56 protein-coding genes (1 of these 56 running past the window's edge) are annotated in these 57,671 nt (G+C 63.2%); 48 read left to right on the plus strand and 8 right to left on the minus strand.

The genetic code is table 11. From position 1 onward, the window contains the following. The 16 genes from mshA to cydB form a co-directional block, all read left to right on the plus strand. Positions 1-133 carry the end of a D-inositol-3-phosphate glycosyltransferase gene (gene mshA, locus RY1_RS14750; protein ID WP_139279867.1) on the plus strand. The gene continues 1,193 nt to the left of window position 1, outside the view, so 133 of the gene's 1,326 nt are visible here — the last part of the coding sequence; its start codon lies off the left edge, out of view; its stop codon occupies positions 131-133. Next, positions 130-612, plus strand: a complete 483-nt coding sequence (locus RY1_RS14755; protein WP_072804354.1) for a type III secretion system chaperone family protein — start codon at positions 130-132, stop codon at positions 610-612. Before mshA ends, RY1_RS14755 begins: the two co-directional genes overlap by 4 nt. A gap of 66 nt (positions 613-678) precedes the next feature. Beyond that, a complete protein-coding gene (locus RY1_RS29975; protein WP_156376393.1) occupies positions 679-852 on the plus strand; it encodes a hypothetical protein in 174 nt (57 codons plus the stop codon). Between the two features lie 90 nt (positions 853-942). Next, complete coding sequence (locus tag RY1_RS14760; RefSeq protein ID WP_245819685.1) at positions 943-2,058, plus strand: BMP family lipoprotein; 1,116 nt, start codon at positions 943-945, stop codon at positions 2,056-2,058. Between the two features lie 19 nt (positions 2,059-2,077). Next, positions 2,078-3,577 carry an ABC transporter ATP-binding protein gene (locus tag RY1_RS14765; protein ID WP_072804355.1) on the plus strand — a complete coding sequence of 500 codons (1,500 nt, stop codon included), beginning with the start codon at positions 2,078-2,080 and terminating at the stop codon, positions 3,575-3,577. After that, complete coding sequence (locus tag RY1_RS14770; RefSeq protein WP_072804357.1) at positions 3,570-4,790, plus strand: ABC transporter permease; 1,221 nt, start codon at positions 3,570-3,572, stop codon at positions 4,788-4,790. The genes RY1_RS14765 and RY1_RS14770 overlap by 8 nt, the downstream gene beginning before the upstream one ends. Continuing rightward, positions 4,787-6,049, plus strand: a complete 1,263-nt coding sequence (locus RY1_RS14775; RefSeq protein ID WP_072804359.1) for an ABC transporter permease — start codon at positions 4,787-4,789, stop codon at positions 6,047-6,049. Before RY1_RS14770 ends, RY1_RS14775 begins: the two co-directional genes overlap by 4 nt. 93 nt (positions 6,050-6,142) lie before the next feature. Then, positions 6,143-7,732 carry an AMP-binding protein gene (locus tag RY1_RS14780; protein WP_072804360.1) on the plus strand — a complete coding sequence of 530 codons (1,590 nt, stop codon included), beginning with the start codon at positions 6,143-6,145 and terminating at the stop codon, positions 7,730-7,732. A gap of 219 nt (positions 7,733-7,951) precedes the next feature. Beyond that, entirely contained in the window at positions 7,952-9,244 is a 1,293-nt protein-coding gene (mdo, locus tag RY1_RS14785; RefSeq protein WP_072804362.1) for an NDMA-dependent methanol dehydrogenase, read from the plus strand. A 75-nt stretch (positions 9,245-9,319) separates the two neighbouring features. Continuing rightward, on the plus strand, positions 9,320-10,558 hold the full coding sequence (locus tag RY1_RS14790; RefSeq protein WP_072804364.1) for an AAA family ATPase: 1,239 nt from the start codon (positions 9,320-9,322) through the stop codon (positions 10,556-10,558). Positions 10,559-10,564: 6 nt separating this feature from the next. Further along, positions 10,565-12,091, plus strand: a complete 1,527-nt coding sequence (locus tag RY1_RS14795; RefSeq protein ID WP_072804366.1) for a VWA domain-containing protein — start codon at positions 10,565-10,567, stop codon at positions 12,089-12,091. After that, on the plus strand, positions 12,088-13,203 hold the full coding sequence (gene nicT / locus RY1_RS14800; RefSeq protein ID WP_072804368.1) for a Nickel transporter NicT: 1,116 nt from the start codon (positions 12,088-12,090) through the stop codon (positions 13,201-13,203). The genes RY1_RS14795 and nicT overlap by 4 nt, the downstream gene beginning before the upstream one ends. A gap of 75 nt (positions 13,204-13,278) precedes the next feature. After that, the gene (locus tag RY1_RS14805; protein WP_072804369.1) at positions 13,279-14,010 is read left to right on the plus strand and encodes a hypothetical protein; all 732 of its coding nucleotides are present in this window, start codon (positions 13,279-13,281) and stop codon (positions 14,008-14,010) included. 35 nt (positions 14,011-14,045) lie between these two features. Next, the gene (locus RY1_RS14810; protein ID WP_072804371.1) at positions 14,046-15,533 is read left to right on the plus strand and encodes a carboxylesterase/lipase family protein; all 1,488 of its coding nucleotides are present in this window, start codon (positions 14,046-14,048) and stop codon (positions 15,531-15,533) included. 114 nt (positions 15,534-15,647) lie between these two features. Then, positions 15,648-17,120 (plus strand): cytochrome ubiquinol oxidase subunit I, encoded by a 1,473-nt coding sequence (locus tag RY1_RS14815; protein ID WP_072804373.1) that lies wholly within the window; start codon positions 15,648-15,650, stop codon positions 17,118-17,120. Between the two features lie 9 nt (positions 17,121-17,129). Then, positions 17,130-18,161 (plus strand): cytochrome d ubiquinol oxidase subunit II, encoded by a 1,032-nt coding sequence (gene cydB / locus RY1_RS14820; RefSeq protein WP_072804375.1) that lies wholly within the window; start codon positions 17,130-17,132, stop codon positions 18,159-18,161. A gap of 4 nt (positions 18,162-18,165) precedes the next feature. Here cydB and RY1_RS14825 read toward each other — a convergent pair whose 3' ends face one another. Beyond that, positions 18,166-18,624, minus strand: coding sequence for a helix-turn-helix domain-containing protein (locus RY1_RS14825; protein ID WP_306305354.1), 459 nt, complete (start codon positions 18,622-18,624; stop codon positions 18,166-18,168). On the opposite strand from RY1_RS14825, the gene RY1_RS14830 reads away from it, so the two are divergent. The 4 genes from RY1_RS14830 to RY1_RS14845 all read left to right on the plus strand — a co-directional run bounded on the left by RY1_RS14830 (position 18,596) and on the right by RY1_RS14845 (position 25,877). Then, positions 18,596-22,078 (plus strand): helicase-related protein, encoded by a 3,483-nt coding sequence (locus tag RY1_RS14830; protein ID WP_072804376.1) that lies wholly within the window; start codon positions 18,596-18,598, stop codon positions 22,076-22,078. The two genes, RY1_RS14825 and RY1_RS14830, sit on opposite strands and share 29 nt — an antisense overlap. A 48-nt stretch (positions 22,079-22,126) precedes the next feature. Further along, positions 22,127-22,333 (plus strand): hypothetical protein, encoded by a 207-nt coding sequence (locus RY1_RS14835; protein WP_072804378.1) that lies wholly within the window; start codon positions 22,127-22,129, stop codon positions 22,331-22,333. Beyond that, on the plus strand, positions 22,314-23,006 hold the full coding sequence (locus RY1_RS14840) for a nucleotidyl transferase AbiEii/AbiGii toxin family protein (protein ID WP_281249976.1): 693 nt from the start codon (positions 22,314-22,316) through the stop codon (positions 23,004-23,006). The genes RY1_RS14835 and RY1_RS14840 overlap by 20 nt, the downstream gene beginning before the upstream one ends. A 93-nt stretch (positions 23,007-23,099) precedes the next feature. Further along, positions 23,100-25,877, plus strand: a complete 2,778-nt coding sequence (locus RY1_RS14845) for a DUF1156 domain-containing protein (protein ID WP_072804380.1) — start codon at positions 23,100-23,102, stop codon at positions 25,875-25,877. Here RY1_RS14845 and RY1_RS14850 read toward each other — a convergent pair. Then, positions 25,874-26,260 (minus strand): PIN domain-containing protein, encoded by a 387-nt coding sequence (locus tag RY1_RS14850; RefSeq protein WP_072804382.1) that lies wholly within the window; start codon positions 26,258-26,260, stop codon positions 25,874-25,876. The genes RY1_RS14845 and RY1_RS14850 overlap by 4 nt on opposite strands. Then, a complete protein-coding gene (locus RY1_RS14855; RefSeq protein ID WP_072804383.1) occupies positions 26,257-26,502 on the minus strand; it encodes an AbrB/MazE/SpoVT family DNA-binding domain-containing protein in 246 nt (81 codons plus the stop codon). The genes RY1_RS14850 and RY1_RS14855 overlap by 4 nt, the downstream gene beginning before the upstream one ends. A gap of 127 nt (positions 26,503-26,629) precedes the next feature. Here RY1_RS14855 and RY1_RS14860 point away from each other — a divergent pair, with 127 nt between their 5' ends. From RY1_RS14860 to RY1_RS14870, 3 genes are all read left to right on the plus strand, one after another. After that, a complete protein-coding gene (locus RY1_RS14860) occupies positions 26,630-30,001 on the plus strand; it encodes a DUF499 family protein (protein WP_503629806.1) in 3,372 nt (1,123 codons plus the stop codon). 4 nt (positions 30,002-30,005) lie between these two features. Further along, complete coding sequence (locus RY1_RS14865) at positions 30,006-31,838, plus strand: hypothetical protein (protein WP_072804387.1); 1,833 nt, start codon at positions 30,006-30,008, stop codon at positions 31,836-31,838. Positions 31,839-31,963: 125 nt separating this feature from the next. Next, complete coding sequence (locus RY1_RS14870; protein ID WP_139279861.1) at positions 31,964-33,139, plus strand: hypothetical protein; 1,176 nt, start codon at positions 31,964-31,966, stop codon at positions 33,137-33,139. A 105-nt stretch (positions 33,140-33,244) separates the two neighbouring features. On the opposite strand, the gene RY1_RS14875 is transcribed toward RY1_RS14870, so the two are convergent. Next, complete coding sequence (locus tag RY1_RS14875) at positions 33,245-33,472, minus strand: hypothetical protein (protein WP_218019803.1); 228 nt, start codon at positions 33,470-33,472, stop codon at positions 33,245-33,247. A 46-nt stretch (positions 33,473-33,518) separates the two neighbouring features. Continuing rightward, entirely contained in the window at positions 33,519-33,782 is a 264-nt protein-coding gene (locus RY1_RS14880) for a type II toxin-antitoxin system Phd/YefM family antitoxin (protein ID WP_072804392.1), read from the minus strand. A 253-nt stretch (positions 33,783-34,035) separates the two neighbouring features. Here RY1_RS14880 and RY1_RS14885 point away from each other — a divergent pair, with 253 nt between their 5' ends. The 4 genes from RY1_RS14885 to RY1_RS14900 all read left to right on the plus strand — a co-directional run bounded on the left by RY1_RS14885 (position 34,036) and on the right by RY1_RS14900 (position 37,904). Further along, complete coding sequence (locus RY1_RS14885; protein WP_072804393.1) at positions 34,036-35,178, plus strand: low temperature requirement protein A; 1,143 nt, start codon at positions 34,036-34,038, stop codon at positions 35,176-35,178. Next, complete coding sequence (locus RY1_RS14890) at positions 35,175-35,930, plus strand: phosphoglyceromutase (RefSeq protein WP_072804395.1); 756 nt, start codon at positions 35,175-35,177, stop codon at positions 35,928-35,930. The genes RY1_RS14885 and RY1_RS14890 overlap by 4 nt, the downstream gene beginning before the upstream one ends. A gap of 118 nt (positions 35,931-36,048) precedes the next feature. Continuing rightward, complete coding sequence (locus RY1_RS14895; RefSeq protein ID WP_072804397.1) at positions 36,049-37,218, plus strand: sensor histidine kinase; 1,170 nt, start codon at positions 36,049-36,051, stop codon at positions 37,216-37,218. After that, positions 37,215-37,904, plus strand: a complete 690-nt coding sequence (locus RY1_RS14900; RefSeq protein WP_072804399.1) for a winged helix-turn-helix domain-containing protein — start codon at positions 37,215-37,217, stop codon at positions 37,902-37,904. Before RY1_RS14895 ends, RY1_RS14900 begins: the two co-directional genes overlap by 4 nt. A gap of 45 nt (positions 37,905-37,949) precedes the next feature. Here the strand turns inward: RY1_RS14900 and RY1_RS14905 are convergent, their stop codons facing one another. Further along, a complete protein-coding gene (locus tag RY1_RS14905) occupies positions 37,950-38,279 on the minus strand; it encodes a hypothetical protein (protein WP_072804400.1) in 330 nt (109 codons plus the stop codon). 236 nt (positions 38,280-38,515) lie between these two features. Here RY1_RS14905 and RY1_RS14910 point away from each other — a divergent pair, with 236 nt between their 5' ends. Further along, on the plus strand, positions 38,516-39,541 hold the full coding sequence (locus RY1_RS14910) for an NAD(P)-dependent alcohol dehydrogenase (RefSeq protein WP_072804402.1): 1,026 nt from the start codon (positions 38,516-38,518) through the stop codon (positions 39,539-39,541). Positions 39,542-39,583: 42 nt separating this feature from the next. On the opposite strand, the gene RY1_RS14915 is transcribed toward RY1_RS14910, so the two are convergent. Beyond that, positions 39,584-40,384: a DUF3109 family protein gene (locus tag RY1_RS14915; protein ID WP_072804404.1), complete on the minus strand. Its 801-nt coding sequence runs from the start codon at positions 40,382-40,384 to the stop codon at positions 39,584-39,586. A 33-nt stretch (positions 40,385-40,417) separates the two neighbouring features. On the opposite strand from RY1_RS14915, the gene RY1_RS14920 reads away from it, so the two are divergent. From RY1_RS14920 to RY1_RS14965, 10 genes are all read left to right on the plus strand, one after another. Further along, on the plus strand, positions 40,418-41,371 hold the full coding sequence (locus RY1_RS14920; protein WP_072804406.1) for a Ppx/GppA family phosphatase: 954 nt from the start codon (positions 40,418-40,420) through the stop codon (positions 41,369-41,371). Further along, the gene (locus tag RY1_RS14925) at positions 41,368-42,549 is read left to right on the plus strand and encodes an Rv0497 family membrane protein (RefSeq protein WP_072804408.1); all 1,182 of its coding nucleotides are present in this window, start codon (positions 41,368-41,370) and stop codon (positions 42,547-42,549) included. The genes RY1_RS14920 and RY1_RS14925 overlap by 4 nt, the downstream gene beginning before the upstream one ends. 11 nt (positions 42,550-42,560) lie before the next feature. Then, complete coding sequence (locus RY1_RS14930) at positions 42,561-43,403, plus strand: sugar phosphate isomerase/epimerase family protein (RefSeq protein WP_072804410.1); 843 nt, start codon at positions 42,561-42,563, stop codon at positions 43,401-43,403. Positions 43,404-43,440: 37 nt separating this feature from the next. After that, positions 43,441-44,268: a thioesterase family protein gene (locus RY1_RS14935; RefSeq protein WP_072804412.1), complete on the plus strand. Its 828-nt coding sequence runs from the start codon at positions 43,441-43,443 to the stop codon at positions 44,266-44,268. Positions 44,269-44,286: 18 nt separating this feature from the next. Then, positions 44,287-45,102, plus strand: a complete 816-nt coding sequence (gene proC / locus RY1_RS14940; RefSeq protein WP_072804413.1) for a pyrroline-5-carboxylate reductase — start codon at positions 44,287-44,289, stop codon at positions 45,100-45,102. A gap of 127 nt (positions 45,103-45,229) precedes the next feature. Next, entirely contained in the window at positions 45,230-45,466 is a 237-nt protein-coding gene (locus RY1_RS14945; protein WP_072804415.1) for a helix-turn-helix domain-containing protein, read from the plus strand. Between the two features lie 249 nt (positions 45,467-45,715). Continuing rightward, the gene (locus RY1_RS14950) at positions 45,716-45,817 is read left to right on the plus strand and encodes a 30S ribosomal protein bS22 (protein WP_003402602.1); all 102 of its coding nucleotides are present in this window, start codon (positions 45,716-45,718) and stop codon (positions 45,815-45,817) included. Between the two features lie 350 nt (positions 45,818-46,167). Then, complete coding sequence (locus tag RY1_RS14955; protein ID WP_169914716.1) at positions 46,168-47,277, plus strand: SDR family oxidoreductase; 1,110 nt, start codon at positions 46,168-46,170, stop codon at positions 47,275-47,277. Beyond that, entirely contained in the window at positions 47,274-48,320 is a 1,047-nt protein-coding gene (locus RY1_RS14960; protein ID WP_072804416.1) for a lysophospholipid acyltransferase family protein, read from the plus strand. The genes RY1_RS14955 and RY1_RS14960 overlap by 4 nt, the downstream gene beginning before the upstream one ends. Before the next feature lie 19 nt (positions 48,321-48,339). Next, positions 48,340-48,828: a GNAT family N-acetyltransferase gene (locus RY1_RS14965; protein ID WP_072804418.1), complete on the plus strand. Its 489-nt coding sequence runs from the start codon at positions 48,340-48,342 to the stop codon at positions 48,826-48,828. A 204-nt stretch (positions 48,829-49,032) separates the two neighbouring features. On the opposite strand, the gene RY1_RS14970 is transcribed toward RY1_RS14965, so the two are convergent. After that, on the minus strand, positions 49,033-49,962 hold the full coding sequence (locus RY1_RS14970; RefSeq protein WP_072804595.1) for an HAD family hydrolase: 930 nt from the start codon (positions 49,960-49,962) through the stop codon (positions 49,033-49,035). Positions 49,963-50,249: 287 nt separating this feature from the next. Between RY1_RS14970 and RY1_RS14975 the strand changes: the two genes are divergently transcribed. From RY1_RS14975 to RY1_RS29985, 10 genes are all read left to right on the plus strand, one after another. After that, the gene (locus RY1_RS14975) at positions 50,250-50,531 is read left to right on the plus strand and encodes a glutaredoxin family protein (RefSeq protein ID WP_072804420.1); all 282 of its coding nucleotides are present in this window, start codon (positions 50,250-50,252) and stop codon (positions 50,529-50,531) included. Between the two features lie 173 nt (positions 50,532-50,704). After that, positions 50,705-51,565, plus strand: a complete 861-nt coding sequence (locus tag RY1_RS14980) for a redox-sensing transcriptional repressor Rex (RefSeq protein ID WP_174565384.1) — start codon at positions 50,705-50,707, stop codon at positions 51,563-51,565. Next, positions 51,562-52,944 (plus strand): glutamyl-tRNA reductase, encoded by a 1,383-nt coding sequence (locus RY1_RS14985; protein WP_072804423.1) that lies wholly within the window; start codon positions 51,562-51,564, stop codon positions 52,942-52,944. The genes RY1_RS14980 and RY1_RS14985 overlap by 4 nt, the downstream gene beginning before the upstream one ends. Then, complete coding sequence (hemC, locus tag RY1_RS14990) at positions 52,941-53,918, plus strand: hydroxymethylbilane synthase (RefSeq protein ID WP_072804425.1); 978 nt, start codon at positions 52,941-52,943, stop codon at positions 53,916-53,918. Before RY1_RS14985 ends, hemC begins: the two co-directional genes overlap by 4 nt. Beyond that, entirely contained in the window at positions 53,911-54,081 is a 171-nt protein-coding gene (locus RY1_RS29980) for a hypothetical protein (RefSeq protein WP_156376394.1), read from the plus strand. Before hemC ends, RY1_RS29980 begins: the two co-directional genes overlap by 8 nt. Then, positions 54,078-55,640: a bifunctional uroporphyrinogen-III C-methyltransferase/uroporphyrinogen-III synthase gene (locus RY1_RS14995; RefSeq protein ID WP_072804427.1), complete on the plus strand. Its 1,563-nt coding sequence runs from the start codon at positions 54,078-54,080 to the stop codon at positions 55,638-55,640. The genes RY1_RS29980 and RY1_RS14995 overlap by 4 nt, the downstream gene beginning before the upstream one ends. Before the next feature lie 7 nt (positions 55,641-55,647). Then, positions 55,648-56,622 carry a porphobilinogen synthase gene (gene hemB, locus RY1_RS15000; RefSeq protein ID WP_072804429.1) on the plus strand — a complete coding sequence of 325 codons (975 nt, stop codon included), beginning with the start codon at positions 55,648-55,650 and terminating at the stop codon, positions 56,620-56,622. Next, positions 56,619-57,212 (plus strand): hypothetical protein, encoded by a 594-nt coding sequence (locus RY1_RS15005; RefSeq protein ID WP_072804430.1) that lies wholly within the window; start codon positions 56,619-56,621, stop codon positions 57,210-57,212. The genes hemB and RY1_RS15005 overlap by 4 nt, the downstream gene beginning before the upstream one ends. A 95-nt stretch (positions 57,213-57,307) precedes the next feature. Continuing rightward, positions 57,308-57,433, plus strand: a complete 126-nt coding sequence (locus tag RY1_RS30855) for a hypothetical protein (RefSeq protein WP_281249977.1) — start codon at positions 57,308-57,310, stop codon at positions 57,431-57,433. 73 nt (positions 57,434-57,506) lie between these two features. Next, positions 57,507-57,653: a hypothetical protein gene (locus RY1_RS29985; RefSeq protein ID WP_156376395.1), complete on the plus strand. Its 147-nt coding sequence runs from the start codon at positions 57,507-57,509 to the stop codon at positions 57,651-57,653. Positions 57,654-57,671: the final 18 nt, after the last annotated feature.

A 57,671-nucleotide genomic window follows, 5' to 3' on the forward strand; every position in this document is an offset into this window, starting at 1 on the left:
CACAGCGGAGGGTTTGCTCGACAGTTATCGTGCAGCGCAGTTCCACTTCGATCGCCACGACGGCCCGAGCGAGTTCTCGCCGCGTCGCACGCGTGGATTGTCCAAGCTACGACGAGGAGTGGTGACGGCATGAGCGAGACAGCTGGATTGATCGACCGGGTGTTGTCCGAGCGCGAGCTGGAATACCAACGCAAGGGCGAGGATTCGTTCGTCGTCGAATTGCCGGGGGAGCGCAAGCTCAAGACCACGACGATGCTGACCGTGGGCAATCACGGGGTGCGCATCGAAGCGTTCGTGTGTCGCAAGCCCGACGAGAATTTCGAAGGTGTCTACCGATACCTTCTCCGGCGCAACCGTCGGCTCTACGGCGTGCATTACACGATCGACAAGATCGGCGACATCTACCTCGTGGGACGATTGTCCACGCACGCGGTGACGGGAGACGAGATCGACCGTGTTCTCGGGCAGGTTCTGGAAGCCGCCGACGGCGATTTCAACGTCCTGCTCGAACTCGGGTTCGCCGAATCCATCAAGCGCGAGTGGGCATGGCGTGTCTCGCGGGGAGAGTCGCTCGCGAATCTGAAGGCGTTCGAGCATCTGATCGAGCAGTAGAACTGGTTACGCGCGCGAAACGTGAGCGTGACCCGTCGCATACGGGCGCCTCGTAGTGTTCTGGACATGACCGGGGCGGTGTACACAGCTGTGCTTCGGCGACCGTTCGGTTGCCGCGTCGGAGAAGTCGTTGCGCTGCTTGGTGTTTCGGCGGTGACAGCACTGCCGCTCGGTGGCGTCGGCAGCTCGATCGCGTCGAAGGAATGCCGAAATCGTGCGGACATCACGAGCGACGAGTAGCGTCCCGAACCAGACGGACCGGCCGCACCCGGAACGCTTGTTCACGAGACGAGCGGCCGAAAGCGAACAATGGAGGAAGTTTTGATCGTCGTGACCCGCAGGATCACTCGGAGCCTGTCTCATTCACCGTTGTCCCGGCGTGCGGCGGTGAGCGGCGTGGCCTCGCTCGGTGCCATCGCGCTGATTGCCGGCTGCGGTTCCGCGCCCGATGACGAGGGTTCGGGTTCCTCCGACGGTGCGGCGGCAGACTTCCTGCCCTGTATGGTCTCCGACTCCGGTGGTTTCGACGACAAGTCGTTCAACCAGCTGGGATTCGAAGGTTTGACCGAGGCCTCCGACACGCTCGGAGTCGATCCGATCACCGTCGAGTCGGCATCGCCGACCGATTACAACCCCAACATCTCCAACCTGATCGACCAGGGCTGCAACCTGATCGTCACCGTCGGATTCGACCTTGCCGACGCGACCAAGGCTGCAGCGGAGGCCAACACCGACATCGACTTCGCGATCATCGACGACAACAGCGTCGATGCCGCCAACGTCAAGCCGCTGACCTACGATGCTGCGCAGTCCGCGTTCCTCGCCGGTTACGCCGCTGCCAGTTACTCCAAGACCGGCGTCGTCGGAACATTCGGTGGCGCACAGCTTCCCACCGTCACGATCTTCATGGACGGATTCGCCGACGGCGTCGACTACTTCAACCAGCAGAAAAGCAAGAACGTCCGGGTCATCGGATGGGACGTCGCAGCTCAGAACGGTTCGTTCACCGGAGGATTCGCCGCCAACGAGGTCGCGAAGAACACCGCTCAGGGCCTCATCGATCAGAACGCCGACGTCGTGTTCCCCGTCGGCGGTCCGATCTACCAGAGTGCCGCGCAGGCCATCCGCGACTCGTCGCGTCCCGTCGCGTTGATCGGTGCGGATGCCGATGTATACGAATCCGATCCGTCGGTCGGTGACCTGCTGCTGACCTCGGTCACGAAGGGTCTGAAGAAGAGCGTCGACGAGGTCGTCGCCACCTCGGGTGAAGGTACGTTCGACAACTCGCCGTACGTCGGAACTCTGGAGAACGACGGCGTCGGCATCGCGCCCTTCCACGATTTCGAATCCCAGGTCGATCCGGCTCTGCAGAGTGAACTGGACACGATCTCGGCCGGGATAATCGACGGATCCATCACCGTCGAGTCGCCCTCGTCACCGAAATAGTTCGGACGCACCCTACGTAATGAAGCTCGAATTACGCGGCATCACCAAGCGTTTCGGATCTCTCGTCGCCAACGATTCCATCGATCTCGTCGTGGAGTCCGGGGAGATTCACTGCTTGCTCGGCGAGAACGGCGCGGGCAAGTCGACTCTGATGAACGTGCTCAGTGGCCTGTACCGGGCCGAGGAGGGCGAGATTCTGCTGGGCGGCGTCCAGCAGAATTTCGCCGGCCCCGGCGACGCGATGGCCGCCGGAATCGGCATGGTGCACCAGCACTTCATGTTGATCCCGGTGTTCACGGTGGCCGAGAACATCATTCTCGGCCACGAGACCACCTCCCTGGGGGGACGACTCGATCTGAACGCGGCTCGAAAGTTGGTGCGTGAGCTCTCCGCCCGCTTCGGTTTCGACCTCGACCCCGATGCACTCGTCGACGACCTCCCTGTCGGCGTGCAGCAGCGAGTGGAGATCGTCAAGGCTCTCAGCCGGGACGCCAAGGTACTGGTGTTCGACGAACCGACGGCCGTGCTGACGCCGCAGGAAACCGACGACCTCATGCGCATCATGCGCGAGCTCGCCGAATCCGGCACCACCGTCGTGTTCATCACGCACAAACTGCGTGAAGTACGCGAAGTGGCCGACCGCATCACCGTCATCAGGCTGGGCAAGGTTGTCGGAGAAGCCGAACCGACCGCAACCAACGCCGAACTCGCGGCGCTGATGGTCGGACGCGACGTGCAGTTGACGGTGTCGAAGTCTCCGGCGCAGCCCGGTGAGGCCGCACTGGTGGTGACGAACCTGACGGTGTTCGACGCCAACGGACAGAAGACCGTCGACGGCATCAGTCTGGAGGTCCACGCAGGCGAAATCCTCGCGATCGCAGGGGTTCAGGGGAACGGGCAGACCGAGTTCGCCGAGGCTCTGCTAGGCGTGCAGGACAACGTGACCGGCGAGATCACCCTCGACGGTAGGTCGTTGATCGGGTCGTCGGTGCACGATGTGCTCGGTGCGGGAGTCGGATTCGTTCCCGAGGATCGCACGATCGACGGTCTCGTCGGTGAGTTCTCGATCGCCGAGAACCTCATGCTCGATCGGTCGACCGGAGAGCCCTTCGTACGGCGAGGCGCCGTCCGCCGAGACTTTCTCGACGAGTTCGCGGCCGACAAGGTCGACGAGTTCGACGTACGCGCGCCGGGAATCGGCACTGCCGTCGGTCGACTGTCGGGTGGCAATCAGCAGAAGGTGGTTCTCGCACGAGAACTGAGCCGCCGGCTTCGGTTGTTCGTGGCGTCGCAGCCGACCAGAGGAATCGATGTCGGCTCGATCGAGTTCGTACACAAGCGAATCGTGGCGACCCGTGACTCCGGTGTCCCGGTGATCGTGGTGTCGAGCGAACTCGACGAGGTCGCCGCGCTCGCAGATCGGATAGCAGTCATGTATCGCGGAACGATCGTCGGCATCGTGCCTGCGGACACCTCGCGCGAAGTTCTGGGATTGATGATGGGTGGAGAACATGCCTGAGACACCTCAGCCCTCTCGTGCGCATACCGTGCTGCGGCAGATATTCACCGGAAGCACCATCATTTCCGTTCTCGCGGTAGTCCTCGCGATGCTGGTCGGCGCGGTGCTCATCGCCGCAACCAACGACGACGTCCAGGACGCGGCCGGATACTTCTTCTCCAGACCGTCGGACATGGCCGTGGCAGTGTGGGATTCGGTGTCGGGTGCGTACTCGTCGTTGTTCCAGGGATCGGTGTACAACTTCCGCAGGCCGGGATTCGAGAACGGCATCAAGCCGCTCACCGAGACACTGACGTTCGCGACGCCGCTGATCGTCGCCGGTCTCGGTGTCGCCCTTGCTTTTCGCGTCGGAATGTTCAACATCGGTGGACGCGGTCAGATGCTCATCGCGGCGGCGTGCGCCGGATGGGTCGGCTTCTCGCTGCAGCTCCCGGCGGGCCTGCACCTGATTGTCGCGATCGCCGCGGGTGTGATCGGCGGCGCCGTGTGGGGCGGCATCGCTGGGCTGTTGAAAGCTCGGACCGGCGCACACGAGGTGATCGTCACGATCATGCTGAACTATGTGGCGTTCTATCTCGTCGCCTATCTGCTGCGTACTCCCGGTGCCCTGCAGGCGCCCGGTTCGAACAACCCCAAGACCGAGGCGATCGCGTCGACGGCGGTGTTTCCCAGGCTGTTCGGTGATCGCTACACCTTGCATGTCGGTTTCGTGCTCGTGGTGGTGGTGACCATCGGTGTGTGGTGGTTGCTCGAGCGGTCCTCGCTCGGTTTCCGTTTCCGTGCCGTCGGGGAGAACCCGAACGCGTCGAGAATCGCCGGGATCGACGTGAATCGGATGTACCTCTACGCGATGGTGCTCTCGGGTGCGCTCGTCGGACTTGCAGGCGTCGCACAGGTTCTCGGTACCGTCACCACGGGATTCGGCGCGGACATCGACGCGGGCATCGGATTCGACGCCATCACCGTCGCACTGCTCGGTCGTTCGAAGCCGTGGGGTGTCTTCTTCGCCGGAATCCTGTTCGGGGCGTTCAAGGCAGGTGGATTCGCGATGCAGGCGGCCGAGGGAGTGCCGATCGACATCGTGCTCGTCGTGCAATCGGTGATCGTGCTGTTCATCGCGGCGCCCCCGCTCGTGCGCGCGGTGTTCCGACTGCCCCCTCCTGGCGCCGAGGTCGCTGCCAGGGCCGATACGGCGAAGGTGGCAGCGCTGTGACCGCCGTCGAAGATCGGACCGAGCTCGTCGCGCCTGCGAGAAGCTGGAAGGTACCCGTCGTTCTGGGGCTGGCGACGCTGCTTGCGCTGCTGTTGTTCGTGTTCCGCGCCGAATCGGGAACGACGACGTTCGCGCTCGCGAGCGAGGGTGATTTCTTCCAGCTCCCGGAAGTCGGTGTCCCGACACGAGCGACCGGAATCGTCGTGTTCCTGGTGCTCGCAGCGATCACGGGATACTCCACGTGGAACGTCGTCCGGCGCACGGCAACACCGTTGTGGTTGCACGCGGTGTTCGCAGTGCTCTTCGTGCTGGGGTTCCTGACGTGGGCGGCGGCAGGGGAGACCGTGCCGGTGCCGGGACTGCTGATCGGCGCTGTCGCGCTGAGCACTCCGCTGATCTTCGGCGCGATGGGCGGTGTGATCTCCGAGCGTGTCGGCGTCATCAACATCGCCATCGAAGGCCAGCTGCTCTCGGGCGCGTTCGTCAGTGCCCTCGTCGCGTCGTTGACGGGGTCGACATACATCGCACTGGTGGCCGCGCTGGTCGCGGGAGCGTTGACCGCGTCGCTGCTGGCGATGTTCTCGATCAAATACTTCGTCAACCAGGTGATCGTCGGCGTGGTGCTCAACGTGCTGGTCGTGGGGCTGACGAGCTTTCTGTATTCCGTTGTGCTGAGCAAGAACACCGAGGCGCTCAATTCGCCGCCGCGGTTCGCGCGCATCGAAATTCCGATCCTGTCGCAGATTCCCGTCATCGGGCCCGTGCTGTTTCGGCAGACGTTCATCGTCTACCTGATGTACATCGCAGTGGCGCTGGTGTACTACGGGCTGTTCCACACCAAGTGGGGTCTACGGCTGCGTGCTGTCGGTGAGCATCCGCAGGCAGCGGACACCGTCGGAATCGACGTGGCGCGCACGCGGTTCTGGAACGTGTGCCTCGCCGGCGCGATCGCCGGCCTCGGCGGCGCGTACTTCACGCTGGGATCGGTCGGGGCCTTCGGCAAGGAGATGACGGCGGGAGCCGGCTACATCGCGTTGGCGGCGGTGATCTTCGGCAGATGGGATCCGGTGCGGGCGACCCTGGCGGCTCTGCTGTTCGGATTCGCGTCGAATCTGCAGAACGTCCTCGGCATCATCGGCTCGCCGGTGCCGAGCGAGTTCATGCTGATGTTGCCGTACGTGGTGACCATCTTCGCCGTCGCGGGCCTCGTCGGGCATGTGCGCGGACCGGCCGCGGCTGGAAAACCGTATGTGAAGTAGCGGAACTTACTCGGCAGTAGGGGTCATGTCCGTTGTGACGGCTTTCACTGTAATGTTCTGACTATCTTGCCGCTGCATGTTCGAAGGAGAGCCATGAGCTTCAACAGCCCCTTTCCCGACGTCGAAATTCCGAATCAGAGTGTCTACGACTACCTGTTCGGGTCCATCGCCGATGGCGACCTCGAGAAACCTGCACTGATCGACGGAACGTCCGGCGCCGTCACCACATACAAGGCTCTCATCGGGCAGATCGACGGGATCGCCGGCGCGCTCGCAGCCCGCGGACTCGAGGTCGGTGACGTCGTCGGCCTGCACTCGCCCAACGTGCCCGCGTTCGCCGCGGTGTTCCACGGCATTCTGCGTGCGGGCGGTACCGCGACGACGATCAACGCGCTCTACACCGCCGAGGACATCTCCAAGCAGCTCACCGGCTCCGGGGCCAAGTTCCTGTTCACCGTCTCCCCGCTCTACCCGCAGGCCAAAGCGGCGGCGGAGAAGGTCGGCATCCCCGACGACCATGTCATCGTCCTCGACGGCGCCGAGGGCCACCCCAACCTGCGTGATCTGTTGACGCAGGGCGCGCCCGCACCCCAGGTGTCCTTCGATCCGTCGACGCACATCGCTGTGCTGCCGTATTCGTCCGGTACGACGGGTGTGCCGAAGGGCGTCATCCTGACGCACCGGAATCTCGTCGCGAACGTCGCGCAGATGGAGCCGCGCGTCGGCATCGACACCGACGACGCCATTCTGGCGCTACTGCCGTTCTTCCACATCTACGGTCTGACGGTGCTGCTCAACATCGCGTTGAAGCTTCGGGCGCACCTGGTGACGATGCCGAAGTTCGATCTCGTCGAGTTCCTGCGACTGATCCAGGAGCACAAGCTCACGTACCTGTTCATCGCGCCGCCCGTCGCCGTCGCGTTGGCCAAGCATCCTCTCGTGGATCAGTACGACCTGTCGAGCGTCCACACGATCTTCTCCGGCGCCGCACCGCTGGACGAGGAGCTGGGCAAGGCTGTGGCGAAGCGTCTGGATACGCGGGTGCGCCAGGGCTACGGCATGAGCGAGCTCAGCCCCGTCAGCCATGCCATCCCGTTCGACCGTGACGACATTCCGCTCAGCTCCGTCGGCCTTCCCTTGGCGAACACCGTCAACAAGCTCGTCGACCCCGAGAGCGGCGACGAGATCGACCTTCCCTCGGACGGCCGCTCCACGCCGGGCGAGCTGTGGGTCAAGGGGCCGAACGTCATGGCCGGCTACCTGAACAACCCGACTGCAACCGCGGACACTCTCGACGACGACGGGTACCTGCACACCGGTGACATCGCCGTCGTCGACGCCGAGGGCGTCGTCTACATCGTCGACAGGCTCAAGGAACTGATCAAGTACAAGGGCTACCAGGTGCCGCCCGCGGAGCTGGAAGCGCTTCTGCTCACCCATCCCGAGATCGCCGATGCCGCCGTCATCGGTGTGCTCGACGACGAGGGCGAGGAAGTGCCGAAGGCGTTCGTGGTTCGGCAGGCCGATGCGACGATCGACGAGGACGGCGTGATCGCCTTCGTCGCCGAGCGCGTGTCGCCGCACAAGAAGGTCCGCAAGGTCGAGTTCATCGACCTCGTACCGAAATCCGCCGCGGGCAAGATTCTGCGCAAGGATCTTCGCGCTGCAGAGACGTCGAAGTAGCCGGCTCCACTTTCTTTGCAGGAAAGGCACCTACCCATTCGGGTAGGTGCCTTTCCTGTCGTGTAGGTGCCTTCTTGTGACCCACGGAACAGTCTCGCTCCGAAGTGGCTGACATTGCTACTTCGTCGGACTTAGCGTCATCGAAGCATCGTGGCTTGAAAACCCGCGTTGCGTGAACACTTTTTTCTGACGCACGTTTCGCGGAGAGGATGCACTTTCATGCAGGTCGACGACCTACTCAAGCCGTTCCCCATCAAGGAGTTCCACCCGTTCCCCCGCGCCATGATGGGCCCGGGAGCGCACGAAATGATCGGTCCGGAGGCGCTCAAGCTCGGATTCAAGAAGACACTCGTGATGACGTCGGGCCTGCGGGGCACCGACATCGTGCACAACATCGTCGAATCGATGCGCTACCACGGACTCGAAGTAGTGGTCTACGACAAGGTCGAGTCCAACCCCAAGGACTACAACGTCATGGATGCCGTGGCGATGTACACCGAGAACAAGTGCGACAGTTTCGTTTCCATCGGTGGAGGCTCCGCGCACGACGCCTGTAAGGGTGCTCGGATCTCGGTTGCACACGACGGCCGAAGCGTCAACGAGTTCGAGGGTTTCAACAAGAGCGAGAACCCGAAGAACCCGCCGCACATCGCCGTGTCCACCACCGCGGGCACCGGCTCGGAAACGTCCTGGGCCTACGTGATCACCGACACCACAACCGATCCCGACAACCCGCACAAGTACGTCGCATTCGACGACGCATCGGTGACGTCGCTGGCGATCGACGATCCGGTTCTCTACTACAGCTGCCCGACCGACTACACCGCGCAGTGCGGCTTCGATGTTCTCGCCCACGCCAGCGAGCCGTACGTGTCGCGTCTGAACTTCGAGCCGTCGAAGGGCAACGCGCTGCACGCCATCAAGCTGACGGTCGAAAACCTCCGTGCCGCAACATGGAACGGTGAGGACCTGCCCGGCCGCGAGGGAATGATGTACGCGCAGTACATCGCAGCCCAGGCGTTCAACTCCGGTGGCCTCGGCATCATCCACTCCATCAGCCACGCGGTCAGCGCCTTCTACGACACTCACCACGGACTCAACAACGCCATCGCGTTGCCGCGGGTGTGGGCCTTCAACATGACGGCCGACTATCGCAAGTTCGCCGACATCGCCGTCGCCATGGGCATCGACACGCACGGTATGTCCGACCAGCGTGCCTCGCACGCCGCGCTCGAAGCTGCGATCCAGCTGCTGCGCGACGTGGGCATTCCGGAGAAGTTCGCCGACGTCGACCAGAACAGCTACAGCAAGAACCGCCTCGGGCAGGGCCCGACGAAGTTCTACGAGAACTCGCCGAAGATCATCGGCGACGACAAGGATGTCGACCGCATCACCCACCACGTACTCGGTGATGCCTGCACCCCGGGCAACCTGAAGGAGTGCACCTTCGAGACGGTCCGTCCCGTCGTCGAGCACGCCGTCAACGGAGATCTCGACGACCTGATCGGCTGATAGTTCGGCTGTGCGTTCCCGCCCGCCTTCGGGCGGGCGGGAACGTTTTCGGAAAACTTCTGGAAGGAATGCAACGTGTCAGTCCCGACGCCCATCAACGCTTCCGCTGGGCATGATTTCGAATCGGTGGACGACGTCATCACCCGATTCGGCGATGCCGGCTACATCGCCGACGAACGACTCGCCACGACGGTGTTCCTCCAATCCAGGTTGGACAAGCCGGTCCTGTTGGAAGGGCCGGCGGGCGTCGGAAAGACCGAGCTTGCAAAGACTCTCGCCGAGGTGACCGGACGTAGGCTGCTGCGTCTGCAGTGCTACGAGGGCCAGGACGAGACGAAGGCCCTCTACGAATGGGACTACGGCAAGCAACTTCTGTACACGCAGGTGCTGAAGGAGAAGATCGGCCAACTCGTCGCCGACGCGGAATCTCTCGGCGAGGCCGTCGACCGAATCTCGGCTCAGGAGAGCGTTTTCTTCTCCGAACGATTCCTCGCACCGCGGCCGCTGCTCGAGGCCATTCGCTCCGAGGAACCGGTGGTGCTGCTGATCGACGAGGTCGATCGCGCGGACGAAGCGCTCGAGGCGGTGCTGCTCGAACTGCTCGGTGAGAACCAGGTGTCGGTGCCCGAACTCGGAACGTTCACCGCGAAGGTCGCGCCGTACGTGATTTTGACCTCCAACAACACTCGCGATCTGTCGGCGGCGTTGAAACGTCGCTGCCTGCACAGCTTTCTGGACTACCCGACTGCCGAGCGTGAACTCGAGATCGTCAACTCCAAGGACACCGGACTGTCCGAAGCGCTTGCCGGCCAACTGGTCGAGGTGGTTCGCGGACTCCGTGAGCTGGAGCTTCGCAAGTCGCCGTCCATCTCCGAGACCGTGGACTGGGCAAAGACTCTCGCGGTGCTGGGTGCAAGCGAGCTCACGGCGAAGCTGCTCAACGACACCGTCTCGGTCGTCGTCAAGTACGACAAGGATGTTCGCAAGGCCACCGGTGCCATTCCCCGCCTCGTCGACCCGAACGCGGTGATCGACGAGGACCACGGTCATGGGCACGGACACGGCCACGGGCATGGACACGGCCACGACGGTGATCACACGCACGACCCCGAACCAGCCGCCGTCGACGAAGAGGATTCGGGGCCCGACGGCGTTGCGATCCGCGCCGCCAAGGATCAACCGGGACGCCACGGCAACTACTACGCCGGGTCCACCGCGTCGACCCCGTCGCCGATCAAGGATGTCCCGAGAACTCAGGGAAGCCGTTCGTTCGCAAACGGCTTCGGCGGTAGCAAGAAGAACCGAAAGGGTTGAGCCACAGTGGAGCAGAGCCTGCACCGATTCGTGCGGTTGCTCCGGTTGCGGGGCATGAGGATCTCCGTCCCCGAGATGCTCGACGCCATGGCTGCGGCCGCGCAGCCGGGAATGCTGGAGGATCGCCGTCTCCTCCGTGAGGCGCTGCGGGTGTCGCTGGTCAAGGACCGCGAGGGCGATCCCGTGTTCGAGGAAGTCTTCGATCTGTTCTTCGCCCTGGTGAAAGTGCAGAAGGACAGCGGACAGGTCGGCCACGGCCACGGCCACGACGACCTGTCCGACGACGGGATTCTCGAATCCTTCACGCTCAGTGAGGAACCGGGAAACCTGCCGGAGCAGGGGCACGAGCACGGGGCGCCGTCGGACATTCGCGAGTTCTTCGATCCGGACGACCTTGCGACGCAATACAATCTGCATCAGGAGGCCAACAAGGTCGACCTCGCCGCGATGACCGACGAGATCGTCTTCAGCAAGGACGCCACCAGCAATCTCGGCCAGGGCGAGCGAATCCAGATCGAGACGGACCACCTGAAAGGTGCTGGGATACCGGGCAAGATCTCGACCTCGACGGGGACCAAGGTCGACGCCGATCTGTCGGTCGCCGAACAGGATGCACTGTTCGGCTGGCTCGACGACCTGCCCGAGGACGTGCAGGGCGATGTCCTGGACGAGGCCACCGCATTACGTGAGCGGCTGGCCGGCGTGTTCGCCAATCTTCCCGAGGCACTCAAGCATCACCTCGAATCGCTTCTGGCGCTCGAGAACACCGTCGTCGAAGGTCGCGAGGATCGGGTTGCGACGGTCGATCACGTCGGTGAGCACGAGCGCGCCGAACTGGAGGAGTCGCTGCGCAGGTTGACCCAGAGCCTGCACGGTGCGCTCACTCATCGTCGTAAGGCGGGCGCTCGTGGACGCGTGGACTCGGGGCGGACCATGCGCCGCAACATGCGATACGACGGGGTGCCGTTTCGTCCGGTGACCGTGCAGCGCAGCGAGGACAAACCGCGGTTGCTGTTGCTCACCGATGTGAGCTTGTCGGTGCGTGCGACGGCGAGGTTCACCCTTCACCTGGTACATGGCCTGCAGGACTTGGTAAGTCAGGTGCGCACATTTGCATTCGTTTCGGATCTGGTGGAGATCACGGATCTGTTCGCCGACCACAGCGTCGAACATGCACTCGGTCTCGTCTTCGGCGGCGACGTACTCGACGTCGACGGCAATTCCGACCACGGGAACGCATTCGGGCAGTTCCTCGACGACCACGGCAACGCGGTGAGCAGGCGAACGACCGTGCTCGTGCTCGCCGACGGCCGCTCGAACGGGCTCGACCCCAATGTCGAAGCTTTCGCCGAAATAACAAGACGTGCAAAGGAAACGATCTGGCTGACCCCTGAGCCGCGATACTCCTGGGGGCTCGGCTCGTGCGACCTGCCTGCCTATGCGGAGTATTGTGACCGCGTGCGGGTGGTGCGCGACCTGACGGGTCTCACCAGCACCGCCGACGCACTCGCTACAGAACAGGTAGGACGATGACGACTCTGGACAGGCCCTCGGTGCCGGCCGATCGGCGCAGCCGGTTCACCCGAGACGAAGTGCCGCGTCTGGCCGGAATGTTCGCGTTCATCGCAGCGCTGCACGTGCTCGGATGGGGACTGTTCGTTCATTACAACTCCATTCCGCGTATTCACGACCTGACGGGGGCCGACGGCACACTCGTCTATGCAGGCGCAGGTGTGCTCGCCTACACACTCGGGATGCGGCACGCCTTCGACGCCGATCACATCGCCGCCATCGACGACACCACCCGCTTCCTGTTGCAGAAGGGCAAGCGACCACTGGCCGTCGGACTGTTCTTCTCGCTCGGGCATTCGACGGTGGTGTTTCTGTTCGTGGCCGCGATCGCGTTCGTGGCCACGAAAGCGACGGCGTTCCAGGAAGCGTTCGAAGGTATCGGCGGTGTCATCGGCACCGTGGTGTCCGGGACCTTCCTGTACTTGATCGCAGCACTGAACTTCGCTGTGCTCGCAGGCATCGTGCGGGTGTGGCGTCGGGCCAAGCGGGGCGAGTACTCGGAGGAACACCTCGACGACCTGCTCGCCAAGCGCGGATTCATGAACCGAATCTTCCGCGGACGCTACGACCGGTTCATCAAGGACTCGTGGCAGATGTATCCGCTCGGTCTGCTGTTCGGGCTCGGGTTCGATACCGCAACCCAGATCGGTCTGCTCGCCATCGCCGGAACCACCGCCATGGCGGGTGGACTGCCCCCGATGGCGATCATCGCGCTACCGATCATCTTCGCCGCGGGGATGACGACGATGGACACCATCGACGGCGTGTTCATGTCGAAGGCGTACGGGTGGGCATTCGTCACGCCAGTACGCAAGATCTACTACAACATCACGATGACGTCGCTGTCGATCTTCGTGGCGGTGGTCATCGGGTCGGTGCAGCTGCTGTCCCTGCTCGGCGACGAGCTCGGTCTCACCGGCCAGCCATGGGAGTTCCTCGGCTCGATCAACTTGAACGTGGCGGGGCAGATCGTCGTCGGCACCTTCTTCGTCGTGTGGATCGGCGCGCTGCTCTACTACAAGTTCGCCAGGATCGACGAGCGGTTCGCGGCTGCGCAGGGCCCCACCCCGTGAGTGCGTAGTGACGTCCGGCGGTCGCTGTGCACGCGCGGCCGGATATCATTCGCAGCGATCACTGGGGGGTGAGCGATGGCCGGACTCGGAGCACCGGAACCACCGAACGGTATGGGGGAGACGCTCGAATGGCAGCGCGGGTCGACCGTCGGCGTCGCGGCACTCGTCGTTGTCGGAACAGTGGTGTTCTTCGTTGTCGGACATCGAGGCAGGCCCGCGCCGAGCGTCTACTCGTGGCAGGTGTGGATCGGGTACGCGATAGTCATTGCTGCACTGGTGTATTCGACGTGGCACCCGGCCTTGTCCGCAGGAGCCGGGTGGGTGCAGATGGGCGCACGGTGGGTCGAGACACGCGAGCTGACCACGCTGAGCGTCAGCCGACGAGGACGCAAGCGCTACTTCCTGCATTTCCAGGATGCGTCGGGACGGCGGATTCGGGGGTACCCGCTCGGGGCAGCACGGAACAATCCCGCGATGTGGAATCTCGTCCGTGCCGGGATTGTCGAGTCGGTCGCGTCCGGGCAATGCGACATCTTGCCCGAAGCTCGACGAATCCTCGATATTCCTCTCGGACTCGTCGCCAACGAGACATCGAAGCGGCGAGAGACATCGGAACAGTTTCTCGCGTGCCTCACCGCGGCCGCGTTCGGTGTCTTCGTCGTCGTGGTAGGTATCGACTCGGGTGTCGACGCGTCGAGTATCCAGTGGATCCTGGGCGGATCGATCCTGGCGCTCGGAAGCGGGTGGCTGGCCTACGGCTCGGCACGACGCCGGTGGATCGAACGCAAGCGGCGGCTTCGGAAGTAGTGCACCGGACGCGTCCCGTCGGGTAGTAAGGGTTGATGGACGTCATCGTTGACATTGCCCAAGGCCGGCTGCGCGGACAGAGCGCCGGACCGGTCACTTCGTTTCTGGGAATTCCGTACGCGCAAGCGCCGTTCGGACGACGGCGTTTCGCGGCGCCGTCGCCGCCCCCGTCCTGGGAAGGAGTGCGTGACGCGGTGACGCTCGGTGCGACGGCGCCGAAGATCGGGTACCGGCCTCCGATCAGCGAAATCCTCAGTGAACCGGTAGTGCCGGGCGAGGAGTGCCTCAACGTCAACGTGTGGACACCGGACGTCGGTGCATCCGGTCTTCCGGTGTTCGTCTGGATACACGGCGGCGCGTTCACCAACGGCTCCAACGCGGTCCCGATCTACGACGCGTCCGCCTTCGCCCGTGACGGCATCGTCGCCGTCACGATCAACTACCGCCTCGGCGCGGACGGATTCGCCAGGATCGAGGGTGCACCCGCCAACCGCGGACTGCTCGATCAGGTCGCCGCACTCGAGTGGGTGCGCGACAACATCGCCTCGTTCGGCGGAGATCCAGCGAAGGTGACCGTCGCCGGTGAATCGGCAGGAGCCATGAGCGTCGGGACCCTGTTGTCGATGCCTCGTGCGGAAGGGCTGTTTCAGCGCGCTGTTCTGCAGAGCGGCGCCGGTAATCACGTGATCACCGAGGCCACAGCCGAGAAGGTCGCTGCCGCATTGGCGGCGGCGGTCGGTGCTTCGGCGACGGCCGAGGGCCTTGCGTCCGTACCGGTGGACGCGTTCGTCGACGCTCAGCGCGACCTGGGTGACCGCATCACCGCCGAGGCACCGACCGGGGCGTGGGGCGAACTCGCGTTCAAGATGATGCCGTTCGAGCCGTACATCGACGGCGACGTCGTTCCCGCACTGCCGTACACGCGGATCGCGCAGGGCGCCGGTTCCGACGTCGACATCCTGATCGGAACGACGAGCGAGGAGTTCGCGTTCTTCTTGGTGCCCGCAGGCGTCACGGCGTATGTGGACGAGGCGCGGGTTCGGGCGGTCCTCGGTGCCTATGGAGCCGACGTCGACGAGGCGGTCGACGCGTACCGCGCGCAGTTGCCCGACGCCACGCCCGGCGAACTGCTCATTGCGGTGATGACCGACTGGTTCTTCCGTATCCCGGCACTGCGGATCGTCGAATCGCGCGCGGGGAGGGCGTTCGTGTACGAGTTCACCTGGCGGTCCCCGCTGTTCGACGGCCGACTCGGAGCTTGTCATGCGCTGGAGATCCCGTTCGTCTTCGATGTTCTCGACAAGCCCGAGACCGCCCGCATCACCGGTGCGAATCCGCCGCAGAAGATAGCCGACGAGATGCATCGCGCATGGATCGACTTCGTGCGCGACGGGGCGCCGGGATGGGTGCCGTACGGCAGCGATCGATCGGTCATGCAGTTCGGCGAACAATCTTCGGTTGCCGACGACCCGCGTCCGTCGACACGGGAGGTGTGGCGTTTTGTGAACCGGCAGTCCGAATAACCTCGACGATTCTGGGCGCCGTGTCGGTTTCGCCGCTCCCGCAGCGGTTTTGCCCGTCGGGTGACTCCGTGCCGGAGTATGGTCACCAGCATTTCCGTTGAGCTGGGGTGGCTGATGGACGCACTGGATCTCTCGAGGTGGCAGTTCGGAATCACGACTGTCTACCACTTCCTTCTGGTACCGCTGACGATCGGTCTCGCGCCGATCATCGCGGTGATGCAGACGATGTGGGTCATCACCAAGAAGGACTCCTGGTACCGACTCACCAAGTTCTTCGGCAAGCTGTTTCTCATCAACTTCGCACTGGGTGTCGCCACCGGCATCGTGCAGGAATTCCAGTTCGGGATGAACTGGAGCGAGTACTCCCGCTTCGTCGGCGACGTGTTCGGTGCGCCACTGGCGATGGAAGGACTCGTCGCGTTCTTCCTCGAATCGACGTTCCTCGGCCTGTGGATCTTCGGCTGGGACCGGCTCCCGAGGCTGGTGCATCTGGCGACGATCTGGTTGGTGGCCATCGGAGTCAACGCGTCCGGATATTTCATCATCGTCGCGAATTCGTTCATGCAGCATCCGGTCGGGGCGGAGTACAACGCCGAGACCGGACGTGCGCAATTGACGAGTATCGGTGATCTGCTGTCCAACAACACCGCGTTGGTCGCGTATCCGCACGTCATCTCCGGAGCGTTCCTGACCGCAGGGACCTTCGTTGCGGGTATCTCGGGCTGGTGGATGGTGCGCAACATGCGCCGAGCGTGGAAGGTCGACGCAGGAGAAGCCGCACGCCTGACGACCGATGCACGCCAGATGTTCCGGCCGGCGACACGGCTGGCACTGCTGGTGATGTTCGCGGCAGGTATTGCGGTGGCGCTGACCGGAGACTCGCAGGGCAAGTTGATGTTCGTCCAACAGCCGATGAAGATGGCGTCGGCGGAAGCACTCTGCAACACCGCGACCGATCCCGATTTCTCGGTATTGACCATCGGCACACACAACAACTGCGAGAGCGTGACGTCGATCATCGAAGTCCCGTACGTGCTGCCGTGGCTCGCCGAGGGCAAGTTCACCGGCGTCACCCTGCAAGGCGTCAACCAGCTGCAGGCGCAGTACGAGCAGGAGTTCGGGCCGGGCAACTACACCCCGAATCTGTTCGTGACGTACTGGGCGTTTCGCGCCATGATCGGATTCGCCGCCGGCTCGGCGGCGTTGGCGATCGCGGGGCTGTGGGTGACGCGCCGCGGCCGAGTGCCCGACCAGCGGTGGTACTCGTGGCTGGCGTTGATCGCGATTCCGATGCCGTTCCTGGCCAACAGTTCGGGCTGGATCTTCACCGAAATGGGGCGCCAGCCGTGGATGGTGGCCCCCAATCCGACCGGAGTCGACATGATCCGTCTGACGGTCGATCAGGGAGTATCGAATCATTCCCCTGTGACCGTGTGGATTTCGATCATCACCTTCACCCTGCTGTACGGCGCGCTCGGTGTGGTGTGGCTGAAACTCATGATCCGCTACGCCAGGGAAGGTCCGTTGGATCACGACCGAACGCCGCCCGATCCGTCCGAACCCAAACAGCTTTCGTTCGAGTACTAGAGGAGAGACATGGCCGAGCTGTGGTTCGTCATCGTCGCAGTACTCTTCGTCGGTTACTTCCTGCTCGAGGGGTTCGATTTCGGCGTCGGCATGCTGATGCCCGTCGTCGGTCGGCGCACCGATATTCCACCCGACGTACGACGACGCGTCGCGCTGAACACCATCGGCCCGGTATGGGACGGCAACGAGGTGTGGCTCATCACCGCAGGCGGGGCATTGTTCGCAGCGTTCCCCGATTGGTACGCAACTCTGTTCTCGGGCTTCTACATTCCGCTGCTGATCATTCTGGTGGCACTGATCGTGCGGGTCGTCGCGATCGAGTGGCGCGCGAAGATCGACGACGACGCCTGGCGTCAGCGCTGCGACTGGGGAATAGTCTTCGGATCCTGGGTGCCCGCGATCCTCTGGGGAGTCGCGTTCGCGAACATCGTGCGAGGGGTCGAGATCGATGCGAACAAGCAGGTCGTCTCGAGCTTCTTCGACCTGTTGAACCCGTACGCGTTGTTGGGCGGTGTGACAACGGCTTTGGTGTTCGCTCTGCACGGTGCGGTGTTCCTGGCGCTGAAATCTTCCGACGAGATTCGTGAGGACGCAGTCGCCATCGCGGCCAAACTCGCTCTCCCCGCAGTGCCGATCGCGGGGGCCTTCGTGCTGTGGACCCAACTCGCGTACGGCAAGGGATGGACGTGGATTCTCGTGGCCGTGGCGGCCGCGGCCCTGCTGGGTGTCGTTGCGTTCACCAGGGCCGAGCAGGAGGGTCGGGCCTTCGCCCTGACCTCGGTGGCTGTCGTCGCCGCCGTGACGTTGCTGTTCGCCTCGCTCTACCCGAATGTCATGCCTTCCACCTTGGACCCGGCCTACAGCCTGACCATCTCGAACGCGTCGTCGAGCCCGTACACGCTGACCGTCATGACCTGGGTCGCGGCCTTCATGACCCCGGTCGTCGTGCTGTACCAGGGCTGGACGTACTGGGTCTTCCGGCAACGCATCTCGAGCTCGGCGATCGGAAAGTCCCACGGATTGACGTGGGTGAAGAAGTGAGTTGCTACTGATCGAGGGCTGACAGTCGATCGATCAGCTCAGCCTCGACCCGCGAGTACGCTGATCGTGTCGCCTGCTCTGGTGAGCGGCGACTGACCAACATGTTGCCGTCGGGAATCAGTAGCGAAGGCGCCACTTTCAACGCCAGTGCAAGTCGGTACACCGTCGAGAGTTGTGGATCGGCGATGAATGGATCCCGGTTGCTGGTGTTACGTTCGAGGTTCGATATCTGGTTTCGATGCATGCCGCATAGGTTCGCGACATCCTCCTGCGAGAGCCCACGGTGGCTGCGAATGAATCTCAAACGATGTCCGAACGAATCGCCGTACGTCCCCCATTCCAGGGACCCTCGCTCGTTCGTCGGCACGTTCTCCAACTTGTCCGATGCACAACGTATTGTCTGCACAACTAGATGTGCGTCAGTGGGGTATGGAATGAACATGCAAGAACTCGTCCCGGGCATTCGACTGCAGGGCCGATGGCCGACGCCGGTGGAAGTTCTTTCGGTGAACCGACACGGTCAATCCGCGGCATCTATCGTCGTTCGAGGGGCCGACGGCTTCGTTGCGGAGGAAATGGTTTTCGCCGATGACCTCGGCACCACAGTGACGATCGTCGATGATGCAAGCGCACCCTGGTCATTGACGGCTGATCCTGTGCACTTCAAGCTCGCGACCGAAGCACTCCGAATTCGCATGGCGGGCGTCAGCGATCCGATGCTTGCCGTCGCTACGAGTGACATCTCGCCGCTCCCACACCAGATTCGCGCGGTGTACGGAGAGTTGCTGCCGCGGACGCCGCTTCGGTTTCTGCTGGCCGACGACCCCGGTGCAGGAAAGACCGTCATGGCCGGGCTCTACGCGAAGGAACTGATCCTGCGAGGCGATCTGGCGCGCATGCTGATCATTGCCCCAGGTGGTCTGGTCGACCAGTGGCAGGAGGAGCTCGATAGTAAATTCGGCATCACCACAACACTGCTCACTCGAGAACTCGTCGACGCTGCCGTGGACGGCGATCCGTTCGCAGCGCATCCGTTCCTCGTGGCTCGTATGGATCAGCTTGCGCGGGCTGAAGATCTACTCGATCGCCTCGCGCACAGTGAGTGGGACCTGGTCATCGTCGACGAGGCACACCGAATGTCCGCGAACTGGTGGGGCGGTGAACTGCGCAAGACCAGGCGTTTCGACCTCGGCCAGCTCCTCGGGACCGTCACTCGGCATCTGCTGCTGATGACAGCAACCCCGCACGCGGGTAGTGAGGACAACTTCCAGGCGTTTCTGTCACTTCTCGACCCGGACCGATTCGAAGGGCAGGCGCGCGGCGGCGGTCAGACAGCAGATACCACCGGCCTGATGCGTCGGATGGTCAAAGAGGAACTCTTGACGTTCGAGGGGCGTCCGCTGTTTCCTGAGCGCATTGCCGAGACGGTTCCGTACGCGCTCTCCGCCGGTGAGCGCGAACTGTACGAGGCCGTCACCCACTACGTCCGCGCGGAGATGAACCGCGCAGACCAACATTCCGACTCGCCCCAGCGTCGCACAGTCGGCTTTGCGTTGACGGTGCTGCAACGCAGGCTGGCTTCGAGCACCCATGCGATTCTGCGGAGCCTCGAGCGGAGGCGAGCCCGTCTTGCGACGAAGCGGGCAGAGATGGCGTCGGGCAAATTCTCGGTGGCCGAGGAGAGGCTACGGCTGCCGAGCGCGGATCAATTCGACGACCCGGACGAATACAGCGCCGAAGAGTTCGAGCACATCGAAGAGGAAATCGTCGATGCGGCAACGGCGGCCAGGACGGTGGCCGAGCTGGATGTCGAAATACGGCTGCTCGACGAGTTGGTCGCGCTTGCGAAGCGAGTCCGCGACAGCGGTATCGACCGAAAATGGTCTGAGCTGAGCTCGCTGTTGACGGACAAGTCCCTGCTGCGAGCCGCCGATGGGTCGCCGCGCAAGCTCATCGTGTTCACCGAACACCGCGACACTCTTGACTACCTCACGCGTCAAATTCGCAACATACTCGGTGATGACGACGCGGTCTTGACTATCCATGGCGGTACCAGGCGGACGGATCGAAAGATCGTCCGAGAGTTGTTCACGCAGGAGCCTTCTCGGCAGGTGCTTGTCGCCACCGATGCTGCAGGTGAAGGTTTGAATCTGCAAGCTGCACATCTGATGATCAACTACGACCTGCCGTGGAATCCCAACCGTCTCGAGCAACGCTTCGGTCGTATCCACAGGATCGGCCAACAGAACGTGTGCCGCTTGTGGAACATCGTCGCCGACGAGACCCGCGAGGGTCAGGTTTTCGTGCGCCTGCTCGAGAAAATGGAACAGCAGCGAAAAGCGTACGGAGGCAAACTGTTCGACGTACTAGGTGACGCATTCGCCGAGACGCCGCTGCGGACGTTGCTGATGGACGCGATTCGTTACGGCGATGATCCCGCGCGCATCGCGGAGATCGAGCGGGTGGTCGACGCGAAGGTCTCCGAAGGATGCGAGGAGCTGGTTCATGACCGCGCACTCGCGCGCGAGACCTTGAATCCCATCGAGTTGGATCGGCTGCGGCGTGAGATGGACGACGCCATGGCCAGGCGTCTGCAGCCGCATTACATCGAGGCGTTCTTCACCGATGCATTCGGCCGTATCGGCGGCCGCTTGTCGAAGCGCGAGCGCGGCCGCTTTCAAATCACCAACGTCCCGTCGGTGCTCCGAAACCGCCAGGTACGACGTGAGCACGCAGGTCGTCCTGTCGTTCGTGCATACGAGCGGGTCACGTTCGAGCCGGGGCAGATCAGTAGCCGCGAGGGTCGACAGGCCGAGTTGCTCACTCCCGCGCACCCCCTGTTCGACGCGGTGCTCGACGCTACCGTCGAGCGGGCGTCGGGACTTCTCGAGATCGGTACGACGCTGTTCGAACCGATGGATGCCGGCACCGAGCCGTACGTGGTCATGGCGATGACGGGCGAGGTGCTCGATGGCCATCGACGCGTGGTCAGCAAGAGGTTCAGTTTCGTGTCGCTGCATGCCGACGGTTCCGTTGCCGACGCAGGTCCTGCGCCACATCTCGATCTCGCGCCGGTACCGGAGTCGGCTCAGCGCGCGGTGTCGGAAGCAATGGGCGCGGAATGGATTCGTGCAGGGCTGGCCGACCGCGCAATGGGGTGGGCGGCGAGCGTGGCTCAGCCGGAGCACCTGACCGACGTACGTTCTCGGCTGTTGCCGACCGTCGAGAAAACGGCAGCCGCGGTGAAGTCGAGGCTGGTCGGCCAGGTCAACTTCCTGGATTCCGAGGCCGCGCGCATTCGTGAGGTGCTCGCGGCGGGTGGTCGAAAGCCCAGACAGAGTCCTGATCGGCTGGAGGCGCGTGCTCGTGAACTGGAGTTGCGGCTGGCGACGCGTCTGACCGACCTGGAACGTGATGCCATGCTCGCGGCGCGGCCGCCGGTGCTGAGCGCCGTCATGCTCGTCATCCCAGCGGGGATGGTCGGTGGTTCGGTGGCCGAATACGCCAAGGACACGACCGTCACCGACCTGCGTGCAGTCACGGCGACTCTTGCGGCTGAGCGTTCGTTGGGTCGCGAGCCGGAGGAAATGCCGCACAACAACAAGGGCTACGACATCCGGTCGGTACCTCCGCTCGACGACCAGGGTGAGCGCGGGCCGACCGTGTTGATCGAAGTGAAGGGCCGCATCGAAGGGGCGAGCCACTTCTCGATCAGCTACAACCAGGTGCTGTACGCCCAGAACACCGGGGTCAATCACCGGTTGGCGTTGGTTCGCGTCTCGCAGCGTGGTCCGGAGTTCGACGAAATCCGGTACCTGACCGATTATTTCCGCAACTACAACATGGGTGACACGGACACCGCTCACATCCAGATCGACTGGGACCGTGCCTGGGCGAAGGGGAAGGCGCCGCACTGAACGACGCGGCGGGCGTAATCTGGGCCGAAACCGTCTTTCAGGGGTGCGATGAGCGAGCCGACTGTGCGTGTCGCCGATTATCCTCAGCTGCGCGCGATCTCTTGGCATGTCGGCGATGACACGGTGGTGAGTGAGCTCGCGGCACTGCAGCTCTACGAGCGGAATTGGCGTTTCGTCGGTGATCTCGACGCGCGCGAGCAGGCCTTCATCCAGCATCTCGCCGACGTGTACAGCGGTGGGAAGCTCCTTGTTTGAGCACGAGCACCATCGCGCTATTGCTGCTGTATTGAGTTCTTTGGACTCCGACCTGCTGGTTGATGCGCGCTGCCATTTCGGTGGCGGAACCGCAATGGTCATGCGGTTTGGGGAATGGCGGGTCTCGGCGGACATCGCCTTCCTGATCTCGGACTGGAGTGCTTACCGCGACCTTCGTCAACTGATCACGTCTCAGGGGATGAGCGCAATCGGCGACGTCACAGCACTGCGCGAGGTTCGCGCGGACAGGTACGGGATCCGCAACTTGATCGGGTCGGCGGCCGGCCCGATCAAGCTCGAGATCATTCACGAGAGTCGAATTTCGCTTGACCTGCCGGGCGATGCTGATCAGGTCGAGGGTGTCGCCACGTTGGGTGTCGTCGACATGGTCGCGACCAAGCTGCTGGCCAACGACGACCGGTGGGCAGACCGGGGCCTCTTCTCTCGCGATCTGATCGACCTCGCGATGCTCCCATTCGACGAGGTCCAGTGGGCTGAAGGTAAGGCGAAGGCCGTGAGTGCCTACGGCCGGAGTATCGACCGGACGCTAGAACTTGCTGTGCATGCCGCATTGGACGAACCGGGGTGGCTCGAAACGTGTGCCGAGAGCATGCAGATGGGTTCGGTGTCGGAGGAGCTCCGTAAGGGCATCGGAGACCTGGTCGGCCCGTAGATCAAGGTCCCTTGGCGCAGACCCACCGAATTCCCCTATGCACAACATGGTGTGAGATAGGGTCGAGAGTTCTGTTCCGATCGAGAGGCGGCCATGTCCGACGCTGCACAACATGTTGGTAAGACGAAGCTGATCGAGGTCAGCCTGCCGCTGCAGAAGATCAACGAGGAGTCTGCGCGGGAGAAGTCGATCCGGCACGGACATCCATCGACGTTGCATCTGTGGTGGGCCCGTCGTCCTCTGGCTGCTGCTCGTGCGGTGTTGTTTGCTCAACTCGTCGACGATCCGTCCTCTCGTCCAGATCTGTATCCCACTGAGGAAGATCAGGCTCTCGAGCGCAAGAAGTTGCACGAGTTGATCGAGCGACTGGTTGTGTGGGAGAACTCGAACGACGAAGCGCTTTTCGCTGAGGCGCATCAGAAGATTCTCGAGTCCACCGACGGGAACCCACCTCCGATCCTGGATCCGTTTGCGGGTGGCGGGACGATTCCGCTGGAAGCGCAGCGACTCGGGCTCGAGGCCCACGCTTCCGATTTGAATCCTGTTGCGGTGTTGATCAACAAGGCGTTGATCGAGATCCCCCCGAAGTTTGCGGGGCAACCGCCGGTCTTTCCTGGTGCCGCGGACGAGAAGATTCAGGATTGGCCTCGCGCAACCGGTCTCGCCGAGGATGTCCGACGGTATGGCCAGTGGATGCGTGACGAGGCGGAGAAGCGGATCGGGCATCTGTATCCCAAGGCCACATTGCCTGATGGGTCGAAAGCGACTGTTATTGCATGGATTTGGGCGCGGACAGTGACCTGCCCGAACCCGGAGTGTCAGATTGCCATGCCCCTCGTGAGGTCCTGGTGGTTGGGGAAGAAAAAAGGCAAAGAGGCGTATGTCGTTCCGGTGATTGAGGGGAAGACCGTTCGCTTCGAGATTGGGCATGATCCGAAGAGTGCGCCGACCGAGGAGACCGACGGGACCGTTGGACGGACGGGTGCGACGTGTGTGCGGTGCAGTACCTCAGTGGAACTGAAGTACATCAGGATTGAAGGGCGGGCCAAACGGTTGGGTAAGCAGCTGATGGCGATCGTCGCTGAAGGACGCCGCCGCCGTCATTACCTAGAGCCGGACGTTGCACACGAAACGGTGGCGAATGTTGCGCTTCCGAAGCAGATTCCGATGGGGTCCCTACCGGCTAATACTCGCGATTTCAAGACGCCTAACTACGGAATGGACACCTTCGCTTCGCTCTTCACTCCCCGCCAACTTGAGGTTCTCTCGACTTTCAGCAGTCTAGTTTCAGAAAGTGGGTTGGCGGCAAGAGTGGATGCTGAGACTGCAGGGCTGTCACCGAACGACGTGGGTTTAGATAACGGCGGGGTGGGTGCAGCTGCCTACTCCGAATCGATTGCCACGTTGTTAGCCTTCGGGGTTTCGAAGGCGACCGACTATCACAACTCCATTTGCACGTGGCGTAGCGATCCCAAAAATGAGGGCATAGGGCATCTCTTCGCCCGTCAGGCTATACCCATGGTCTGGGACTACTGTGAGGGAAACCCGTTCTCGTCATCTTCGGGCAATATGCGCGACCAATGGAATTGGGTCGCAAAGTGTATCGATCGCCTCGCTCCACGGACGGCGGGCTTTGCGCGCCAGGTCAATGCGATTGAGGCTGTCGGGGGTCCTGCATTAATTTCGACTGATCCGCCATATTACGATAATATTGGGTACTCCGATCTTTCGGACTTTTTTTATATATGGTTGCGCAGCAGTCTTAAGTCGATATTCCCAACGACTCTCGCGACTACTCTGGTGCCAAAGCTCGAGGAACTCGTCGCCAATTCATTTCGTCATGACGGACCGGACGGTGCTCGCAAGTTCTTTGAAGACGGATTCCGTGACGTTTTCCGGAACGCACGCGTTAATGCCAACAATGAATTTCCTATTACGGTCTACTATGCTTTTAAGCAACAGGACTCTTCTGCTTTCGGTCAGGCGTCAACTGGTTGGGAGACGTTGTTGGAAGGCATGATCCGATCCGGTTGGCAGATAACTGCTACCTGGCCTATGCGTTCTGAATTGGGTAATCGCCTGCTAGCCCGTGGCACCAACGCACTCGCTTCGTCCATCGTCCTGGCCTGCCGCCCACGCCCGGAAGGCGCACCCCGCACCGATCGTCGGGGATTCATTCAGGCCCTCAAAGCTGAACTCCCACAGAAGCTTCACGAACTTCAGCAGGGCGCCATCGCTCCGGTCGACGTCCCGCAGGCTGTGATCGGCCCCGGGATGGCGGTGTTCTCTCGCTACAGCGCGGTGCTCGAGGATGACGGTTCGAAGATGACCGTGCGCACCGCGTTGCAGCGGATCAACGCAATTCTCGATGAGGTGCTCACCGAACTGGAGAACGACTTCGACAAGGAGACGCGCTTCGCTCTGACGTGGTTCCGTCAAACAGGTTTCGACACTGGCCGATTCGGCGATGCCGAGAGTGTTGCGAACGCGCGTGGTGTTAACCTCGACGCCCTGCAGCGAGCGGGGATCCTGACCACCGGTGGTGGCAAGGTCGCGTTGATTGCACCGGCGGATATGCCTGCCGACTACGACCCGTCGACCGATACGTCGATAAGTCAGTGGGAGGTCGTGATGCATTTGACGCGGGTGTTGGCCGACGGGGGAGTGCCGGCGGCGGCGACTCTGCTCGGTCGAGTGCCGAGGGGCGTCGACTGGGACCTGTGCAAGGAACTCGCGAGCCTTCTCTTCAAGCTGGCCGAAGACAAGAAGAAGACCAAGCTCGCGGTCGACTTCAACAACCTCGGCGCGGCCTGGAACGACATCGCTCGGCAGGCGCCCGAATCGTCGTACCAGCCGAGTCTCCTGGATTAGCGGATCAAGACGACGTCGATCGGGAGGTCGAGGTCTGCCCATGCGCGGTCGGCCGTCAGCACAGCAGGCGGTCGGCTGCGCGCGGCCAAGGCGATCGCGCAACGGTCGCCCAACGACAATGCCTTCGCGCCGTCGACCGAACGGAGGGCCGCGACCACCGCGGCATCCTGCGCGTCGAGGGGGATGATCTCGACTCCTGCGGCTCTTAGCGTGCTCGTCACGGCCGCGACATTGCCGTCCACATCGACGACCTTGCCGAGTACTTCAGCGAAGTTAGCGGCCGAAATGCTGGTTCCACCGGCGAGCATCGCTCGGACGACCACGTCTGCGCCGGGTTCGTCGTTGAGCACAGCCAGCACTGCCGAGGCGTCGAGAACGGTCACCGCTCGGGTCGTGTCTCGTCGATCCGCTCAGCCAGCAACTCTTCGACCAACGATCGTCCACGGCTGAGCTCCGACAGCATTCCCTTCAATGTGTGCGTCGCGTCCGACGGCCGTTCGATGACCAACTTGGACCCGACACGTTGTACCGACAGCACCTCGCCTTCGCTGAGTCCCAACTCGGAACGCAAACCAGCAGGCACGACGAATCTTCCTTGCTTGCCCAGGACCACGGTGACACTCATGTGACCAGGATGCCACGTAAACTGCATGTGTGCCACGCTGTGTCAAAAGGGGCGATGTCACCCACTCTGGTTACAGTCGTGATTACACAATGTGTTGTGCAGAAATGAAGGGGTGCGGAATATGGCGATGAACAACCTCGAGCGCGTACAGAAAACTCTGGGGCTATTGGGGCCCGCGCTCAATACCTTCATCGCAAGCACTCTCACTCCTGATCTGGGCGACAAGTCATGGATCGACCTCCTCCGCGCGAAGGATGCGACGAAGGGCGCTTCGCCGGACAAGGCTTACAACCCCGATGACGTGCAGAACGGTCTGCGAATGCTGACCGACAACATCCCGAATGCCGTCAAGAAGGGCTGGTATCCCTTCGATGCCAAGCTCTCTCGCGTCCAGAAGAGTTACGCCGAGGAACTGAAAGACGTCCGTAACCGGGCGCAACATTTCGAACCCTTCAACAACGACGAAGCGCAACGGGCGCTCGATACCGCGGAGCTGTTCCTCAAGGCCATCGGGGCGCCTGCAGAAGCCGAACAGGTGCGAAAGATTCGCATCGACCTGCGTCGTGTTGCGTCCGATCGTGAGGACACGCGAGCGGCACGGACGCTGGGAACTGCAGACGTTCGGGCGGACAACTTGCCGCCGTGGCGCGAGGTCATCAGTCCGCACCCGGACGTCGCCAGGGACAACTTCAACGCGGCTGAGTTCGCTGCCGATCTCCACACTGTCGCGGAGGGCGGTGAGGCAGGGGAGTACTCGGACGCAGTTCAGTTCTTCGAACGCACCTACCTGACGGAGGGCCTCCGAGACCTCATCCAACGCAACGTTGCGCGCCTGTCCGGCGACATGAACGCCTCACCAGTCGTTAACCTGCAAACCAACTTCGGCGGCGGCAAGACCCACTCGATGCTGGCGCTGTGGCACCTTGCGTCGGGCTTGAAGAGCGGAAGCTATCCCGACGACGTAGCTGCTCTGGCGCGACCGCTGGACACACTGCCCAATGGCGTTCGGCGCGTTGCCCTCGTCGGCAATCAGATGGAACCCGCGAGCGAGGACACGCGTGACGGGCGACCGAACATTCGCACGATGTGGGGCGAGCTCGCCTGGCAGCTCGGTGGGCAGGATGCGTACGACGTCATCGCAGCATCAGATCGCGCATCGACGAATCCAGGGGCGTCGCTACGCGAGCTTTTCGACCTATATTCGCCTGCAGTAATTCTCATCGACGAATGGGTCGCCTACGCGCGTCAGCTCATCACCCCGCAAGAACTCCCGTCCGGCACCTTCGACACTCAGTTCACGTTCGCGCAGACGCTGACCGAGGCCGCAAAAGCGGTCAAGGGAATTCAGGTCGTCATCTCCATTCCTGCGTCGTACGACAACCGCGTCGACAGCGACGAGATCAACGATGAGGAAGTCGGCGGTGAGAATGGGCGCGAGGCACTTGCACGTCTGAAGTCTATCGTCGGCCGCACGGCCGACCACTGGCTCCCGGCCAACCCGCAGGAAAGCTTCGAGATCGTTCGACGTCGAATCTTCGTCGCACCGGACGGTGACACCCTGGCGAAGATCAGCTCTATTTCGAAAGCGTTGGTCGAGTACTACCGCAAGTATCACTCCGAGTTTCCAAGCCAGACAACTGATCTGGACTACGTGGACCGGATCAAGCAGTGCTACCCCATTCACCCCGAACTGTTCGACCGTCTGTACGAGGACTGGTCGACGATGAATCGCTTCCAGCGCACGCGTGGTGTCCTTCGCATGATGAATCGTATCGTGGGAACTTTGTGGCGCAGCGAAGATGCTGCGCCGTTCATCATGCCTGGGCTTATTCCGCTGGAAACGGATTCGGTGATCACCGAGATCACCCAGTACCTCGACGACGGATGGCGGCCCATCCTGACCAGTGACGTCGCCGGTGAGAACTCGGCGCCGCGCAACATAGATCAACAGAACGAGCATCTAGGACGACGCAGGGTGGCACGGCGTCTGGCCAAGACCATCTTCATGGACGCGACGCCGACCCTGCACACTGCCCACAAGGGCATCGACAAGCAACGCATCTTCCTGGGCACTGCGATGCCCGGCGACGTACCTGGCAACTTCCACTCAGCCCTCGATCACCTCGCCAATAATTCGACCTACCTCTACACCGATGCCGGCCGCTATTGGTATGACACGCAGGCGAATACGACGCGCGCGGCTCGCGATCACGCCGACAACCTACCGAAGGCCGACGTCTGGGCCGAGATCGAACGACGGCTCGAGATCGCGCGGCGGTCGACGCTGGACAGAAGCTTCGTCGGTGTCCACGTATGTCCGTCGTCGACAGGTGACGTGCCTGACGAGCCTGCTACGCGACTCGTCATCATCCCGCCGGAGTTCACTCACACAGCGCGCAGTACCTCCAGCACGGCACTCGAATGGGCCCGAAACTGCTTGGAACACCGAGGTACTGCGAATCGTGGTTACAAGAACTCCCTGATATTCCTAGCAGTCGATGATAAGAGGGTACGCGAGCTGGACGAAGCAGTCAGGCAGTTCTTGGCCTGGCAGTACGTCAAAGACAATGCCGATGGTCTTGGTCTCGGTGGACAGCAGACGCGCCAGGCACAGGATCGGGTGACGAAAGCCAACACTGTCGTGGACGGACGACTTCTGGATACGTTCACGTGGGCTATAGCAGCGAGTCAGCCGAGTGGACCGTCGTATGTTTTGGAGACGTTCAACGCAGGTGGGACCACCACCGACCTCGTCGCTCGGACTGCGACGCGAATGGTGGAGAAGAGTCAATTGTCGATGACCCGATCATCGAGCCTGATATCGATGGACCTGACTGGTGAGAACTTGGCGCCGAGTTGGGCACCTGGGCACATCTCGGTCGGTGCTTTGTACGCGCTGTACGCCACCTACCCGTATCTGGCGAGACTCAAGAACCGCGATGCTTTGGTCGACGGTCTGCTGTCGGTCTACAACGACACCACCTGGCAGCTCAGTGGATTCGGGTTCGCAGCGGGCTTCGACGAGGCAACAGGTGAGTATCTCGACATTCACTTGCCCAGCGATGTAGCCACACCTCAACTGATCGACGATGCGCTGGTGGTGAAGCCGGATCTGGCGCAGGCTCAGCGCGACCGTGATGTCAAAAAAATTGGAGGGGGAGGCGACGGGCCAGGTGAGGACGGCCGCGGTGACGGTCCGGGCGGCTCCGGCGGTGGAGCAGACGGAGGCACGGGCACTGGTGGCGGCAAACCGGAGGTCGTCAGGATGACTCGTTACTTCGGGTCCGCAACGCTCGACGGCAACTTCCCGGCACGAGACTTCTCGACGATTCAGCAAGAGATTCTGGCCAATCTGTCGGGGCTGTCGGGTACAAATGTCGATGTGCGAATCGAGATCAGTGCCTCCAACTCGACCGGTTTCGACGACTCGTTGATCCGAACAGTGCGGGAGAATGCGAGCACCCTGGGTTTCGACCAGTCCGAATTCGACATCAGCTAAGCGCATGACAACGGCACCGGATCTGGCCCAGACGACCGAACTCGGGTGTCGTTCTCTGTTTCGTGTCAACAGTGACGCCCATCTGTCTGATCGTGTCCATGAGCAGTTGTACGCGTGGTGCAAGGAAAAGAACTGGGACGCAGACAAGATCGTCGGACCCGGCATCGTCGAGATAGCTGACGGTGTCACTGCCTCGCTCGTCCGCGAGGAACGGCAGGATGGCAGCACCATCGAGAGATGGCGCTTCCACCAGGACGAAGGCCAGGCCATCTGGGTCACCCAGGTGACAACCCTCGTCGACCGGAACAGTTCCGGATGGGTGTGGACCGATGTGTCCGGTCCGGACACCCAAACCCCTGGCGTGCCACGACTGGTGCGGAACATCCTGCAGGTCACCGAAGGCCTCGACGGGGCGTATCGACTCACAGCGGAGCCGTACCGCGCAACCGTCGACGACGTCGACGACATCTACAACGCAATCATGGATCCGGACCGACGCGGATTTCTTTTCCTTGCCGGTGCAGACGACAACGTCAACATTCCGCACGCGGACTGGCTGGGGTTCATCTCGAAACTACTTGCGGGAACACGAGGCATCGCCAGTGCGTACGTCCTCGATGCGACGGCGACGCTCGCACTGAATGCGCGTCTGCCAGCATCTCACCGCGTCCGGGAGTGGGCGGTGCGAACGTTCCTTCCTGATCCGCGACTCGACGATCCACGAGATGGGGTGCGGCATCGCATCTTGACGACGGCCCGGATCGTCGAAGACTCGCGATCACGGTTGCGAGGATTGCTCGCGCGGTCGGCTTGCCGTCATTCCGCGGGGATGCCGTTGCCGCACGAACTGGTGCGGATCGACCGGAAACTACGGCAGCTACTCGACGACACCATCGTCGATCGGGTCGAGGTCAGCGCTCCAGTCGAAGAGCTCGCTCCCGCACCAACAAAACCTCAAACGCCAGCAGCGCTGTCGGATGTGGAACCTCCTACGTCGAGAGGTGTGTTCGCCGCGTTGCGATCGGTGGTGTCGACGGTGATCGGTTCGGCAGAAGTGACGGTCGACGCGGTGGCCAGACTCGGTGCTCTGGCATCAGAAGCATTGAGCAGCAATCGCAGTCTGGATCTGATCAGGACCAGACTGCGAAGCCTGGAGAACGAGCGCAGCAATCTGGAAGATCAGAATGTCGAGTTTCTTCGTCGCGCACAGGACGGGCAGGACGAACTTGCTGCGGCTCGAATCGACCTCGATGACGCAGAAAAGCAGCTCCGACACCTACGTTCCGAGCTCGCGAAACTGGACCGCGCGGGGACTGTGGCTTGGGTACCCGAAACGAATCCGGCCGACGAGCCTCCGACGACTTTCGCCGAGTTGATCGAGCGAATAAGCGAATTCGAGCATGTCCGCTTCACCGGTGAGTCGAAGTATGCACTCGAGTTGGACGAGCACGGCCTTCTGGAATGGTCGATCCGCACGTGGAGCGCGTTGCGCGGGCTGAACGACTACTGTCGACTGCGCTCGTCCGGTCAGTTCGACGACAGCGTGGACGACTACATCAACGCCGTGCCCGCGGGATGCGCGGTCATCACCCCGGGTAGCCACGCAAGCGGCGAGACGAAATCGACCCAGAGCCATCCACTTTTCGGTCCACCCCGCATACTGCCTGTGCCGAAAGTTGTCGACCCAGCGGGCAAGGTGTTCATGGGCGCTCACGTGCGAATCGCGAAGTACGGCAGCGTCAGTCCGCGGATGCACTACTTCAATCATGCGACGGGCACCGGAAAGATCTACGTCGGATACATCGGTGAGCATCTGCCGAATTTTCGGACCACCTGACCGGGCTCTCTGTTCGGTGCGGAACTTGTCGTACCCCTGTGGCAGTCTGAGGCGTTCTCCGAGGGGGAGGGCGCGGGCGAACGCTCGCAAGTTAGGACTCATGTCCTATGACCACGGGGGTGGTTATGAGTACGAACAGTATTGATGGCGAACAGGCGCGTGAGCATGCGAGATCGCTCAAGAACGATGCGTTGATGCAGGTTGGAATCGCAGCTGGAGTCTACGTATTCCTACTGATCGCACTGTTGCCCCTCAGACTGGCGGACGACCCTGCACCGGGATTCGAGCCGTGGGTCGTCGTCGTGAGCATGGACTTCGCCGACGCCGCTGCCATCCTCGGTGTGTTGACGGGCGCAATCGTAGCAATCAATCTGATCGTATGGCAGTCGATACGGGGAAACCCCGATCTCCGTGCTTACGCGTACGGACGGCTGATGGAGCTACCCGCGTTCCTCATTGGTCAGGCGGGCGTGTTCGTGGCGATATCTACCATGATCGGATATGCACCCACCGGGTTCGATCTACCCCGAATGGCAACCATTCTGATCTCGTGCGTTGCGGTCGTTGCAATTTCCGTCCACACAGTAGAAGGACTAGACAGTGGGCGCAGTTTGCAGCGCGAGGTTCGCGCGGGAGGTATCAACGGCGACATTTGGCAGCTGGAAAACGTACTGCGCCGTTGGCCGTTGCGGCACGGCTCGCAATGCTCGGTACGTAAAGCGGTAATTAAGGATCTGTGCATCTCGACGGCGTGGTCCGCAACTATTTTCGCCGGCGCCGTTCTTATCTGTGCGGCCCTGAAGAACCATGTGTGGGTTGGTTTCGTCTATTCGATCGTTGGAGTGGCTGTCTCGTTGGTCCTGTCCATTGTTTTCGGTGCCGCTGTGGTGTATCTCGTACAGGGCTTCGTAACCAGGAACCCGGGTGTGGTCCTGTACGTTGGCATGCTTTTCCTGGTGTTCACAATGTTGCTCATACCTTTGGCAATTCTTGCGATGGAGTCAATGCAGAATGGTCCGGTGCCGCGGGCCGTGCAGGTGGCGCTGCTCATCGTGGTGCCCGTGTCGATTTTCTTGATGGCTGTCGCAGCCGTATGGCGGCAAGGTCCTGTCTGGCTGCCAGGCGGCGGTATCCAGGCAATGGTGCGGAACGGTGTCGAAAGGAAGCTCTGCCGTCTGCGCCGATACGAGTCGGAAGCTGCGGGCAATTCTCAGCCACGACCGTCTCCGAGGAGCGGAGGCTGGCTCGAGCGAGTATCCAACTGGTACCGCGAGGTGACTGGTGCCACGCCACCGCAGTAATGAAACGGCCAAATTAGTTGGGGGAGAAGAACATCCAATGCGCTTCGTGTGATAGCATGCTCGATGACTGCGGGAGCCACGCCCGCCAGCTGGGTCCTCGTCGGCTCAGGCCGGCGCAATCGCCGAGATTCCCTGCGCCCGAATCACTTCGGCCATGCGGTCGTCGTAGGTCACGATTGCATCCAGAACGGTTCGGGCCTGGGTGATAAGTGCCGCCGTTCCACTCCTTCGTACGGCGCGCAGAAGCTCTGTTCGCGCCAGGTCCGACGAGACGAGCACGCGTGTTTCGTCGCGGATCCATGTCAACAGCGACGGTGATTCTTTCTCCGCCACAACAAGTTTCACTAGGACGGCAGTGTCCATCTAGAAGGCCGCAGTGTCAGAACCGTTCGGATCCACGAATCTCGGACAGTTCACTCGACAGATTGGGCCCTGGAAGCGGTTCAGCGAGCTCGTTGAGGTCCCGTCGTGCCGGACGCATAGCTCCTGTCGCGATCAGTTCGCCGAGAGGCGAGGAAGGTATGGATGTCAGCCGTGCGACCGGTCGGCCGTGGTCGGTGATCGTGACCGACTGACCTGCTGCAGCCTCGGCGACGACCGCCGACGCATTCTGCTTCAGAGCGCGAATCCCAACCTCGGTCATGTTCTTCGGTGTCGAACAATTTCAGCGGTGCCCGGGTCTCGCGAGTCATCGTCGTTCGACCGCGTCGGATTGCACACTCGCGGCCCCAGTCGACGGAAACCCGTCGATACACGTCGACGGTGTGCACTCAGTTGCGCCTGAGAGTCGGACCTCGTCTGAAATGTCCGAATATCCACACGGCCCAGGACAATTCGGGCGACGGTGATTTATCGTCCTACCCGTGAACCTACCGACGTCCTATCGACTCGTCCCGATGCGCCCGCGGGACCCGCAGGAACCGCACAGGGCAGCCAGTCCGCTGGAATTGTTCTTCGACCTCGTGTTCGTCGTCGCCGTCAGTATCGCGGCGGTCCAGCTGCATCATGCGTTGACCGAGAACCACATCGCCGACGGCATCGTCAGCTACCTGATGGTGTTCTTCGGGATCTGGTGGGCATGGATGAACTTCACGTGGTTCGCGACGTCGTTCGATACCGACGATTGGCTCTACCGCGTCCTGACGGTCGTACAGATGGCGGGCGTGCTCGTCCTGGCGGCAGGTATCGAGCCTGCGTTCACCGACAAGGACTACACGGTAGTGGTCGTCGGATACATCGTGATGCGCATCGCGATGGTCGCACAGTGGGTGCGGGCGTCGAGATCCCCCGAGCACCGGGCCGCGGCACTGACCTATGCAGCCGGGATCACCACGATCCAGGTTCTGTGGCTGCTGTGGCTTCTGTTGCCGGGCGGGCCGGTGCAGTACATCGGATTCTTCGTGCTCGCCGTCGCCGAGATCGCGATCCCGGTCGTCGCCGAGAGAAACGGTACGACGCCATGGCATCCGCACCACATCACCGAGCGCTACGGGCTGTTCACGTTGATCCTGCTCGGTGAGTCCTTGTTGGCGTCGTCGAACGCCATCATCGAGGCGTTGCACGACGAGACTGCTCTCGCGCCCCTGATCTCCATCTCCGTCCTGACCCTCGTGGTGACGGCGTCGATGTGGTGGATCTACTTCTGGCCGCCGCATCACCGGGCGATCGCAAGTCTCGGCAGCTCACTGAGATACGGCTACATGCATTACTTCATCTTCGCCGCAGCAGGTGCGTTCTCGGCGGGCATCGAAGTGGAGATCGACGTCCTCACCCATCACAGCGAACTCGGTGACATCGCCGCATCGTTCACGGTCACCGTCCCGATCGCGGTCTTCGTACTCGGAGTGTGGTTCATCGCCATCAAGGACAACGCCGATCGAGTCGTCAACACCGTCGTCCCCGTCGGTGCGCTGTTGGTACTGCTCGACCCGATCATCCCGATTCCGATCACCCTGACGGCCGCGGTCATGGTGCTCATCGTGGCGGTGCTCGTCGTGCGCAGGCCGCTCGGCACCGAGCATGAGAAACTGGCCGCATGAGTATCGGAACCTTGATTCTGCTTCGCCACGGCGAGAGTGAATGGAATGCCTCCAACCAGTTCACCGGTTGGGTCGACGTCCGCTTGACGGACAAGGGCGAGGCCGAGGGAAAGCGTGCGGGCGAGCTGCTCGCCGAGGTAGGCGTATTGCCCGACGTGCTGTACACCTCACTGCTGCGCCGCGCGATCAGCACCGCGAACATCGCGCTCGATGCCGCGGATCGGCACTGGATCCCCGTTGTCCGCGACTGGCGTCTCAACGAGCGTCACTACGGCGCGCTGCAGGGTCTGAACAAGGCCGAGACCAAGGACAAGTACGGCGACGAGCAGTTCATGCTGTGGCGTCGTAGCTACGACACCCCGCCGCCGGCGATCGAGGCCGGCAGCGAATACAGCCAGGACGCCGATCCGCGCTACGCGGATCTCGACAGCGTGCCGCTGACCGAGTGCCTGAAGGATGTCGTCGACCGGCTCATCCCGTACTTCGAAGAGGTCATCGTCGCGGAGCTGAAGGCGGGCAAGAACGTCCTCGTCGCCGCGCACGGTAACTCGCTGCGTGCGCTCGTGAAGTACCTCGACGAGATCTCCGACGCCGACATCGCAGCGCTGAACATCCCGACCGGGATTCCGCTGCAGTACGACTTCGAGGCCGGGGGCGGAAAGCTCGTGCCGTCGAACCCGGGCGGAACGTACCTGGACCCCGAAGCCGCCGCCGCAGGCGCCGCCGCCGTCGCGAATCAGGGCGCCAAGTAGGCATTGTGCCGGAACAGTAGATGAACGAACGAAGAACACTGTCGACGAGGACTGTAACCACCAGGGAAATGCCTGCACCCTGCGTATGTGAGCTGTCCATCGAACGTACGATTCCGGTGTGAGTGTTGCATCGGCCGTCCTGCTGGCATTGTCTGCAGCGTTCGGCGGATATCTCGTCGGCGGTGTTCTCATTCCGTTCCTCAACACGCGGCACTCGGAACGACGACGGGCCTCGTCGGGCCTGACGATGTCTCAGGTTCTGGACCTGATCGTGTTGGCGTCGGAGAGCGGAATTGCAGTCGTCGACAAGTTCCACGACGTCGTGCTGTTCAATCCGCGAGCCGAGGAGTTGGGTCTCGTGCGTAACCGCCTCATCGACGATCGAGCGTGGCAGGCCGCGCAGAAGGTCCTTCTCGACGGCCAGTCCGTCGAAGTGGATCTGACGTCGAAGAGTCCGCGTACCGGTCGGGACAAGATCGCTGTGCGCGCTACTGCGCGGCTGCTCAGCAAGGAGGACAGCAGGTTCGTCGTCCTGTTCGCCGACGACGATTCCGAGCAGGTACGGATGGAGGCGACGCGCCGTGACTTCGTCGCGAACGTCAGCCACGAACTGAAGACTCCCGTCGGTGCGATGAGTTTGCTGGCCGAGGCATTGCTCGAATCGGCCGACGACCCCCAGTCGGTGCGCCACTTCGGCGGCAAGGTCGTCGTCGAATCCAAGCGGCTCGGCAACATGGTGACCGAGTTGATCGCCCTGTCGCGACTACAGGGTGCCGAGAAGTTGCCCGACCTCGAGGTCGTCGACGTCGACACCGTTGTGGGCGATGCACTCGATCGTTCCAAGCTGGCAGCGGAGAACGCGGGAATCACCGTCACCACCGATCATCCGAGTGGACTCGAGGTGCTGGGGGATCAGACGCTGCTGGTGACGGCGCTCGCGAATCTCATTCAGAACGCGATCGCATATTCCCCTGACGGCTCCCCGGTATCGGTGAGCAGGGCGCTGCGCGGCGGGTCGGTCGCCTTTGCGGTCACCGACCGAGGCATCGGCATCGCCAAGGAGGACCAGGAGCGGGTCTTCGAACGATTCTTCCGCGTCGACAAAGCACGCTCGCGGGCAACCGGTGGAACGGGCCTCGGCCTGGCCATCGCCAAACACGTCGCAGCCAACCACAACGGGAACATCTCGCTGTGGAGCAAGCTCGGCACCGGATCGACCTTCACTCTGCAGATCCCTGCCTATTTCGAAGAAGACGACCTCGGGTCGACAGAAAGTGAGCAACAGTGACCAACGTGCTGATCGTCGAGGACGAGGAATCGTTGGCCGATCCACTGGCCTTCCTTCTGCGCAAGGAGGGTTTCGAGGCAACCGTCGTCGGCGACGGGCCGTCGGCGCTCGCGGAATTCGACCGAGCAGGGGCAGATATCGTCCTGCTCGATCTGATGCTCCCCGGCATGAGCGGAACCGACGTGTGCAAGCAGTTGCGTTCGCGCTCAGGGGTTCCCGTGATCATGGTGACCGCACGCGACAGTGAGATCGACAAGGTCGTCGGCCTGGAACTGGGTGCGGACGATTACGTCACGAAGCCGTATTCCGCGCGTGAACTCATCGCCCGGATCCGCGCAGTTCTCCGCCGCGGCAACGATGCCGATCTCGACGGTGTCGCCGATACCGGTGTGCTGGAGGCAGGCCCGGTGCGCATGGACGTCGAACGCCACGTGGTGATGGTCAATTCGGAGCAGATCACGTTGCCGCTCAAGGAGTTCGACCTGCTCGAGTATCTGCTACGCAACTCGGGCCGCGTCCTGACGCGTGGCCAGTTGATCGATCGGGTGTGGGGTGCGGACTACGTCGGCGATACCAAGACCCTCGACGTGCACGTCAAACGACTGCGGTCGAAGATCGAGTCCGATCCGGCCAAGCCCGAACATCTGGTCACCGTACGCGGACTCGGATACAAGCTGGAGGGCTAGCGGCAGGGTCGAGTGCACCCCGCGTGCACTCGACCCTGCCCAGGCTCAGAACGGGTTGTAGACCCACGTGTCCCGGAACGGGTAGCCAGCAGCGTGGACGAGCCAATGGCCTTCCTGCCGGCATTCCTTGACGATGTAGTGGCCGTCCCCGCGGCACTCGACGAGCCGCGTCGTTCCCCACGGGCTGACGACGATGGAGCGTAGATCGCTCTGGCCCGCGCTGCCCGAGTCGATGCCGCCCGGCTCGAGGACGCCGACGAACTGCCAGGTGGCGTCGTACCAGTTGTCGTTGATCTGGTCGGCCGATGCCGTGGGCGCAAGCCCTGCGGCGAGCCCCAGCGCAATGGCGGTGGCGGCCAACATCTTCTTCATCATGGTTCGGTGCCCTTTCGTCGTTTCTCGTCCCCGATACACGCAGTGTCGGTCCGAGTCACCCGCGCACGGGCCCGTTCGACCGGAAATCATCCTTCGAGGATCAGACGTGTCGGGATTCACCTCACGGGCGACATTTTGGAGATGAACTCAACTAACTACGGTCGTAGTGTGGATGTATTGCCATGCGGACATACATCGACCGTGTGGCTCGACCCCACAATGGAAGAAGATCGGCCATGAAAGCCCTGCAGTACCGCACCATCGGTTCCCGTCCCGAACTCGTCGACATCGACAAGCCGACGCCCGGTGCTTCCGAAATCCTGCTTCGAGTCACCGCAGCCGGTGCCTGTCACTCCGACGAGTTCATCATGGGGGTGCCGGAGGAGGAGTACTACTTCAAGCCACTGCCGTTGACGCTCGGTCACGAGGTTGCAGGCATCGTCGAGGCCATCGGCAACGGAGTCACCGGCGTCGAGATCGGCGAGTCGGTCATCGTCTACGGCCCGTGGGGCTGCGGCCGGTGCTACCACTGCGCCCAGGGTGACGAGATGAACTGCGAGAAGGGCATGCGTGCGCCCGGAATCTTCAGCGACGGCGGAATGGCCGAGTACATGATCGTCGACGACGCGCGCCACCTGGTTCCGCTGGGCGATCTCGACCCGGTGACCAGTGTGTCCCTGACGGACGCAGGCCTGACGCCGTACCGCGCCGTGAAATCCGCGCTGACCAGACTTACTCCGGGTACGACGGCAGTCGTCATCGGCGCAGGCGGCCTCGGCCACGTTGCTATCCAGATTCTCAAGGCCCTGACGCAATCGACCGTCGTCGCCCTGGACGTCGGAGAAGATCAGCTCGAGTTCGCACGCAAGGTCGGCGCGGACCACACGTTCGTATCGGATCCTGCGGCCGTGGATTCCGTCAAGGGCATCACCCGTGGCCTCGGCGCGGAGGTCGTCTTCGACTTCGTCGGCATCGCACCGACAACCGACCTCGCCGCGAAGATGGTGGCCACCGCCGGTCAGGTCGTCGTCATCGGTGTTGCCAGCGGTGCAGTCCCGATCGGTCAGCGCACCGTGCCTCTCGACGTGACCGGCCGCGCGATCAACTGGGGATCACGTGCCGAATTGATGGAGGTCGTCGAACTCGCCAAGCGCGGTGCCATCGAGATCCACGTCGAGAAGTACAGCCTCGATCAGGCAACGGACGCATACGACAACCTGCACGCCGGAAAGATCCGGGGACGCGCGGTCATCGTTCCCTAGCCCTGTTCGGTTCGCCGGCCGGCTGTTCGGTTCGCCGGTCTGCTATTTGGTTCGCTGCGCCTCACGCGTCGCCGGGTGCACCGCGATGAGTCCGAGCCCTCGGCGACGCCTGCACAGTGACGCCAACTCGTCGTATGCAGGCTTGCCGAGGAGTTCGGTCAGCTCGGGTTTGTACGACTCGAACACCTGCTTGGCGCCTACGTGCGCGTCCGGGGAGCCGGAGCAGTACCAGCTCAATTCATGGCCGCCTTCGCCCCACCCGCGCCGGTCGTACTCGCCGATGGTCGTCTTCAGGATCTCCGTGCCGTCCGGACGTGTCACCCAGTCCTGGGTGCGGCGAATGGGCAGCTGCCAGCACACGTCGGGTTTGACCTCGAGCGGCTCGATGCCCTTGCGCAGAGCCATCGAATGCAGCGCACAGCCGATCCCGCCCGCGAATCCGGGCCGATTCTGGAAGATGCACGCGCCCTTGTAGCGGCGTGTGCGGAGCGACTGCTCGTCATCGAGATCGTCGTACTCGACGTATCCCTTCTTGCCGAGCCCCTTGTCCATCAGCTGCCAGTCCTCGGCAGTGAGCATTTCGACCGAGGCGTCGAGTTTGCGCTTGTCCTCGTCGTCGGACAGAAACGCCCCGTGCGAGCAGCAACCGTCGTCGGGTCGTCCGGCGACGGTTCCCTGGCATGCAGGGGTGCCGAACACACACGTCCAGTTCGACAGCAACCACGTCAGGTCCGCCGAGATCACGTGCTCGGAATTGTCCGGATCGGGGAATTCCACCCATTCGCGGGGGAAGTCCAGGTCGACTTCTGCAGCGAACTCCTGCTGCTTACTACCTGCTGTCACAAGTGACGACGCTAGACCCAGTACCGTAGTGATGTGCGATTAGGGGTGCTGGACGTCGGAAGCAATACGGTGCATCTACTCGTCGTCGATGCCCATCGAGGGGGACACCCGACCCCGATGAGTTCGTCGAAGGCCACGCTGCGGCTCTCCGAGAACACCGACGCCGACGGAAACATCACCCGCGCGGGTGCAGATCGCCTGGTCAACGAGGTGGGGGACTTCGCGGCTATTGCGACGAGGTCCGGTTGCGAGGAACTCATGGCGTTCGCGACGTCGGCGGTACGTGATGCTCACAACAGTGACGCAGTTCTGGCGCGTGTTCTCGATGAGACGGGCGTCGCATTGCAAACGTTGTCGGGAGTCGACGAGGCACGGCTGACGTTCCTCGCGGTTCGACGGTGGTACGGCTGGAGTGCAGGCCGAATTCTGAACCTCGACATCGGCGGCGGATCCCTCGAACTGACGTCGGGAAGCGACGAGGATCCAGACATCGCGTTCTCGCTCCAGCTCGGCGCGGGCCGGTTGACCAGGGACTGGCTCGACGCCGACCCGCCCGGCAAACGACGCGTCGCCGTCCTTCGGGACTGGCTCGACGCGGAACTCGCGACCCCGGCGAAGGAACTGCTTGCCGCGGGCGAGCCCGACCGTACGGTCGGCACATCCAAGACTTTCCGGTCGCTCGCGCGGCTGACCGGCGCAGCCCCGTCGGCCGCAGGTCCGAGGGTCACGCGAACATTGACTGCGAACGGTCTCAGGCAACTCATAGCGTTCATTTCGAGGATGACTGCGTCGGACCGTGCAGAATTGGAAGGAGTCAGCGCCGACCGATCACCGCAATTGGTGGCAGGGGCGTTGGTAGCGGAGGCGAGCATGCGAGCACTGTCGATCGATACGATCGAGATCTGCCCGTGGGCGCTCAGGGAAGGTTTGATTTTGCGGAAGCTGGACACCGAAACGGACGGCGATCTGGTGGTGAGCACGACGTGACCGGTAGCACTACGGACCCGGAGGACACCGGGCAGATCTCTGTCGCCGAATTACTTGCACGCAACGGTCAGAAGACCGACCTGAACGCGGGTGGGCGTCGTCGACGCGGCGTCAAGGGCGGCATCTCGGTCGCCGAACTGACCGGAGAGATCCCCATCGTCAGGGCCGCGCCCGCGGCCGTCGACGCACCCGTCATCGAGCCCGAATCCGAAGCACCACCTACTCGGACTCGATCGACCGCGCGCAGGCAGGCGGAACCCGAACTGCTGTCCGGATCGACGACGGCTGCCGCGGATCTGCTCAACCAGGCACACGATCTCAGCGAGGCGCGCGATCTGAACCAGGCGCGTGATGACGGCCAGGTGCGCGATGACAGCGAGCGTCGGCCCTACGGCGCGCGTCCGTCCCAGCGTCCGGTTCCTGTGACGCAGCGCCCTGCCCCCGAAGTTTCCAAGCCCGATGTTTCCAAGCCTGACGTGTCCAAGCCTGCCGAGCGCAGTGCCAGGACTTCGGGATTCGTGCCGAGAAGTCGAGCTGCCCGAACCGAGGACGCCGAACCGAAGACCGACGTCCGGCCCACGCCCGCAGGGCCGGTGACCGGCAAACCCCAGACACCGCAGGCATCGAAGGCGGAGGCGCCGCAGAAATCGGAAGCACAGCGGGCCACGGCCCTGGTGCAGCCGAGGACGCAGGCGATTCCGAAGGCAGAGTTGCCGACGCCAGTGTTGCCGAAGGCAGAGTTGCCGAAGCCGATGTTGCCGGCTGAGGACGCGGCCGAGAAGGTGTCGTTGGTCAAGCCTGCGAGCGAGCAGGAAGACGCGGCCACCGCAGTGTCCGATACCGAAGTGTCCGATGCTGAAGTGTCCGATACCGAAGTGTCCGAGGCTGCGGGCGCAGCGCCTGCTGTCAAGAAGGACGCCGCACGGCAGTGGCTCGTGCTCGCAGGTCAGGCCGTGGTGTCGATCATTGTCGGAGCACTGCTGTTCAAGGGCTTCGAGAAGCTGTGGGACGTGCTGCCATGGGTCGCGCTGATCCTTGCGGTGCTGGTCATCGTGGGACTCGTCGCGGTGGTCCGAATTCTGCGGCGGACCGACGACATGATCAGCATGGTCATCGCCATCGCGGTAGGCGTGTTCGTGACACTCGGGCCGCTGGCGTTCCAACTGAGTACTGGCTGACAAGGACGTGCATGCCCGCGTCTGATGTCGCCATCGGCCTGTCCACCGCCTCGGTCTACCCGCAGAACACCGAAGCAGCGTTCCGCTACGCGGCCGAATTGGGCTACGACGGCATCGAGCTGATGGTGTGGGCGGAGTCGGTCAGCCAGGACGTCGAAGCTGTCGCGGCACTGTCGCGGAAGTACGGAATTGCGGTGCAGGCGATTCACGCGCCGTGCCTGCTGATCTCGCAGCGGGTGTGGGGAGCTGACCCGGCGGCGAAATTGGAGCGATCGGTGCAGGCGGCGGAAAAGCTGGGAGCGGCCACCGTCGTCGTGCATCCGCCTTTTCGGTGGCAGAAGAAGTACGCCGACGGTTTCGCGGATCAGGTTGCGGATCTGGAGATGGGTTCCGACGTCGCCGTGGCTGTCGAGAACATGTTTCCGATGCGCGCGGACCGCTTCTTCGGTCGGAAGGAAGGCTCGGCCGCTCGGCTGCGCAAGCGGGGTGGTCCGGGTGCTGCGCTGTCGGCGTTCGCGCCGTCGTACGACCCGACCGACTCCGGGCATGCGCATTACACACTCGATCTCTCCCACACTGCCACGGCGGGCACCGATGCCCTCGAGATGATGAACCGAATGGGCGACGGTCTGGCGCACCTTCACCTCGCCGACGGCAGGGGAGCGTCCGTCGACGAGCACCTCATCCCCGGACACGGCGACCAGCCGTGCGTCGAGGTGTGCACTGAACTGATGCGACGCGGCTTCCGCGGCCAGGCGGTCGTCGAGATCAACACGCAGAACGCGCGAACGTTGCCGGAACGGGCGTCGATGCTCGGCCAGGCATTGGATTTCGCGCGGCGTCATCTGAGCTAGACGCCGCTCGATCCGCAACATCCGAAAGGCACGACCGATGACCAGCCCCTTCAGATCTGCAACAACTCTGACCACTGCCAGCCGTACGGACACCGAAGGCGCATTCACCGCCGTCATCGATTCGACATGGACGATCGGGCCGAAGGTGCACGGCGGAACGATGCTCGCCGTGTGTGCCGCGGCCGCCACCGCGCAACTGGACGACGATCTACAGCCCCTTGCTGTCAGTGTCAGCTACCTCAGCGCGCCGGATCCGGGTGAGGTGCATCTGACGACGATCGTCCGCAAGCGCGGCAAGCAGGTCAGCCATGTCGACGTCGAGATGACGCAGGGTGACCGGGTCGCGGTCCGTGCCGTCGTGACGTTGGGGCGAGCGGACACCGACACGCCGCGCCACGAGGTGCCGTCGCCGCTCGCGTCGATGCCTGCCGAGCCGCCGTCCGACGCACAATTGATCGGCGGCGATCACCCGATGGCACGGATCGTGCACGTGGCGAAGGGCTGCGAGATGCGGATCGATGCGAACTCCGCGCACTTCCTGACCGGGCAGCAGGGGGAGTCGGAGGTCCGGATGTGGGTGCGTCCGCGCCCCGACGACGAGGCCGACGTCGACACCGCGGTGCTGTTCGCGCTCATGACCGGCGATATCTGCGCACCGGTGACGATGAACCGTGGACTGTTCGGCTGGGCGCCGACGGTCCAGCTGACTGCGTACCTGCGCAAGCATCCTGCGCCCGGCTGGCTTCGCGTCGAGGCGAGCAGCACCGTCATCGGCGGCACCTGGTTCGAGGAGGACCATCTCGTCCTGGACTCGACGGGCGCCGTGGTCGTCCAGAGCAGGCAGTTGGCGATGGTGCCGAGGTAGCCGCATACGCTTGAGCGCATGACGAGAATTGCAGTAATCGGAGGTGGCCGGATCGGCGAAGCGCTGATCGCGGGCCTCCTCGAATCGGGCCATGCAGTCCGTGACCTGGTGGTGGCAGAGAAGTTCGGTGCTCGTGCGCAGGAGTTGGCGTCGACGTACGGGATACTCACCGCGTCGATTTCCGAGGCGTCGGAGAACGCCGACGTGATCGTGTTGGCGGTCAAGCCGAACGATATCGACTCGGTCGTCACCGAAATCTCCAAGATCGATCTCGACGGAGAACGCGAGCAGTTGATCGTTTCGCTCGCCGCGGGTGTGCCGACGTCGAAGTTCGAGCCCAAGCTCCCTGCAGGATTCCCCGTCATCCGTGTCATGCCGAACACTCCCATGCTCGTCGGTGAGGGCGTCAGCGTGCTCTCACCCGGCCGCTACGCCAAGCCCGAGCACCTCGAGTTGGTCCGCACGATTCTGTCCACCGTCGGCAAGGTGGTGACTGTCAAGGAGAATCAACTCGACGCCGTCACCGCAGTCTCGGGTTCGGGACCCGCCTACTTCTTTCTCGTCGCCGAGGCGATGATCGACGCGGGTGTCGGTCTCGGTTTGACGCGTGAAGTGGCCACTTCTCTTGTCGTTCAGACGATGGTCGGGTCGGCCGCCATGCTCGATCGCTCGGACGAGACGCCGACGGCCCTGCGATATGCAGTGACTTCTCCCGGCGGCACGACGGCCGCTGCGGTCCGAGAATTGGAGTCGAAGGGCCTCCGAGCAGCGTTTTTCGACGCTTTGGGCGCCGCAAAGGACCGATCCACTGAGATGGGCATCACAGCAGAATAAAAATTCGATTGCCTACACCCGTCGCAGTAACCCCATTGGTCACGTTAAGCTCACAGGTAGCACGTGCGTGTCTGTTCGGCAGGAGGGGAAGCCTGCCGCGCGAGACGTGCCGGAGGTAAGTGGATTGATGGCGCCTGTAAACAAGTCGTCCAAGGGTGCGTCCCCGGACGGTCAGCCAGCGATAGCTGGAACGCAATTCCTCACAGTGGCCGAAGTGGCAACGCTGATGAGGGTGTCGAAGATGACTGTGTACCGACTGGTACACGGCGGAGAGCTGCCTGCAGTACGAGTAGGTCGATCGTTCCGTGTGCATGCCAAGGCTGTGCACGATTACCTCGAGACCTCCTACTTCGACGCAGGCTGAGCGAGCGCACACGCACGCGATGTGAAAGTCGGGCCGGTTTCGTGGATCGACGACGACACCGGTAAGATCGACACTCGTCGTGCCAGTGGCTGCTGTTGCATCGAGCTTCGTACATCGAGGCCCGAGCGCCAGCTTGGGGATCGACGGCTCTTTCGGTCCACTGCGGCCGAGAAAGTTCGAGGCGCCAGGTAGGCGTACGCAACTTCGCGTGCGCGAAAACGCTAGAGAAGAACGTGAGGAACACCCGCCATGGGTTCAGTGATCAAGAAGCGTCGCAAGCGCATGTCGAAGAAGAAGCACCGCAAGTTGCTTCGTCGCACCCGAGTGCAGCGCAGGAAACTCGGTAAGTAAAGCTTGATAGAAGAGCCCGTCACCTTCTGGTGACGGGCTTCTTCTGTTTCGGGCAAGGATCGACTCTGTTTCCGAAAAGGCACTGCGCTTGTCGAAAAGGCACTGCGGTCAAGATGTTCTTACATACAAACTTCCTGCACAGGGTGCCTTTTCCGGTCCGTTCGCATCTTGGGGGTATTCCAGTAGGCTGCTGGAGTGGAGCCTGCGGAATGACCAAATGGCTCAGCAGTGGAGCCTGCGGAATGACCGAGTAGGTGAGCAGTGGAGCCTGCGGAACGGCTTTGTAGGTGAGCAATTCGGCCTGCGGAACGACCCGAAAGACGCAGAGGCGGCCATAGACGGGGGTGTCGGTGAATTCGATCGATCGAGGCGTTGCAGCGCCGAAAGTGGTCCTTGTCACGGGGGCCAGCCGATTTCTCGGCGGTTATCTGGTCACCCGGCTGGCGCAGAATCCGTCCATCGAACGAGTCATCGCAGTGGACGCTCGGTCTCCGAGCAAGGACCTGTTGCGACGCATGGGCCGCGCCGAGTTCGTTCGTGCGGACATTCGCAATCCGCTCATCGGCAAGGTGATCCGTAACGCCGGAGTCGACACGGTGGTTCATGCGGCCACCATTACCAAGCCGCCGAAGTCGGGTGGGCGCGCGACGATGAAGGATCTCAACGTCATCGGTGCGATGCAGTTGTTCGCGGTCTGTCAGAAGGCGCCGACGGTGCAGAAGGTGGTTCTCCGGTCGTCGTCCTCGGTGTATGGATGCAGCGCGAAGGATCCGGTCAAGTTCACCGAGGAGATGAGCGCCCGACGTCCTCCTTCGGGTGCTTTCGCGAAGGACACCATCGATATCGAGGGTTATATTCGCGGTCTCGGACGTCGACGGCCCGATATTGCCGTGTCGATTCTGCGTATGGCACCTCTGATCGGGCCGAGACTGAACGGCACGATCTCGCGGTACATGACCTCGCCTGTCATTCCGAGCATCATCGGCCGTGACGCGCGGATGCAGTTGCTGCACGAGGAGGATGCGTTGGCTGCCCTCGAACGTGCCACTGTCAGCGGTCCTGCGGGTACGTTCAACGTAGGAGCGGACGGCACGATCATGCTGTCCCAGGCCATTCGCCGAGCGGGCCGCGTCGAGGTTCCGGTTCCCTTCGCGTTGTTCAAGAGCGTCGGGCGCGCGTTGATGGGCGGCATGATGCGTGAGTTCACGACCGAGCAGCTCGATTATTTTCATTTCGGGTGCGGCCTCGATACGACGCGTATGCGTTCTGTCCTCGGGTTCGAACCTCGATGGACTACGGTGCAGGCATTCGACGATTTCGTTCGTGGTGCAGCGTTGCGGCCCGTTTTGGGAACCGACTGGGTCGACTCGGTGGAGAAGCGTCTGCTCACGGTGGTCGACGCGGGCGCTGCGGCATCTCGTAGGGCTCTTGCAGCTACGAATTCGGGACGGGAGGGGTGAACGAGGTGGCCAAAGTCATTCCGCTGCACGGCAGCGGAACCGGAAGGTCCGTGCGCCCCTCGTCTCCGGTGGATCAGGGGCGGAGCAGGCATCCGTCGTCCTACACGGACCCGGTGCCTCCCACTCCGCTCATCACCCCGACCACTGCGATGCCGCCCATTCCCGTTCCGTCGGAGCCCTCGCAGATCGATGCCGTCAAGGACAAGCTCGTCGAGCAGATAGCCGGGACGGCCGAGTTCGTCAGGCGACGTCTTGCGGGCGATTACACGGTCGACGAGTTCGGCTACGACCCGCATTTCGCCGACGCGGTCTGGTTGCCGCTGCTGCGCCCGTTGTTCGACAAGTGGTTTCGCGTAGAGGTCAAGGGCATCGAGAACATCCCGGACGACGGTGGTGCACTGGTCGTCGCCAACCATGCCGGTGTCATTCCGGTCGACGCGCTGATGACCTCCGTCGCTGTTCGTGATCATCACCCCGTGAAGCGTCCGCTGCGAATGTTGGCTGCGGACATGGCATTCGAGATGCCGGGTGTCGGGACGATCGCGCGGAGGGCAGGCCATACGCTTGCGTGCAATCCGGACGCCGAGCGCTTGCTCCGGATGGGTGAGGTCGCTGCGGTTTTCCCCGAGGGCTTCAAGGGAATCGGCAAGCCGTTCAGCGAACGATACAAGCTGCAACGGTTCGGTCGCGGCGGATTCGTCTCTGCGGCACTGCGAACCGGGGCACCCATCATCCCGTGTTCGATCGTCGGTTCCGAAGAGATCTACCCCAAGATCGGCGACATCACCCCGCTGGCCCGTTTGATGGGTATGCCGTATTTCCCTGTGACACCGTTCTTTCCGCATCTCGGACCACTCGGACTGATTCCGTTGCCGTCGAAGTGGTACATCGAATTCGGAAAGCCGATCTACACCGACTCCTACGACGCCCAGGCGTCCGAGGATCCGATGGTGTTGTTCGAACTCACAGACCACGTCCGTGAAACCATTCAGCACACGCTCTACCGGTTGCTCGCCAAGCGCCGGAACGTGTTCCTGGGTTGAAGCCAGTACTCTGCCGAGGGTGCTGATTCGTGACACCCACACCGAAGACCTTCCTGCGATCCTCGAGATACACAACGACGCCATCAGGAACACGACGGCGATCTGGGACGAGACCGAGGTCGGGCTGGAGGAGCGGATCACGTGGTTGGACGGTCGTCTTCGTGCCGGTAACCCGGTGTTGACTGCGGTCGTCGACGGCCGGGTCGCCGGATACGCGTCGTATGCGCAGTGGCGTCCGAAGAGTGGCTACCGGCTGACCGTCGAGCATTCGGTGTACGTGTCGGGCGATTTCCATCGACGCGGCATTGCGAGCGCATTGTTGACCGAGCTGATCGAGCGTGCCCGGTCGGCTGGTATCCATGCACTCGTCGGGGTCATCGAGTCCGGCAACACGACGTCGATCACCCTGCACGAGAAGCTCGGTTTCGTGACCGTCGGTGAGATGCCCGAGGTCGGTATCAAGTTCGGCCGGTGGCTGGACCTGACGCTGATGCAGCTGACGCTCTGACGTAGAGCTCCGAACGCCGGCGTTATCCCGTGCACCTTCCGCCCCGTGCACCTCCCGTGCACCTTCCGCGCAAATGCATATGCATTTGCGCGGAACGGTGGGTCGCACCCCCGGCCGGGCGCAAATGCATATGCATTTGCGCGGGTGGGGGTGGGCGCGGGTGGGGTGGGTGGATGGGGCGCAGGTGCGGGGGTGAACGCGGGGTCAGGCTGCCCGTCGCCGACCGAGCACTGCGGCGAGACCGCCTCCGACCGCGCCGAGGGCGAGTGCTGTCGGCACGCCGATCTTGGCGGCTTTGCGACCGGTGCGGAAGTCACGGATTTCCCAGCCACGGTTCTTGGCGAGCTCGCGGAGATCCGCGTCGGGGTTGACGGCGACGGCTGTACCGACGAGGGACAGCATCGGAACGTCGTTGTGGCTGTCCGAGTACGCGGTGCATCGTTTGAGGTTCAGGCCTTCGCGGACGGCGAGGGTGCGGACGGCGTGAGCTTTGCCGAGTCCGTGCAGGATGTCGCCGACGAGCCTGCCGGTGAAGATGCCGTCGTTGCTCTCCGCGACGGTGCCGAGTGCGCCGGTCAATCCGAGTCGTTTGGCGATGATCTGTGCGAGTTCGAGCGGAGTGGCCGTCACCAGCCACACCTGCTGCCCGGCGTCGAGATGCATCTGTGCCAGGGCTGCAGTGCCCGGCCAGATCTTGTCGGCGATCAGTTCGTCGTAGATTTCTTCGCCGAGCCGAGTGAGCTCGGCGGTCGAGCGCCCGGTGATGAAGGACAGCGCTTTTTCCCGTCCGCTGGCGACGTCGTCGCTGTTCTCCTTGCCGCTGACCCGGAACTTGATCTGCTGCCACGCGAATTGGGCGAGGTCGCCGCTGGTGAAGTATTTGCGTGCGGCGAGGCCGCGGGCGAAATGGATGATCGAGGCGCCTTGGACCATGGTGTTGTCGACGTCGAAGAACGCTGCCGCTGTCAGGTCGAGGGGAACCGAGCCGCCGTTGTCGAGTTGGAGAGCGATGGCGGCGTCGGCGCTCGCTTCACCCGCTACGTTGGCGCGCACCTGCGCATCGGAGGGCCCGAGCGGATTGCGCAGCCGGCGCTTGCGACGCTTGTCGACATCCGGATGCGCGGTGTCGACCATGTCGGTGTCGGGCACATCGGATACCGGAAGGTCGATCGAAGGCGCGTCCGTGTCAGGCGCCTCGTTGTCAGGCGAGTCGGTGTCAACCCTGTCGGTATCGCTGCCCTGTGGGTCGGGTGTGTAGGAACCCCCGTCGGTCATCTGGACGTACCTCCCTGCTCGAGCACTACCGACAACCCTAGACCGTGCGGCCGTCGTCGAACGTGTGCGTGGACGCTGCGCGGGGCATCGGGTGCATGGCCGCAGTGTGACGTTCGTCTCTCATGTGAAGGTGCAAGAGTGTGGACATGGAATCCGCACCCACCTCGGTGGTTCTTCTCACCCGGGCCGGCTGTCACACATGTGTGGCGGCGTTCGACGTTCTGACGGCGCTGTGTGGCGAGTTCGGGCTGGTCCCGGCGCGCATCGACGTCGACGAGGCCGCGAAAACGCAGCCTGACCTGCGGGCCGAATACGGAGACCGTGTTCCGGTGGTCCTCCTCGACGGCCGCGAGCACAGTTACTGGGAGGTCGACGAGCCCAGATTGCGCGCCGATCTGGCTGCGCTAGGGCACCCTAAGAACGTGTGATTGCTCTCGCTTTGCAGGTGGGGACCCCTCTAGCACGCATCCAGCGACTTTGTTCATTCGTTCACAAGCGGTTACCGTGGTGCGAACGCAGGAGCGAATCCTGACCAAGCAAGATCGCACACAGGATCCGTGAGGACAGGCAGCAAGTGCCGTTCGGACGAGGAGCCAGGAACGTGACCCGAGAGCGCCCGGTTGGACCGGCCCCGGTCGAGCGATCCGTCGATGCCGAGCGTGAGCGATCCATCAGTCCCGATCGGGTCATCCCCCAGGCTACGGTGACGCGTTTGGCGACCTACTTGCGGGTCCTCGGAATCCTCGCCGACGACGGCGTTCTCATCGTTTCGAGTGAAGAACTGGCCAATGCCGCGGGCGTGGGCTCGGCGAAGCTGCGCAAAGATCTGTCCTTCCTCGGCCCCAACGGCGTGCGCGGGGTGGGCTACGACGTCATGCGGCTGCGCGCGAAGATCGAAAGCGCGCTCGGCCTCGACCGTGGGCACAAGGTGGTGTTGGTCGGTGTCGGGAACCTCGGCCAGGCGCTCGCGCGGTACGGCGGATTCGGTCGTCGCGGATTCTCGATGGTCGGACTGTTCGACCGCAATCCGGCTCGTGTCGGACTCGACATCGACGGTCTGCAGGTCCAGCACGTCGACGCTCTCGAATCCGCGTGCCGAGACCTGGAGGCGACAATCGGAGTCATTGCGACGCCGGACGACGCGGCGCAGGCCATCGCGTCGGCGTTCGTGGCAGGCGGAGTGCAGTGCATTCTCAGCTTCTCCCCGATCGCGCTCGATGTCCCGGACCGCGTGGAGGTGCGACGCGTGGACCTGGCCGTCGAAATGCAGGTCCTCTCGTTCAACAGCTCGCGTAACGAGGCAGCACAGGCTCGCCCGGCGCTGGAGACTTCACCCCGCCTCGAAACTTCACCTCGCCTGGGACGTAGCCGGGGCCCGCGGGTGGCACAGAGTAGTAGCTCAACAGGTTCGACAACGATAAGCAGTAGTTCCCTAAGAAATGGATCGGTGATTGCACCGTGAGTGTCCTCCTCGTCGGGATTTCGCATCGTAGCGCTCCCGTCGCTGTCCTCGAACGTGTCGCGATCACCGACACGGACCGCCCCAAGCTGACCGACAAGCTCATGGCCAGCGGGAGCATTTCCGAGGTGATGGTCGTATCGACCTGCAACCGCGTCGAGGTGTACGCGGTGGTCGACGCATTCCACGCGGCACTCGCTTCGGTCGGGGAGATCCTCGCCGAACATTCGGGACTGCAGGTGCCGGAGCTGACCAAGCACGCATACGTGCGCTACAGCGAGGCTGCCGTCGAACATCTCTTCGCGGTGGCCAGCGGGCTGGACTCGATGGTCATCGGCGAGCAGCAGATCCTCGGCCAGATCCGGGCGGCCTACGCGTCGTCGGACGCCCAGCAGGCGTCGGGCCGGGTTCTGCACGAACTCGCGCAGCAGGCGCTCCGCGTGGGCAAGCGGGTGCACTCGGAGACGGGCATCGACTCGGCTGGTGCGTCCGTCGTCTCGGTGGCGCTCGATCGCGCTGCAGGTCTGTTCGGCGGAACGCTCAGCGGCCGCACCGCGGTGGTACTCGGTGCAGGAGCCATGGGCGGTCTGTCCGTCGCGCATCTGGGCCGCGCAGGCATCGGTCGCCTGATCGTCATCAACCGAACCCGTGAACGCGCCGATCACCTCGCCGAGACCGCGGTCTCCGCAGGGGTGTCGGCGTCGGCGATGGACTTCGACGACCTCGCGGTCGCACTGTCCGACGCAGACGTACTCGTCACCTGTACGGGGGCGGTCGGCGCCGTCGTATCGCTCTCGGACGCACACCTCGCGCTCGCTCAGCGAGAGCCGGGCCGGACGCTCGCCATCTGTGACCTCGGGCTGCCCCGAGACGTCGACCACGCGGTCGCCGGTCTGCCCGGAGTCGACATCTTCGACATGGAGTCGCTGCAACGCGACCCGGCAGCAGGAGCTGCGGCGACGGACGCGTCGGCGGCCCGCGAGATCGTCTCCTCCGAACTGTCCGGTTACCTCGCAGGCCAGCGTCTCGCCGAGGTGACCCCGACGGTCACCGCTCTGCGCCAGCGCGCCGCGGAGGTCGTCGAAGCAGAGCTGATGAGACTCGACTCGCGTTTGCCAGGGCTCGAATCACCGCAGCGTGACGAGGTCGCAAGAACTGTGCGACGCGTCGTCGACAAGCTTCTGCACTCACCGACGGTGCGCGTCAAGCAACTTGCAACGACGCCGGGCGGCGACTCGTACGCAGCAGCTCTGCGTGAACTGTTCGAGCTCAGCCCAGGAACGGTCGAGGCTGTCGCCAGCCCGATCGAGATCAACGGAATGGAACTAGTGGACGATTTCACCGCCAGCCGCACCGATGTCCGGAAAGGCCACTCGGAGTGAGCGAAACGGACAAGCGTGTGGTTCGGGTCGGGACGCGGGGAAGCCTTCTCGCGACCACCCAGGCCGAAACCGTGCGTCAGGGGCTCATCGCAGCAGGCCTCGACGCAGAACTCGTCATCGTCAAGACGGCGGGTGATCTGTCGGCGGCACCCGTGCAGCAGATCGGTGTCGGTGTCTTCACCGCGGCACTGCGCGAGGCACTCACCGACGGCAAGGTCGATGTCGCGGTGCACTCGTACAAGGACCTGCCGACGGCGCCCGACGAGCGATTCGTCATCGCCGCGATTCCGCCGCGCGAGGATCCGCGTGACGCTCTCGTCGCGCGTGACGGCCTCGTGCTCGGCGAGTTGCCTGCGGGAGCGACCGTCGGAACATCAGCACCTCGCCGCATAGCTCAGCTGCGCGCGCTCGGCCAGGGGCTGGACATTCGGCCGCTGCGCGGCAACCTCGACACTCGCATCGGGAAGGTCGCCTCCGGTGAGCTCGATGCCGTCGTCGTGGCGCGTGCAGGCCTCGCGCGAATCGGCAGGCTCGACGTCGTCACCGAATCTCTCGATCCGGTGCAGTTGCTGCCCGCACCCGCTCAGGGCGCGCTTGCTGTCGAATGCCGGATCGGCGACACAGATCTCGCCGACGCCATACGTACCCTCGACGACGCGAACAGCCGTGCGGCCGTTCACGCCGAACGTGGGCTGCTCGCCGAGCTGGAGGCCGGCTGCACAGCGCCGATCGGCGCTGTCGCGGAAGTCGTCGAATCGATCGACGAGGACGGGCGCGTGTTCGACGAGCTGTCCGTGCGCGCCTGCGTCGCAGCGATCGACGGCAGCGACACCATACGAGCGTCCATCGTCGGCCCCACCGACAACGCCGAGGAGCTCGGCCGAGATCTTGCACGCGAATTACTGGATCTGGGCGCCCGAGATCTGGTCGCCGTCACCGAACCTGCCGCCACCGGGGGAGCAACCCATGTCTAGGTCGATCACCGCACCGACCCGCGGACGCGCCAAACGCATGGCCCCTCGGCCACCTGTACGCGGCGGCGCCATCGCCACCGCGCGTCTGATACCGAAGCGGGGCCCGGCAACCCCGATCGAATTGCACTACCCACACAAGACAGCACTGGAGAACAACCGATGAGCCCAGTCCGCAAGAACGCCAACGGGCGGATCCTGTTCGTGGGGTCGGGGCCGGGCGACCCGGCTCTGCTCACCGTCCGCGCACTTCAGGTGCTCGGAGCGGCGGAACTCGCCTTCACCGATCCCGACGTCGACAAGGGCGTCATCGCTCTCGTCGGCAACGACCTTCCCCGTGACCCGGAGACCGGGGAGAACGGTGTCGACGTGCGGCCCGCACTCGGTGAGCCCGCCGAGGTGGCCAAGACACTCCTGGCGGAGGCCAAGAACGGCCACGACGTCATCCGGCTGGTGTCCGGTGACCCGCTGACCACCGATTCCGTCATCGCCGAGGTGTCCGCTGTCGCCCGTACCCACGTTCAGTTCGAGGTTCTCCCCGGGTTGCCTTCGGGTTCTGCGGTGCCCAGCTACGCGGGCATGGCACTCGGTTCCGGACACACCGAAGCGGACGTTCGAGGCGAGGTCGATTGGGCTGCACTCGCCGCAGCTCCCGGCCCCCTCGTGCTGCACGCGACCTCGGGCCATCTCGCCGAGACCGCGAGCGCTCTTGTCGAACACGGACTTGCGCCGCAGACGCCTGCAGCCATCACCGTTCGCGGCACGACGCGTCAGCAGCGCACCGTCGAGGCAACACTCGCAACACTGAACGACGCGGGCAGCGAACTCGTCGGCTCGCTCGTCGTGACCGTCGGCAAGGTCGTTTCGGGCCGAAACAAGATGTCCTGGTGGGAGTCTCGCGCACTGTACGGCTGGACCGTGCTGGTGCCGAGGACCAAGGATCAGGCAGGCGAGATGAGCGATCGGCTCGTCACGCACGGCGCCATCCCCATCGAGGTCCCGACCATCGCCGTCGAGCCACCGCGCAGCCCGGCGCAGATGGAACGCTCCGTCAAGGGCCTCGTCGACGGCCGCTACCAGTGGGTCGTCTTCACCTCGACCAACGCGGTGCGTGCCGTATGGGAGAAGTTCGAGGAATTCGGACTGGACGCACGCGCGTTCTCCGGCGTCAAGATCGCCTGTGTCGGTGAGGCCACTGCCGCCAAGGTCCGCTCGTTCGGTATCAACCCCGAACTGCTGCCGTCCGGCGATCAGTCCTCGCTCGGCCTGCTCGAGGATTTCCCGCCGTACGACGAGGTGTTCGACCCGGTTAACCGAGTTCTGTTGCCGCGTGCGGACATTGCCACCGAAACGCTCGCCGAGGGGCTGCGTGAACGTGGTTGGGAAATCGACGACGTCACCGCCTACCGCACGGTGCGTGCCGCGCCGCCGCCCGCCGAGACCCGCGAGATGATCAAGACCGGTGGATTCGACGCGGTGTGCTTCACGTCGAGTTCGACAGTCCGCAATCTCGTCGGTATCGCAGGCAAGCCGCATGCACGCACGCTCGTTGCCTGCATCGGACCGAAGACGGCCGAGACGGCCGTCGAGTTCGGACTGCGCGTCGACGTGCAGCCCGAGACCGCGCAGGTGGGACCGCTCATCGAGGCGTTGGCCGAGCACGCTGCTCGGTTGCGCGCCGAGGGTGCGTTGCCTCCTCCGCGCAAGAAGTCACGTAGGCGCTGACGCGCCCATGTTTCCCGTAGACCGCCCCCGCAGACTTCGCCGTACTCCGGCGCTTCGACGTCTCGTCGCGCAAACGTCGCTGCAGCCACGGCATTTGGTGCTGCCGATGTTCGTCGCCGACGGCATCTCCGAACCTCGGGAGATCTCGTCGATGCCGGGCGTCTTCCAGCACACGCTCGATTCTCTGAGCAAAGCCACCGAGGAAGCAGTTGCCGCGGGTGTGGGCGGGGTGATGCTGTTCGGTGTGCCTCGCGCGGAGGACAAGGATGCGGCCGGGTCGGGTGCCAGTGATCCGGAGGGCATTCTCAACCGGGGACTGAGGCGATTGAAGGCCGATCTCGGTGACTCGACCGTCATCATGGCCGACACGTGCCTCGACGAGTTCACCGATCACGGCCACTGCGGGGTCCTGACGCCGGAGGGAGCGGTCGACAACGACGCCACCCTCGCGCGGTACGTGGACATGGCTGTGGCACAGGCGGATGCGGGCGCGCACCTGCTCGGACCGAGCGGAATGATGGACGGTCAGGTCGCGGCCATCCGCGCAGGACTCGACGAGGCAGGCCATCACGACGTCGGCCAGCTCGCCTACTCGGCCAAGTACGCCTCGGCGTTCTACGGCCCGTTCCGAGAAGCCGTCGGTTCCTCGTTGCAGGGCGATCGTCGGACGTATCAACAGGATTCGGCCAATCGCCGTGAAGCGACACACGAGGTCGAGCTCGATCTCGCCGAGGGCGCGGACATGGTGATGGTCAAACCGGCCATGTCGTATCTCGACATTCTGCGCGACGTCGCGAACATCTCTCCGGTTCCCGTCGCGGCGTATCAGATCTCTGGGGAGTACTCGATGATCACCGCCGCCGCGCAGAACGGGTGGATCGATCGTGACGCCGCGATACTCGAATCACTCACGAGCATCCGCCGCGCAGGTGCGGATGTGGTGCTGACCTACTGGGCGACCGAAGCGGCGGGCTGGCTGTGAGCAACAACTGGCATCCGGAGAACGAGTCGCAGCCCCCGCAGCCCGATTGGGCGCGCTGGGAGGCCGAACACGGACCTCCGCCGTTGGAGTCGGTCAAGCGCCCGGCGCCGGTCGACATCGAGACGGCACGCCACCTGTGGTGGGGTGTCGCTCTGCTCGGCATGATCAATCTGGTCGTCACGTTGTTCGTCGTCTACGGCGACAAGTCGGTCTTCGCCCAGCAGCTCGTCGACGACGTCAAGGCGCAGGATGCGTCGATCCCGCTGAGCGTCGAGTCGGCAGAGGGATATCTGACGGCTGCGCTCGTGGTGATGGTGCTCATCGGCGTCGGATTCGGCGCGCTGTTCCTCTTCTGGGTGAACAAGATGCGGATCGGCCGGATGTGGGCTCGCATGCTGCTCACGATGATCGGAACGGTCACCGTGGTGTTGACCGTCCCGCAGTTGTTCGGATTCGGTTCGAACGACGGTGCTCAGGCCATCGTTCTCGGTGTTGCGGGAATTCTTCAAGGCGTACTCGCGGCGGGTGCGATCTACCTGATGCATCGCAAGGAATCGAACGAGTACTTCCTCGCTTCGCGAAAGTCGTAGATCTTTCTATCACCCCGCGTGTCACATGCGTCACTTGCGCCACATGTGACTAGCATCACTCGACAGGTGGACCTTCGAGTGATCGGACCAGAGAGATGACACAGCCGGAAATTCGACGCGGAGAGCGGGAGAGCGGCCGACCGGTGTGGGCTCTGCTCGGTCTTCTGGCCGCGGTGGCCATTGCCGTCTTCATCATGTCCCTCGGCTTCAGCGCAGCCTGACCGGCGCACTTTCCTCCCGGTCGCGTGCGGTGTACGGTGATGGCCGTCACAGGCTTCACTGGGGAGGGCTGGTATGCAGAGCAAGGCAGACGCACGTGAGGTCACCCGACTCGCATGTCCCCACAGTGCCAGCCGTGAGTTCCTGCTGATCGGCCTGGTTCTGGCCCTCGGCGTCCTGGTGGCACTGGCCATCGTCATCCCGGCCGTCGTCAGCAGCTGACGTCGACCCGCTCCATCG

The sequence above is a fragment of the Rhodococcus yunnanensis NBRC 103083 genome (genome assembly GCF_001895005.1).
GTDB classification, from domain to species: Bacteria; Actinomycetota; Actinomycetes; order Mycobacteriales; family Mycobacteriaceae; genus Rhodococcoides; species Rhodococcoides yunnanense.

Coding starts and splice junctions, on each gene's coding strand:
- RY1_RS14755 (WP_072804354.1), top strand. CDS start 130: ATGAGCGAGACAGCTGGATTGATCGACCGGGTGTTGTCCGAGCGCGAG.
- RY1_RS29975 (WP_156376393.1), top strand. CDS start 679: ATGACCGGGGCGGTGTACACAGCTGTGCTTCGGCGACCGTTCGGTTGC.
- RY1_RS14765 (WP_072804355.1), top strand. CDS start 2,078: ATGAAGCTCGAATTACGCGGCATCACCAAGCGTTTCGGATCTCTCGTC.
- RY1_RS14770 (WP_072804357.1), top strand. CDS start 3,570: ATGCCTGAGACACCTCAGCCCTCTCGTGCGCATACCGTGCTGCGGCAG.
- RY1_RS14780 (WP_072804360.1), top strand. CDS start 6,143: ATGAGCTTCAACAGCCCCTTTCCCGACGTCGAAATTCCGAATCAGAGT.
- mdo (WP_072804362.1), top strand. CDS start 7,952: ATGCAGGTCGACGACCTACTCAAGCCGTTCCCCATCAAGGAGTTCCAC.
- nicT (WP_072804368.1), top strand. CDS start 12,088: ATGACGACTCTGGACAGGCCCTCGGTGCCGGCCGATCGGCGCAGCCGG.
- RY1_RS14805 (WP_072804369.1), top strand. CDS start 13,279: ATGGCCGGACTCGGAGCACCGGAACCACCGAACGGTATGGGGGAGACG.
- RY1_RS14810 (WP_072804371.1), top strand. CDS start 14,046: ATGGACGTCATCGTTGACATTGCCCAAGGCCGGCTGCGCGGACAGAGC.
- RY1_RS14815 (WP_072804373.1), top strand. CDS start 15,648: ATGGACGCACTGGATCTCTCGAGGTGGCAGTTCGGAATCACGACTGTC.
- cydB (WP_072804375.1), top strand. CDS start 17,130: ATGGCCGAGCTGTGGTTCGTCATCGTCGCAGTACTCTTCGTCGGTTAC.
- RY1_RS14830 (WP_072804376.1), top strand. CDS start 18,596: ATGAACATGCAAGAACTCGTCCCGGGCATTCGACTGCAGGGCCGATGG.
- RY1_RS14825 (WP_306305354.1), bottom strand. CDS start 18,624: ATGCCCGGGACGAGTTCTTGCATGTTCATTCCATACCCCACTGACGCA.
- RY1_RS14835 (WP_072804378.1), top strand. CDS start 22,127: ATGAGCGAGCCGACTGTGCGTGTCGCCGATTATCCTCAGCTGCGCGCG.
- RY1_RS14845 (WP_072804380.1), top strand. CDS start 23,100: ATGTCCGACGCTGCACAACATGTTGGTAAGACGAAGCTGATCGAGGTC.
- RY1_RS14855 (WP_072804383.1), bottom strand. CDS start 26,502: ATGAGTGTCACCGTGGTCCTGGGCAAGCAAGGAAGATTCGTCGTGCCT.
- RY1_RS14860 (WP_503629806.1), top strand. CDS start 26,630: ATGAACAACCTCGAGCGCGTACAGAAAACTCTGGGGCTATTGGGGCCC.
- RY1_RS14865 (WP_072804387.1), top strand. CDS start 30,006: ATGACAACGGCACCGGATCTGGCCCAGACGACCGAACTCGGGTGTCGT.
- RY1_RS14870 (WP_139279861.1), top strand. CDS start 31,964: ATGAGTACGAACAGTATTGATGGCGAACAGGCGCGTGAGCATGCGAGA.
- RY1_RS14880 (WP_072804392.1), bottom strand. CDS start 33,782: ATGACCGAGGTTGGGATTCGCGCTCTGAAGCAGAATGCGTCGGCGGTC.
- RY1_RS14885 (WP_072804393.1), top strand. CDS start 34,036: ATGCGCCCGCGGGACCCGCAGGAACCGCACAGGGCAGCCAGTCCGCTG.
- RY1_RS14890 (WP_072804395.1), top strand. CDS start 35,175: ATGAGTATCGGAACCTTGATTCTGCTTCGCCACGGCGAGAGTGAATGG.
- RY1_RS14905 (WP_072804400.1), bottom strand. CDS start 38,279: ATGATGAAGAAGATGTTGGCCGCCACCGCCATTGCGCTGGGGCTCGCC.
- RY1_RS14910 (WP_072804402.1), top strand. CDS start 38,516: ATGAAAGCCCTGCAGTACCGCACCATCGGTTCCCGTCCCGAACTCGTC.
- RY1_RS14930 (WP_072804410.1), top strand. CDS start 42,561: ATGCCCGCGTCTGATGTCGCCATCGGCCTGTCCACCGCCTCGGTCTAC.
- RY1_RS14935 (WP_072804412.1), top strand. CDS start 43,441: ATGACCAGCCCCTTCAGATCTGCAACAACTCTGACCACTGCCAGCCGT.
- proC (WP_072804413.1), top strand. CDS start 44,287: ATGACGAGAATTGCAGTAATCGGAGGTGGCCGGATCGGCGAAGCGCTG.
- RY1_RS14945 (WP_072804415.1), top strand. CDS start 45,230: ATGGCGCCTGTAAACAAGTCGTCCAAGGGTGCGTCCCCGGACGGTCAG.
- RY1_RS14950 (WP_003402602.1), top strand. CDS start 45,716: ATGGGTTCAGTGATCAAGAAGCGTCGCAAGCGCATGTCGAAGAAGAAG.
- RY1_RS14970 (WP_072804595.1), bottom strand. CDS start 49,962: ATGGTCGACACCGCGCATCCGGATGTCGACAAGCGTCGCAAGCGCCGG.
- RY1_RS14975 (WP_072804420.1), top strand. CDS start 50,250: ATGGAATCCGCACCCACCTCGGTGGTTCTTCTCACCCGGGCCGGCTGT.
- RY1_RS29980 (WP_156376394.1), top strand. CDS start 53,911: ATGTCTAGGTCGATCACCGCACCGACCCGCGGACGCGCCAAACGCATG.
- RY1_RS14995 (WP_072804427.1), top strand. CDS start 54,078: ATGAGCCCAGTCCGCAAGAACGCCAACGGGCGGATCCTGTTCGTGGGG.
- hemB (WP_072804429.1), top strand. CDS start 55,648: ATGTTTCCCGTAGACCGCCCCCGCAGACTTCGCCGTACTCCGGCGCTT.
- RY1_RS30855 (WP_281249977.1), top strand. CDS start 57,308: ATGACACAGCCGGAAATTCGACGCGGAGAGCGGGAGAGCGGCCGACCG.
- RY1_RS29985 (WP_156376395.1), top strand. CDS start 57,507: ATGCAGAGCAAGGCAGACGCACGTGAGGTCACCCGACTCGCATGTCCC.